Here is a 55,704-nt window from a genome sequence, read left to right on the forward strand (position 1 = left end):
TACTCCCCCTTACACACCATTTTTATTGAACACTTGTTCAATAAAAATTATAATGAAAAGAAATAAAATGTACAATCGACAAAAATAGTGCGATGTGTTCATAAATAGACATATTTAGGATGATGTGTCCGTTAAAGGAGAAAACAATGAAAAAAGATTTACGGGTGATCAAAACAAAGAAGAATTTGCAAACGGCCTTATTGACCTTACTTGAGGAAAAACCATTGGAAAAGATCTCGATTGCGGAACTTTGCAGAGAAGCAAACGTGAACCGGGGGACATTTTATTTACATTTTCAGGATGTACCGGAGTTGTTTGAAATGTACTTTGAAGAAATCACGATTGATTTGAAGAAAGCCTATTATGAGCCCTTTCATTTAACAAACAATCATATTGCGAATTTAGAACCACATATGGTCCGTATCTTTCATCATGTAAAGACGTTCGATACCTTTTATTCCATTGTTTTCAACAGAAAGGCGCCACTGATGTATTACTATACGTTATTTGACATCATCCGCGTTTATTTAAAGGATTCCATCGAGGAAAACATCCTCCATCCAGATGACTTTCATTCGGATTATACGGCAAGTTATCAGGCCAACGCCATCTTGGGGATGGTCATCGAATGGGTTTCCAGGGGGTTCAAGGAAACACCTGAATATTTAAGCGAACAATTACTTCGTATGAACAAGAATAATCGATAAATGGAAGAATTACCTGTAACTTTACGAGATGATTTCACACAATAGAAAACCCAGTAACCATGAATTCAGTTACTGGGTTTCTTTTGCTAAAAAACAAGATTTGCCGTTGCTGAAATTATCCTATTCGAACTGGATTTGAATCGAAACGACTTCGGAGCGTGTACCAATCCGGATAGGCGGACCCCAAAAACCAAAACCGGACGTTACAATCGAATGCATCTGTCCCTTTTGCAAGTAGCCCCGATCATTTTCATAAATGGCATCAGTAATGAGGTTGCCTGGGAAGACCTGCCCGCCATGGGTATGACCTGACAGCATCAAGTCAACGCCTGCCTGCTGTGCTTTATCAAGTTCATATGGTTGATGGTCCAGTAATATAGTAGGTCTTGTAAGGTTCACACCATTCATCAGTGAGTCTAATGGTCGCCTGTCGTGATCGATTCGGTCTTTGCGCCCGACGAGCGTGAATTGCCCTTGAACGTCTACGATCTCATCATAGAGGATAGTGATTCCGCCCTGTTCCAAAGCTTCGATTAGTTCCTTTATCGTACCATCATGCCTATCGTGATTTCCAAGCGATGCATAGACTCCGTACGAGGCATGGAGCTTGGATAATGTCTGATCGATTTTTTGATCAAGGAAAGGCTGAATATCATCATCGAAGAGATCGCCTGGCAACAGGATGATATCTGGGTGGAGCGCGTTCATTTCCTTAACCAAACGCTCCGCGTGATTTTTACCTGACAGCAGACCAAAGTGTGTATCTGCAGCCATCGCAATATGAAGGCTATCAAGAGTCAAGGAGCCTTTTTCCATCTTGATATCATAGTTGCGAACAACGGGGCTGTATGCGTTATATGTCCCGTATATTAGAAAAAAAACAACCAAGCCTATCGTGACGATGCCCGCCCATTTATGTGTTATGTGCCTTGGTAGCCGAGTGAGGCGCAAGAGGATAACCGTAATATGGGCAAGGGGAACGAGCAGTAACAGCAAATAAAAGCATGCCATCCAATAAGCACCCACAATATTTATGAAGGTGAGCCCAGACATGCGGCCGACAATAAGCGAACTGGCTGCCAGCACGAGGACGAGGCTATAAAGTATCTTGAAACGCCGGCTTGATGATTCCGGGCGGAGCCAGCGATATCCCCGCCATCCGATATAATAGACAAGACCGCCATAAAGCAGCAAGGCGATGATCAGAATAAGGATGAGCATATGAATTCTCCTAACGTTCTATTTTTCAATCTCCTTTTTTTCTTTTATTATCTCTGCAAATGAGCTAATTTCCGATTTCATTATAATTGTAAGAATCATACATCAAATGGCTACAAAATTCCTTTTAAATGTTTTAACTAGATTGCGAGAAGCGTATGCTTGGTGAGATGAAATCTCATTATTAAAGATTCAAAGTAGAAAACCCATACCAATTGTCATGAGTTTTCTATAGTACATTACTTATTTAGATGGCCCTCAAGTAATAGTCAATCTTTGACTTCATCAAGGTGTTTAAGATGATTAACTCCCCATTCATGCAAAAAACTTCATAACGGGCTCAAGCGTTTTACCATATTCAGTGAGTGAATACTCTACTTTCGGTGGGACTTGTGGGTACACAACCCTTTTGATTATATCTTGGTCCTCAAGCTTTAATATGGACAGCTTTAAAAGAAGCAGGATTAGGGGCATCTTTACAACATTATAATCCACTAATTCATGACGAAGTGAAAGGAGAATGGAATATACCAACCAACTGGAAATTAATTACCCAAATGCCGTTTGGTAATCCGATTTCTCTACCGGGTGAAAAGGTATTTAGGCTAGTGACTTACCCCTATGTCATAAATTATAAACAGGAAACAACAAATGATTATGAGTTTTTCAAAATCAACCAAGAACTTTAACACAGCCTATATTATTTATAAAATTTGAAGCGATCTTCAACCGGTTTAATTTTAAGCTAAAGCTGTGGTAGATACATAAAGGGTACCTCGCTTAAAGTAACGGGTTCTCTTTTTTGATAATCATTGATAAGTTTCGGTGGGAAATTTTGGAGATTTAATGTATGGTATTAGTATTCACCAAGCGAATGATAATTTAAAGTGGGAATGAAAGGGGATTAAAAGTATGTTACTAAAAAACATTTTGAATTTTTACAATTTATTGTTGTCTTTAGGAGCTTTTTATATGGGTGTGTCAATGCTTTTAGGAAGAGGAGTTTTCGAAACATTCCCACCTGAGTGGATAGGTAAATTGCCATTTAATAGTTGGGCGAGCCTAGCTTCATTTGGAATGATTATTTTTGGAATGGGAAATGCCTTTGCTTCCATTTGGGGATTTATAAAGAAAGAAAAAATAATATTTATAATGACCTTAACTATGGGTGCTTTGCTTTTCTTCTGTACGATTATATCAACTAGGTTGGTGGGAGAATGGTACTTACCAACAGGACAATTTCTGATATTAAGCATCATCCAAACATTACTTGGATTAGTTGGCTTCGTTATTTCTTACTTCACTAACAGAGCTTTGGTCGAAGAATAAATCAATGTCTTTATTAAAGGTTTTTATGTGCTTTTTTAAATCAAACAATAACTTTAACATAGCCATAATATAAAAGGGAAATCTGTAAATATAAAAGTCTGATACGATTTGACAGCGTATCAGACTTTCACTTGCGACTTCACTCCAACGGAATCTCAATCACTTGGTCGTAAAAGGTCGTGATGGAATATCCCTCAATTTCTATCCCGATGGGGACAAAAGGTTCCTTTTCATCATCCGTTGATAGCTCAATCTGATGATCGGTCGAGAAGAATCTCGGTTGCTCCCATTCATTTATCCGGTGGAAATTCTCACTCGCTTTATATGTTTGCCCCTCTTTATCTCTGTAGTAGCCATCCCTGATATCGCCTGATGACCCTTGCCCATCTTTATCATAGAAATGATAATGGAGCGTTTCGTATTTCCGCTTGGGTTGAAGTTCTTCGGTCATCACGACTTCAGTAGGCTTTCCGACCTTTATTGAATCGATGGAAATGTCATTCCCTAGATATTCAATTGTTTGTGGAAGTTCTTTTGAAGGGTCAATTGCGAACCGGGCTGAATCTTCAACAAAAAAAGAAGCGGGACCCATATGAACGCGGATTTCCTTTGGATGATCGAAATAGAGGGATTCAAAAGTAGCATCCGTTGATTCCCAGCCATCTATGCTCCCACCCCCACCACCGCTACCCATTACTGGATAAACAAACGCTCCGTTACTTTCAATACTGGCCATTTGAAGGTACTCCATGTTTTTCTCATCATTATCGTTCCGATAGCGATAGGATAAGATTGTCGCCGTCGGGGCGATCGTCACTTTATCAACTATAACCGGATTTTCTTCGATCTTCGTTCCCTTTTTAATCTTATACACAAGGGCCGGGTGTTTCTTCACAGGAATGTCAAACTGCCATTTTCCTTCAAAGAAGTCCCCACTTCCATTAGGAATGCCTTGAGAAACTTCTCCGTCTGGTGAATTTATCATCTTCTCCAGCTTAGTAAGCTCCACTTGAATCGTTCCTTCGTCAGCGGACATCGGTAACGCGCCAAGCTCGCCTTTATACACATAATCCTTTTCCGAATAGAGGGCCAAACTACTATTGATGGGTGAAAACGTAGAATCATCTTCCTTGTCCCAATCTCGATCTTGATTAGCGATTTTCATCCCTTCAGTGAAATTGATGCCATATTTGTTCTCCTTCTTTCTATCTTCCACTTCATAATAAATCAGCGTCTGGATGTCATCGGCCACCACATTCGTAATGGTCACCTTCACTCCATTACTTTCAGCCACAAGGTTCAACTTCTCTCCAAGCCCCTGCTCGATATAGCTTTCCACCTGCTCAGTTTGCTTGTTGGTTGAATCCTTCCACCAATCCATCACACTTCCAAAGCCATTCGTCGCTACCGCCGTCCCCATGAATACCAGTAAGAATAACGCGGCGGCCATCCCCATCATCACCCGAAGTCGATGGTTGGGTATAAACGTGCGCCTGCCTTTTTGCGTGGTGGAAACCCTAGCACGAACCCCAGTCATGAAATCCTCCGGAACTACTATGCGATCATTTCCTGACTCAAGGCTCGCAATCACCTGTTTCAACCCGTTCATTTCCATTCGGCAGCCTTCACATTCCTGTATGTGTTCTTCTATCTCTTTTGTTCTCATCTCATCTAGAACGCCTTCCAGATAATCCAGTAAATCGGCTTGTACGTCTTTACACTTCATCTCCGTCACCGCCTTCGATTATTTTTCTCAGCATCAAAAGTCCTCTATATATCCTGGATTTAACGGTCCCGACCGGTAGTTTAAAAATGGTGGCGATTTCCTTTTGCGAATAGCCTTGAAGGTACCGTAACATGATCATTTCCCGATACTTTTCATCCAGGCGGTCCAGGTCATCCAATATTTCCAACTCATCCTGAAAGTGAGAAGCCGCCCCCATATCTTGTGAGAATTCCATTTCACTAGGCTTCCTTTTCCGGTAAATGGCCCGGCACTCATTGATGAATATCGAAGTGACCCATGATTCAAACGATCGGTCTTCCTTCAACTGGCCGATCTTGGCATGCACCTTCATGATTGTATTGTGAAAAACATTCTCCACATCCTGATGGTTCTTCAGATACGACCACCCCAGTTTATAAAACTTTGATTGTCTAGTAGTAAACCAATCTATCACAGCGCTCATATCTTGTTTCTTAATTTTCTCCAATACCTTATTTTCCGAAATCGATGTGATCACAAATGCTAGTCTCTCCTTTCCAATTTCCCCTTTTATAAGTAGAGCATCTAAATATGGATAAAGTTCCCTCATTCATAAATTTCTTTCAACCTTGCCTCCATTTTATAGTAAAATAGTTCAATAATAAGGAAATAAGTAGGAGGTAAAGAGATGTTTATACATAAGATTGATGAAGAAGTTTCTTTGAAGATGCTAGAAATGAAGGATGCCAAGAAAATTTTCCAGCTAACGGACCTATCAAGAAATTATTTACGAGAATGGCTGCCATGGTTGGACAGGACAACCAAGATTGAGGATACAATATCCTATATTCAACACTGCTTGAACGGGTTTGCTGATAATGCGAGCATGACAACGGTCATTTTATATCAGGGGGAAATTGCCGGGGTAGCCGGGTACAACCAGCTGAACTGGGCAAACAAAACAGCCTATATCGGATATTGGCTGGGAGAAGAATTTCAAGGAAATGGAGTGATGACCAAAGTGGCCAAGGCATTGACTGACTATGCTTTCAACGAGTTGCACCTGAATAAGGTGGAAATCAGGGCAGCAGTCGCCAATAAAAAAAGCAGAAGCATTCCCGAACGATTGGGGTACGTAAATGAAGGCTGTATCAGACAAGCCGAATGGTTATATGACCATTATGTGGATCATATCGTGTATGGGATGTTGGCCGAAGAGTGGGAGAAGAAGAGGGTGTAAATCACGTTATATCAGGAGGGGAAAATGGTGAATAGTACGAGTGAGAAACGACACATGAGGAAAATCAGGACTTTTATTTATCTGTCGATGGCCTTGCTTTTTTCGATGATTTTTATTTTGGTTAGTATGTTCCTTTTATATTTTCCTATGGTAAGTCTATTAGATTTTGCCTATTTCCCACCAAAGCTCGCTATTGGATCTTTCTTGGCAGCGCTTGTATTTTCTATTTTGGCCATAAAAAATCCCTTTGGTAAGATATTGATAGCCGTGAACGTAGTTTTCATTCTCTTCATGATTTTTCAGGGAGTATAGTGGAGAAAAGCCTTCAATCGGCTTTCTTCCACTTTCTTTAATGAACTGGAAAAACAGCTGGAAATGGGAGAAAGGAGTATATTTCCGTTCTCAATAACGCATTACCCTTTAAACCCTTGTCATATAACAGGGGACAGACAGGGAATCGAAGCATTTTTTTGTTTATCGTCCCCTATATAGAAGGAAAAAACAGCAATGATATTTGTAACCGTTTTCCTGTTAATCCGTTGGGAATTATATGTTTAACCGCCCTCCATGGTGGCTAAAGTATTAGTAGATTACTATTTTGGAGGAGGAGATTTTTTTGAATATCTATGAACAGCAAAAAAACGGACAACCGGGACAAACACAGTCCAAACAGCCTGGGATTGAATCAGAGATGAATCCACTTCCGGTTCAGCCAACGGACTACATAGGAAGCGGTAAGTTAAAAGATCAAGTCGCCTTGATTACAGGTGGAGATAGCGGCATCGGACGTGCGGTCGCCATCGCGTACGCAAAAGAAGGCGCCCATGTGGTCGTGAATTATTTGGACGAACACAGCGATGCAGAAGAAACGAAAAAGCTGATCGAAGCTGAAGGCGTACGATGCCTCCTACTTCCTGCTGATGTTTCTGTGGAATCGAATTGTAAGGAATTAGTCCAGAAAACATTGGATGAATTCGGAAAGTTGGATATCCTCGTGAACAATGCAGCCGTGCAATATCCGACCGAGAAAATCGAAGATATTACGGGCGAGCAATGGGACAAAACGTTCCGCACCAATATCTACTCCGTATTTTATATGAGCAAATATGCGGTTCCACACATGAAACAAGGGAATTCAGTCATCAACACGACATCCATCAACCCTTATAGAGGACACGCGACATTGATGGATTATACTGCGACAAAAGGTGCAATCGTTGGATTCACTCGAAGCCTCGCACAGAATGTGGCAAGCAAAGGAATCCGTGTCAACATGGTAGCGCCAGGCCCAATCTGGACACCACTAATTCCTGCCACATTCGATGAAAAATCCGTAGCTGAATTCGGCACCGAGGCACCACTCGGCCGACCAGGTCAACCAGCCGACCACGCCGGAGCTTATGTATTACTCGCATCGAATGAAGGTGCCTACATTACAGGACAATGCATTCATATCAATGGCGGAATTACGATGTCATCTTAATCCACCAAGATTTAAAAACGACCGGGGCACAAAGCCTTCGGTCGTTTTTTCAAGGAGCACTTTTAATTAACTATTTTTTTCTCGATTTCACGAATGTAAGCATTCAAAATACCAATTTGCTCCTCTAATTTTTTCTTATGCTGAAACAAAATTTCTTTAGTGTTTATATCTTCATGTTCTAATTGTATGGATGACATGCTGACTCGTATCTCTTCAATCGACATGCCTAGATTTCGGAAACACCTTATTAAATTAAGGATTTCTATGTCTTTATCATCGAATGTACGATGGCCTTGTTTATTTCTTTTAATAGGAGGAAGTACGTTTATCTTTTCATAATATCGAATAGTGCTTGAAGGAACCTGAGCTAACCGGCTAGCTTCTTGAATGGAATACAAAATGCTTCCTCCTTGACTTAAAGTATGGTTTAACCTTTAAGGTAAATACTATCAAACAAAAAGGAGAATGTATAATGAAAAATATCTTAGTAGTAGTCACTAATGTTTCTAAATATCCAAATCAGGAACGTGCAACAGGATTATGGTTGGGAGAAGCCGTTCACTTCGTGGACGAGGTAGAAAAAGAAGGCTATAAAATCGATTACGTTAGTCCTAAAGGTGGGTTTACACCGATTGATCCACACAGCTTGGAAGCCGATCAAATGACTGAATTGGATTGGAACTATTATTCAAACAATGAATTCTTAACGAAACTAGGCACTACTTTATCGGCAGATGAGATTAATCCTAAAGATTATGATGCCATTTATTATACAGGTGGGCACGGGGTAATGTGGGATTTCCCTGAAGATGAAAAGTTACAAAGTATCGCTAGTGCAATCCATGAGAATGGCGGGATCGTCTCAGCTGTATGCCATGGTTCTGTAGGCTTATTAAATATTAAAAATGCGGCAGGTAACTATTTAATTGCTGACAAAAAGGTTGCAGGCTTTGCAAATACGGAAGAAATCGCACTTGGACTAGACAAAGCGGTTCCATTCTTAACAGAAGATGAGCTTGTCAATAGAGGAGCCAATTACGTGAAGGGTGATGACTGGGCAGCATTTGCTGTAGCTGATAATCGCGTTGTCACTGGACAAAATCCAGCATCAGGCGCGGCCGTTGCGAAAAAGGTCATAGAACTATTAAAATCCGCACAATAATAGTAGGGTATTCAAATCCAACTGCATCACGTCCCTGTGTCAGCCACTATTCTGACAACTGACATAGATGTATTCGCATTTTCTATAAAAGAAGAAGTAACCAGATGGAACACGGTTGCTTCTTCTTTTTTTATTGGATGTAGAGATTGCTTGTTCAAGGTTGTTTGTCCAAATTAAATTACATTTACCTTCTAAATAAATCCTTCGTTTTTAAGAGCTTGAACGCCTTTTAAGTAGTTCTCCTTAGGGCGGGATACATGCTATTTTGTTTGAACTCAACTCAGCCCTACTATTAAAGCACACACACTACTCCATATTAACAAACATGACTTTTTTCGAAAATCTTCGAGATATTGCACTCATATTTATAGTATGATAAATATGGTTATTTTTGTAAGTTTAATTAAATTATATAAAATACGACCAAAATGAAGGCTAATGCTCGCCTTTGGTATTTACACAAGAAATGGACAAGTAGTACCTTTTTTACCTAATTCGGTATTTACCCAAACACTGTACTAGTCTGATAACTGAAACAAAGAAAACAGCTTGGTTGATTTTATGCATGTTTATGCATCTATACTTTTTATTTTTGTTCTTAATAACGACCATAAATTTAATACGTTCGTTATTTTTACTATATTAATATAATAAAAGGTGCATTTTCAGTGATTATTACGCATTATGAGGGGTTTTCGGCGATATCGGACTCATCAACAAAGTTTAGGTCTCTTTTGTTGATGAGTTTTTTGCTATTTTTCGAGAATCCTTCTTCATATCGGCCCATTTCGATGGTTTATCGGTCAAGTTGCAGCATTTATCTGTCAATATCCGTGGTTTATCGGTCAAATCCCACTATTTATCGGTCAAACGCCGCCACTACCAAACAACACAGAAAAACCCCCGGATGCAGATGCACCCGGGGGTAGGTCGTCATTTAGTTTTAACGATTTGCGACATGATTTCGTACGAACGAACACGTGCTTCGTGATCGTAAATATGTGAGCAGACCATGATCTCGTCCACTTGCGTTTCATCAAGAAATGCTTGTAGTTCATGGCTGATTCTAGTGGAATCACCGATGAATGTGTACTCCAGCATCTGATTGACGGCGGCTTTTTCGTATGGACTCCAGTACGTATCCAGGTTATCGACAGGCGGTTTCAGCAGTTCCTGCCCTCCCCTGATCACGTTTAGGAAGAACAATTTCAGGGATGTTGCTAAGCGTTCGGCTTCTTCAGTAGTATCGGCTGCCACTACATTCACGCAGGCGATTGCATAGGGTTCCTTTAACTGTTCAGATGGTTGGAAGGAATCTTTATAGAGCTTTAGCGCGTCCTTTAAATACGATGGAGCAAAGTGGCTAGCAAACGCATATGGCAAGCCCATCATGCCGGCAAGTCTTGCACTGAATAGACTCGATCCGAGTATCCATAGAGGGACATTCGTGCCTTCTCCAGGAAACGCCCGGACTGGACCGGATTTATTCGTGCTTAAATAGTTTTGCAGCTCGACTATATTGGAAGGAAAGTCTTCCCCGGAGCCACCGACATTCCGTCGTAGGGCCCGTGCTGTTATTTGATCCGTTCCCGGTGCTCGTCCCAAGCCTAAATCAATTCTCCCCGGATAAAGTGATTCCAGCGTTCCGAATTGTTCCGCGACCACTAGCGGTACATGGTTCGGTAGCATGATTCCTCCAGAACCGACTCTGATTTTGGTTGTACCGCCGGCGATATAACCGATTAATAGCGAAGTGGCCGAACTTGCGACACCTGGGCTATTATGGTGCTCTGCCAACCAATATCGTTCGTAGCCAAAGTCCTCTACTTTTCTAGCCAGATCAAGTCCATTGTGAAAGGAATCCGCAGGCACTTTTCCTTGTAAAACCGTCACTAAATCCAAAACGGATAAAGAAAGGTCTTGAAGTTGTTTATTCGTGTTTTTCATGTGTGTTATCCCTTCTTCCAACAATTTCATTTCAACATATCTAAATATGTAGATATGATATGGTAAAAAAATAGGCAGAGTTTCCGCGAAATTCTACCTATAACTCTTTTTTGATGAACTCCCCTAATTCCTTGATGACTTGCTCATTACGGCGATAATAGGTCCACTTACCAATCCGTTTGGATTCCAAGAGCCCTGCCTTTTGCATCATATCAAGGTAACTGGAGATGACCGATTGTGCGAGACCCGATTTTTCCTGGATACTCCCGACGCACACGCCATCATTGAACTGTCCATCATGTTGTTGATGAATAAAGTTTTCTTCAGGATTTTTTAACCACTGTAAGATTAACTGTCTTTTTTCATTAGATAATGCTTTAAAAATGAGTAAATGATCCATGGGTTCATTATATCTATTTAAGTAGATATGTCAATCAGGCGGATTGGCCCACTTTTTTGCCCGCTTATCGATCTCTTGTATATACTTGTTCTTTCCTTCTATGTATTCAGCCATCTCATTCGGGAACACCTTCGCTAACCTTTTCTTGAGTTGGCTGTACTTATGCGCTTCTTCTGGATGGGCAATCATATAATCCCTGAATCGTACGTGACGGGTAATTTCTTCATTGCCCCGTTGAAAGACATGAACATGATGAGTCCTCTTGTCCCCACCTTTCACGAAAAAACGTCGATGGGCGATTCCATACTCACCCATGGCTTCATACCCGATCCTATCCATATCCGCATTATACTCATCCACTCGATTCAACCACTTCACTTCAACCACCATATCGATGACCGGTTTGGCATGAATTGTAGGGATAGCTGTACTCCCAATATGATGGATGTTCAAAATATCGTTCACAAAGATCTTTAGTAACTTTTCGCATTCATCCTGAAACATGTGCGGCCACTTCTCCTGATGAGAGACAACCTCCACTTTCCTCATACGAACCACCTTCTTCTTACACGATTTCTCTTAAACGATTTATTACCGCACTCACCTCTTTCGCTCCGCTTCATTCATTCACACTAGCACTATACTCTTATGTTATATATTCTTGACCGACCGGTAAAAACCCTTTCTATTATCCAATATAAGGAATTAACCAAGTGCCATCCTCCCCACTTCTTGATCATACACACAAACTGATATGGTTCTTTTTACCATTTTTGTGATATAGTTTAGTAATCATAATCGATCGACTGGGGGAGTAATTGTGGCAAAAAATACATCCGAGAAAGTAGTGTGGTGGCGCTTTTCCTTACTGTTCATCCTATTTTCTTCACTGTGGTTCTTTCTTTTCTATTGGATCAACAGGCAGATACATGATACGGGAGATGTCTTGTTTTACGGAACGCCCGCTAGTTCCTATTGGGTATATTTCATATGTGCAGTCGTATATGGCCTCACCACGTGGGGAATCTATTTTACGATTAAACAAGGCATCCACGAAAAATCCTTTCAGTCATTCAAAAAGGGCGCTCAATTTATTATGACATTAGCAGGATTGCCCCTCCTCATTTCTTTGCCCTTTCTTTATTTAGGCGTGACACATGCCCTCGTGGTAAGTGACGAAAAGATTCAGTTTGCATCGTTCTGGAGTTTAAAGGAAGCGGAGTATTCCTGGGAGGATGTAGAAGGCGTTGTCATCGACTATTCCATTACATCTACCACAAAGACTCCTCACCAACGATACTTTAATGGTAGGTATATCCTCCATTTTAAAGATGGGAAGAAAATCAATATGTGGGAAGGCATTTTGGAAGGAAATCTTCCTACGATCAAGAAGATAGATGAAATGATTCAAAAGAAGCAAATCCCTTTTGCGGTTCGACAAGTGCCATCGGAAAAAGATGTAGACCAATTTTTCAACAAGAAGGATAGGCAAATCATCTGGGACCTTTACTCGAGGTGACTTTCAAAACATCCTATAGGCTTGAATCGATTCATTTAATCGGATTCAAGTTTCTATTAAGGCTATTTACACCCCTATATTACCATTATTCATAAAGCAGTAAGGGAGCGGACTTCATTTATGCTAATTATAATTTTACTTGTTATACCGTTATTAGGCGTTTTATGGTTTGTAAACTTCACCGCATTTCTAAAAAACTTAAAAAATGATAAAAGAACTCATAACCAAACAGTGTTGGGTATTGGCCTAACATTTGTTTCTATCTTTGCTCTAATGTATTGCTATGTCGGAACACACTGAACATATTCAATGTATTTCTGACCCTTTTCAGGGTAGCGATAGCTGAAAAGGGTCTGTTCATCTATCATTGTAAGTTTTTCCCCTTCTACATACGCTCTGATTTATTAGGACCCACTACCAAAGTAGCAAACACTAAAACCACAAGAAAAAGTATACACCCCAAACTCGTGTTATTTTCTGTAAAAAACGCATTCGGGACAAGCTGTGCACCTATCAGGATATTCAAGATATAGGTCGATAAAAACCCGGCGTAAGCGATGCAACGCAAATAAGATCCATATAACACCCTTTTTTGTATCGTTTCGTTATTTTTTCTAAGCAGTAATAACTGTTGAAGCTGCATGGCAAATCCGCATGTGAATGCGATGACCAAAATCCCGGTGATAAGATAATCCATCCCCTCACTCATTTGTACCTCCCCCTACTTCGTCTTCTTTGGTCCCTTTCTTGTGCCCGTTATCTTCCCATAGCCAATTCATCAATGTACAAAATGTAACGAAAAACAACGATTCAGATAGGTTTGCCATCCAATGGAATTCCTGCTCCTCTTTATAATCAAAAAAAAGATGAGTAATAAAAATGGAAATGAAAAACAGGATGAATCTCACGTATGCATGTTTTCTTATAAAAACCATCCAATCCTCCTCTATCCATCACAATCTGTGACCCCATTATATACGATTCGAACATGAAAAAGTTTCTAAATAAGGATTAAAATTGGAATGATAACGCAAAAAAAGACCGCCTAACCGGCAGTCCCTTCATCATTTTACATCCGTAAATCCGTATTCTTCAAAGATCTTCATGGCCTCTTCCGTTTGAAGATAGTCATAAAATAACTGGGCTTCTTTTGGGTGTGAACTATCCTTGATCACACCTGCTGGATAGATGATTGGGTCATGCAAATCTTCCCCAGCCGTTGTGACGATATCCACTTTCGATGAAGTCAGCGCATCCGTTTTATACACCATGCCTGCATCGACGTTCTCCGTTTCCACATATGTAAGCACTTGGCGAACATCTTTGGCATAGATCACGTTCTCTTCAACCTCTTTCCAAAGACCGCTGTTTTCCAGCGTTTGCAACGCATACTGACCTGCGGGAACAGATTCAGGAGTACCAATTGAAATTTTAGTAGCTTTCGTGATGTCTTCCAACGTTTTGATTTCTTTATCCGATTCCTTTGAAACCACCAACACAAGCTCATTGCCGACTAGGTCGGTGCCTTGTTTTTCATCGATAAGCCCCTCATCGACTAACGTATCGAATTTATCTTCTGCCGCTGAGAAAAATAGGTCGACAGGTGCTCCTTTGGAAATTTGTTGTTGTAGTGCTCCTGACGCTCCAAAATTAAAGTTCACATTCACATTTGGCGTTTCTTTTTCAAAACTTGCTTTAATGTCGTTCAAGGCATCCTGCAAACTTGCAGCTGCCGAAATGGTCAAATCGACTTGCTTCGTTGCTTCCTGTTTTTTCGTTTCTGTGTTTTCATCCGATGAACATCCAGCTCCGATTATCATGACAAACATAATCGAGATAATAAGATATAATTTCTTCAAAATCGATCTTCCTTTCTTTCTAGTTATAATTAGTTATAACTAATTATAATAATAAAAAGGATAAAATGTAATACTTACTTTTCCCCTCTTGGAATTTATTTATGTAAGCCACTAGGATACAATAAAGTTGGAGGGATGCACATCATGTCGAAAGAGCTATCCTATACGATTGAAGAAGTATCACAATTATTAAAGGTATCCAAACTAACGATCTATGATTTGGTTAAAAAAGGCGAGCTCCCTGTCTTCCGGGTCGGCAGGCAGATGAGAATGGATGCAAAAGACTTGGACGACTACATTCAGGGTCATAAGTCCCCATCCACCACAGCTCCGGTTACCGAAAATCAAAAAGCGCAATCGAAGGAATCACATAACCTTGTCATAAGCGGACAGGATATGGTGCTAGATATTCTTGGTCAATATATCGAAAAGGATTCACCTTATAAAACGCTACGGTCCAACACCGGCAGTTTGAACGGTCTGATCTCGATGTACAACGGCGAAGCGGATATTGCCAGCATGCATATGTTTGACGGAGATACAGGAGAATATAACCTGCCTTACATAAAGAAAATCTTGGTTGGATATCCCTATATGTTAATCAACCTTGTTTCAAGGAAAGCAGGTTTTTACGTCCAAAAGGGCAACCCGCTCCATCTCCACACATGGTCTGACTTGAATCAGGACTTGACGATCATCAATCGGGAAAGAGGGTCCGGCGCCCGTATCCTGCTTGATGAGCAGCTTAGACTCCATCAGATATCCGCTCAAAGCCTTAAGGGCTATGAACACGAGGAAACCAATCATCTGAGTGTAGCCTCGACTGTCTCGGCAGGGTTGGCGGATGTTGGGATTGGTATCGAAAAGGCGGCCAAAATCGTCGGGGTGGACTTCGTTCCATTAATAACCGAACGGTACGATTTGGTCATTCTAAAGACGCCAAAAACTGACCAGCTCCTCACGATCGTTAAGGAGATATTAACATCGAAGCCCTTCCAGTCCGAAATCAACGCATTGGGTGATTACGACATATCCAGGACAGGTTCGATCATTTGTGAAACATTTTAAACGGGAAGGACTCTTTGAGGAGCCTTCCCGTTTGGCATGCCTTCAAATCACTCATAATTTTTCCACTGTAAAAGCAGGCTTGATGACGAAGGATAGTGAATATAGTAGGAAACACCATTTCTTTTATTGGAGGTTTTGAACGTGAATGTTCTAGGAAAATACAAAGAATTCCCCCATGCTCTTCAAGCATTGACTAAATTAGATCAAGATTTACAAAAGGAGGGACACAGCTTATTCGATCGGTTATCCCTATTCTTACAAGATGATGATTATTCCTATGATGTCATCCCATTTGCAAGCATTGGGGCTGATGGGATCCACTATGGATTCCTCACCGATTTTGGCAGGGTGCAACATTTAGACGAGGCCTTCATCGTTTGCGTGAGCCCCATGAATTTCGGAAATCACGTAAAAATCATAGCTAGAAATCTTGCAGAATTCATAGATGTAATTCTGACCGTGAATGATGCCTCGGTGATCGAAAACCTATTAGGTTATTCAAAAAAAGAAGAATATCAGGAATTTTTGGATTGGGTCACTAAAGAAGCAACCGCGGATCCGGAGTTTTCAGCGCAAAGTGCCTACGTCTGCAACAGGATCCAACAAGAACTCAACCGTAAACCCCTTGATGATTTATACGAATATGTCGAAGTCACTGTACGTGAGCAAAGAAAAAAAGTGGCCTCCCTCCCTACTTTTGATACATTAGGGGTTGTAAGCGATGACCGTCCTAATCAGGAGAGATTTTCCATGAACAGAGATTCAACGATCAATCTAAAAGACTTGGAGAAATTTTTTGATAGAAATGATGAGGCAACCAAATTAGCAACCATCCGAAACTTGCAATATTTCTACCTCATACAGGAAGACGATGAATTGAAAAGATGTGTGAAAGCCGAAATGCTGAAGATGGGTTTGACGGATGAAGTGAACAGGATGGACATGACATGATAAGTGAGGCGTTCCCATCGTTTTAATAATGGATGAACTATATGGAACCTGCTTCTACCTTATCAGAAACTATTAAAACGATGAACGAAAGCGCTAAACGGAAAGCCAAAAAAGGAATGTACGTGAAGATCATTTCAAACTGACCATCGTCTCCCCCTCTGATTCAAATCAATAGAAAAAGCATGTTTTGAAACCGATCAAAACATGCCCTTCTATCATTTATTGTTCTTTCAAAATAGGCTGCCTACCTGTTAGCCCATGAAAAAACTCTGGATGGAAACCAAGAAAACAAAGAAAGCAATCCCGATGCTCAGGTGTCCCTTAAAGCCTTTTTTGTCTTTTTGGAGTTCGGCTATCCCTGTCACCAGTATAAGCGCCCCTAAGAAAAACATATAATACGGCATTAACTCGGTTTCAGTTTTTAGACTATAAGTGGCTAGACTAATAACCATGGCTGCTAAGATGATTTTTACTACTTTCAAGGAATTAATTCCTCCTATTTATGTATGATTTCTTAATCATACCATTTATCATCTTTTCATTTATGAGGACATTGAACGTTTCTTTAGTTTACTGACGTGCTGGGGCCAAATGAAAAAGGCTGCCGCAGCAACCTTCTCCAAAATACTAGCCTCTATTTACATTCAGCCATTCTTCATTATTCCATTCAGCAGGCATGCCGCCTAAACGCGGGAATTCGATTGTCGCGTCATTCGATTGGACAAAAGCTAGTAATTTAATGTCCTCCAGTAAAAATCGCCAAGCGTTTATTTGAACGATATCCAACAATCGATAAGCAACTTCCGGTTCCTTATTTGCGAATAAATCGTAGTTCTTAAACACCAAGACCATCCCTCTTCCTTCTGGGGCCATATCTGATAAACAGTCATGAAAGGCATCCAAATTCTTTCCGTAATAATCAGGAAATTGGAGTATCGATGCCAAGTCATTATGGTAACTTTCCAAATCCCACTTTGAACAATCCATTACATGGATTTCGAAACCTTCACGAGAAATATCTGAAATACATGCATCCAATAATTCTGTCCTCTGAAATAGCTTAACAGCACCATTTAAAAGAAGACTTTTCCAAAGTTCCACGGTCATCACCTCGCCAAAGAATCAATAAAATTAAAAGAACAAACGAATGGGCGGTGGGTATCCTGCTTCGGGTAAAAAATAAGCAACGAACGTGAAAAAAGTGATCAATACAGAAAAGAATAGAATGCATATCGAGATGGCACCATATGATTTCTTCGCCAGTAAATAGGCGCTGATCAATAAACTGACAAACCCAATCAGCAAGCCAGTAGCAGCACCTATATAGACATGCAGGTTAGAAAGAACTCCTGTGAAAAAATCGATGAGAAATACGGATTCCAGTATGATGGCAAGGGCCAGTAAACCTTTTGATTTTCGCTCTGATATTTCCGTAGTTTTTATTTTAACCGCTCCCTTCCCTTGGCCATTCCGCCTATTCCCTCCGAAGGAATAACCAATTATTTCAAAACCGCTTCCTAAATGTAACCACAGTTGTATAATATAGAGAAGACATAAAATTCCACTTGAGGGGAGGGCACATTATGGTTGGCACAATAACCGTTGTCATGATATTCTCTATTCCTATTATCGCGATCGTGACAAACCATTTTCAGGAACAAGCGAAAATTAAGCATAAAATGCTTAAAGACGAAATAGAACTCGAAAAACTCAAACACGAAAACTATCTGATAGAAACAGAGAAGTTGAGGATTGAACTCGATCAAATGAAGCTTCATTCTCCTGCCGATGAATCCAAAACTCTCTAATCTTTTTCCGCTTAGAAACAGAGGTCAACATGGACGTTCATTCCTTCCACCACGATACACTTCAACCTCCGCTTTTTTCATGAAACGGTCCCATTACTTTTGATAATAAATACCACTTCTATAGGCACAAGGAAGGTCATATCTTAGTTAAAAACCACTAGGGAAAATTCACCCTATAAAAAATGAATTATTTTACAAACTTTTAAGGCTTTTGTAGTTATATTATAGTAGAATTATCACGAGGTGGGAAAGCATCATGAGCAAATCAAATTATAAAAAAGTATTTATTTCTCTTTTATGTCTAACTGTGGTTTTGGGCTTGTCTGGATTGGCTATTAAACTGTTGAAAAATAAGCATACAGTTTCCGCTTATTCCATAGATGAAAATTATCCGGATGCGGATATTCAAACGGATGTTAACGATTATACAAAAGGTGGATTTTCAGTAAGCAGGCCGATATTCCATCAAGAGTCAATCGATGAGCAGCTAGAATCCTATATTCATAAAGAAATAAAGGAGTATCAAAAGAAATGGAAGGCTGTCGATGGAGAAGCTTCTTCTGAGTTGAACATCACTTATGAAATCCTTCATTTCAGCAAACAGACCATCACGATTTCCTTCGATAAATATCAACAAATTGCAGGTAAAAAACAATCGGAATATAACATTTTCACATATGATATTCCCTCTCAAGAAATCCTCTCTTTAGATGACATTTTTTATTCTGATACTGATTATTTATCGGTCTTATCCGACATTGCCTTTGAAGAGTTAAGTGATAAGAAAGACAAAACACTTACCGAAGACATGATCAAGAAAATGACAGATCCAAAAATGGACAATTTTGATTCATTTTCCGTATTGAAAAACACGCTGGTTTTCTATATGAAACCGAAAAAAGACGGAGATTCATCCACCATACAATCCATCGCTATCAAAAAAGAGTTATTCAAAGATAGCTTGCTAGATACATATCAAAACAAGGAAATGAATCAAGATCGCGTGAAGGAAAGGCAGCCCAAGCATATTGTCGCCAAGCTTCCTCCAAAGAATGATTGGATCGATCCATCCCAAAAGGTGATCGCCCTCACATTCGATGACGGACCTCACCCTGACAATACGACGGCCATCCTGAAGTCCTTGAACAAACATCAAGCACATGCGACCTTCTTCGTATTAGGAAGCCGTGTCGAGCACTATCCAGAGGTCTTGCAAAAAATGATTGCACAAGGAAATGAAATCGGGAACCATTCCTGGGATCATCCGCAACTGACACGCCTAAACAAGAAAAAGATCAAGAGTCAAATTAACAAAACACAACTTGCCGTCCTAAAAGCCAGTGGTTACGAGCCATCCCTTATCCGTCCGCCATATGGTGCAATAAACGATAAGGTCCGCAAACATATAGGCGATATGGATGTCGCACTCTGGGAAATAGACCCGGAAGACTGGAAGCTCCGGAACAAGAAGAAAGTGGTCCGTAAAGTCATGAACAAAGCGGAAGACGGGAAGATCATCCTCATGCACGACATTTACAAAACCAGCGCCCAAGCGGCTGACGAAATCATAAAACAGCTGGACCAGCAAGGCTACCAACTCGTTACCGTATCCGAACTTGAAAAAGTGAAACAAGACCGTAAACGATATGGAATCAAAGTAAAAGAATAAATGTGAAGAGCCTGTTTTGTCATCAAAACAGGCTCTTTTCTGTAAAAAGGGGCTAAACCGAAAGTACTTCATACGATACTCGAACAAAACCGCTTTATGTAGAATTCAACAAAGCCTGGGACACGCCGATCCCAAGACCACAATGATCTATAGATATATAATATTTTTCTACAACAACCAAAATTGAGCAGCTTGAGAAAGAATAGATTTTCACAGTATAGGCGCCTTTGCTGTCTCTAATATTTTTAAGGCTACCTTAACCCGTACCTTGGCCTTCTCTAAAAAAATACCTATAGAAGAAACACTCTTTTCTAAGTGTCCAATCTATAGGTATCCGTTTAGGTAAGCTAGATTCTCTTTTTACTGTTGATAAGTAGGTTTATTTATAGCGATTAAAATCCAAAAAACCATAATAATAGGGATAAAGAATAGGTTTACATTAATTCTTTCATGTACCACTAGAGAAAATACATCATTAATGATTAAACTGATTAAACTTAATAGAACACATATAAGTAATGAATGTGTAGCTAATTTTAATTTTTTCACCCTCGAAAATTCAGGTACGTTAAACATAAAAGTTCACCCCTTAGTTTCGATCATTTTACCAGTATCCTAGAGTTTTACAGGCACTTTTAACCTTAGGTCGATTGTTTCCCCATTTATGGCAAGCTTTATTGGCACCCAACTTGTACATATCTTGAACAATAGTAGTTGCTATTGTCATACCAACAATTGTTCCAAAAATAACTTTAAGCGTTTTTCAAGTGCAGTTGGTGGAGCAGCATGGCGCCCCTTGGCCTCAGCTGTAAGTTCCTCAATTTGTATTATATCATCTTGTTTAAGAATTTCTTTTTCAAGAAACTTTGACTCATTTGTAATCCCATTTAACTCTTCAACAGAAATATCTGCTAGTGCTAGTTTAAGATTATCAATTTCAGTGCTAGATAATCCATTACTAAGTCTAATAATATTTTATTATCCTCTTCTGCTATCCCATTTTGGATAATCTCTAAAACTGATAGGATTTTTCCCTTTTCAACTTCTGTTGGTAATTCATCAGCATATGCAGAGCTCTTTGTTTTAATAGATATCGGTGAAAGTACGATACCAAAAAGTAATACTAGTGAAATAACATAATACCCCTGTCAAATATAGAGGCATAAAATACTAATATATTAAAACAACTTATTACCCATATATTTCCTATACTAAAAAGGCACTTAATCAATTGATTGAAATTTTTATGTAATTTCATATTTCAGCGAATTTTCTTCTCCTTTGTAGGTAAATCAGGCCGGTTATTCCCCGTATAGATCCTTCCGGTCGCAGCCGTGTAGAATGAATAGGCTATCTGTGTGTGTCCGTTCATCTTTCACATAATAACTTCTCTCAGGACTTTTTGTACTTTCTTTGGTTTCACCCTTATCAAATTTTATCCGGTGGAAAAAAAGGTGTCTTTCCATTTTGAAACAAAAAAAACTGTAGGCACACTCGATTTCAATCGAGTGTGCCTACAGTTTAAGGCCTGTGATTATATCTCACAGGCCCGCTTTTCTATATGATCAACCAAGATCCACATTGTGGTAAACTTGTTGAACGTCTTCTAAGTCCTCTAATGCATCAATCATTTTTTCGAATTGCTCTTGTGCATCAGCAGGAAGTGTTAGGTCATTTTGTGCAAGCATGGTAAGCTCGGCAACCGTGAACTCCGTGATGCCTGCATCTTTGAATGCTCGTTGTACAGCATGGAATTGATCAGGTTCCGCATACACGATAACCGATTCTTCTTCATCGATGATATCACGAACATCAACGTCCGCTTCCATCAATAATTCTAGTACTTCTTCGGAATTCTTTCCTTCTATCCCGAAAACGGCCGTGGCATCGAACATATAGGCAACAGATCCGCTGACCCCCATGTTTCCTCCATTTTTACCGAAAGCGGCACGTACATCAGAAGCAGTACGGTTAACGTTGTTTGTCAGTGCGTCCACAATCACCATGGATCCATTAGGTCCGAAGCCTTCATAGCGAAGTTCATCATAGTTCTCTTCAGAACCGCCTTTTGCCTTCTCGATTGCACGGTCAATGATCGCTCTTGGTACATTGTACGTTTTCGCACGTTCCAATACGACACGTAAAGCCTGATTCGATTCCGGATCAGGTTCACCTTGTTTGGCTACCACATAGATTTCACGTCCGAATTTTGCATAAATACGGCTAGTATTCGCATCTTTGGACGCTTTTTTTTCCTTGATATTATTCCACTTACGACCCATTATATTCCACTCTCTTTCATCATTGGATAAACAAAAATCGATTGATATGGTAAATTCCATTACCATTTTTCCATAGATCCACGAGTGAATCTACAAATTATATTCTAGTAAAAAATATCACATACCGTCACTCGCTTATATTATACATCAATTGCATTAATTTGAAAAAGTCCTACACACTATGAAATTCCCACTAAAAAAAGTATCAGGTCTGCCTTCTGTTTCTTATCCCTACAGTAATCATGGCCAGAATCAGGAAGACCATCCCTATACTCACGCCAATAAGCATGGAGTATTCCGAGACACTTCTTAACGCTAACCCAAAAAAAATGCAGGAACTGAATAAGAGCAAACAAATCGAGGTATAGTTTTTCAAAAGAATCGCCCCTTTTCCACTATTATACAATAAGACAAACCGGCAGAAGACGTAGTATAGTAAAAAAAAGAAAGTCGAGGTGCGTCATGACGGAAATTATTATCGGGATACCTGGAGTGTGGAAGAACCGCACGGAATTGATTCAGGCGGTGGCTACGCAAAGCGATGGATACCAGTTGGCTGGACAAGTATTGCATAACCAAGAAAAAGGCATATCGTTTCATGTTGAAGTGTATGATTATGAACCACATTTGAAAGAGGCTTTCTCTTATGCCAGTAAAGGAGAGTTTCCTGAACGTTTGTTAACCGAAATCGATCAGCATACCTTCACGGTCTATATCATTGCCGAAGTATCTGACTTCGAGGCCGTCATAAACCTGATAGATGCTGGGTCTGCCTTGCTTAAAGCGGGTGGCATGGCTGTGAAAATCGAAACGGCGGGCATGGCTCATACGAAGGAAGCCTGGCAAACTTTACAGAAGAACCCGGATATCATCCCGGTTTATGCCCACTTTGTCACCATCATTGGTGAGGAAGACCACTATGGTTCGTTCGGAATGAAGGCATTCGGCCTTCCCGATGTCGTCACGCCAAACACGATGAGCCCAAAAGATGCGGTGACGTTACTGAGCACCTTCAACTTTTATAACCTTGGGGAAAGACCTACCTTCACAAATGGCCAGGATTTCCGGATAAAATCGGATGCCCCCACCTTTACATTGACTAGCCGTCAAGACTTCAGGTACGAGGAAGACCATCCTTTTTACAACCCGTATGGATTGTGGAGTTTAGAAAAATAACGGGTTATGCCATATAATGATCAGGAAGCCACTTATACAGAATAGGTGGCTTTTTCATAAATCCTTCTCCATGTTCCTTTAAGGTGATTCCCCATCCAATCTCTGAGATTTCAGCAGTTCCCTTTACCGGTTTTCTAATTGTTCGGTGAAATGACGAACGTGTTCACCCATTTCCTTATAGCGCGTCCAATGAAGATAATGATGGCCTTCTAAGACCACGAGTTCATTTAATGGGTTCTCCCCCAATTGTGATCGATAAAACGTCTCGTTCGTTTTACCATCTTCTGTTACCTTATCTCTTTTGGCAGCAAAGATCAGGAGCGGCATGCTTGAAGGGAAGGACATCTCCTTCGTCTTGTTCACATTCTCCTCTATCGCACTTGCTTCATCGACAATATTTCGGTTGTACACTTTCCAAGCCGCAATCGTTTTGGTCATGTCTAGATTTTCTTCTGAATATATACCCTCATCCGCAATCGGCAGGACATTTTCCGCGCTCACGTAAGAGGCTATTCGTGCCAATCCAGTGGGTGCAACATACTTCAGATAGGCAGGCATGCTAGGAGCAGGCTCCTCAAAATACTCCAATGCCTTCGGTAACGTGAAATCCACTCCGATAATGGCTTTGATCTCGTTTGGATATTCATGGGCATAGTACATGCTATAGATTCCGGATAGGGAGTGGGGCATCAATATGTAAGGACCTTCTATCTTTGATTTTTTCAGGGCCGTTCGTATTTCCTCCACGATATTTTCCACGGTCCTCTCCTTATCTGTCAGCTCACTCCAACCATAGCCAAATGGCTCCACTACGACGATTTTATTATCCTTTGCCATCTCGTCAATCAATGGTTCGTAATCCAAGACAGGCGCCGCCGTTCCTAAACCGCTTAATAGAACAATCGTATGCTCCCCCTCTCCTTTGGTATACACATGCATCTCCTTTCCATCCACTTCCACCATTTGCCCCCATGCCGGATGTTTCTTTTGTTCATAGGCCTTCATGACCGTATGGAAAGCGATCCAAGCCAAGGATATGGCTACAACAAATAATAGGATTGACCGTATGACCCTGAGCGTCCTATTTCTCTTTTTCATGTTCATCCCCTTTCCCTTCTATATAAATGACGCTCCAGGTTCATAAAAGGATACAGGATAATTTGTTAAGTTATGGATGTTCTCGCCACACAGGGTAAATTCCGGCTCGATTTCCTCATGAATCATAGTCGTTCTGGTTATAGTAAAAAAGAAAATAACGGAGGAGGTTGTATGCATGGAACGTTCTGAGGAATTTGTTGAGAAAATCAAGGAACAGCAGAAAAAAGAAGCGGATAATAAACGCCGTCAGGGGAACGGTCACCCAGAGAAAAGGTTGCCGAACAAACAGCATTGATCAAAGGTCCAAACAAAAAGAGCTAGAAGAGGTCATACAAGGACCTCCACTAGCTCTTTTTCCTGTTTCAATATTGCTGATATCCGCCGCCTTGGCCCATGCCGCCTTGCATCGGGTATGGATGGAAGGCTCCTCCATGTCCGCCCATGCCACCTGGCATCTGCATGGGAAAGCTATTCTGTCCGCCATAACCGTGTTGCATCGGAAATCCTCCTGGAAAGCCCATTCCCGGATGACCACCCATGCCACCAAACATCGGATACCCAACTGGTTGACCAAACCCTCCTGGAACACCATATCCTCCAACTCCCGGGAATCCCCCGAAGTTTCCATATCCGCCAAAGTTCTGCCTTGTGTAGTACATCTCTGTCACTCCTCATCTAGGTTACAGTCTAGAATATGATGAATAGACAGAAGCGTGCTCAAAAATTCCAGGCGTCAAATGGTCTTTAATAACAGTTTCTTCAACAGCGGGGTAAAGTGCTCTGGCAATTCAGATACAGTGGGAACCATCAGCCTTTCTTTGCCATAGATGTTTTTCATCGTCAGTTCTTCGCTTTCCTCGATGCTTCCATCCGCTAGAAACATGCCAATGACATCGATTCCCTTTTTACGTGCTTCGGATACGGCAAGATGCGTATCGACGATCCCATTCTGGTCGTACTGTGCAGCAGCCGGTTCGCCATCGGAGAAGACGAGCAGAAAGCGATTCTTCTCCCGCCTTCTTTCCAATTCCTTAGTGGCGACGCGGATGCTGTAACCGTCCCGATTATCTTCCTCAGGTTCAAGCTGCATGATTTTCGCGCCGGCATTCTGGTAAAGAGAATCGGAATGGGAGTGAATCACGTGAAAATAGTTCGGTTGGTACCCTTCTTTCACATCATTGGCGTCTTCCCAAAATCCGACGATTGAATGGGGGATTTTCAATTTCTTCAGCACTTCATGAAAGAGGACAATGCCACGCTTCGTTTCATCCATTTTATTGTGCATCGAGGCCGAGCAATCGACAAGAAGTGTGAACACGGCATCGATTTCCTTGGACTCCTGGTTCTTTTTATAAAAGACCCGTGGATTTTCATCCAGCACGAGTGGCAGCAACTTCTTGGATAATCTTCCGAACGCCAGGTCTCTTCTTGGTGCATTCTTCTTATTTTCAAGCGTCTTTTCGATGGTGCTGGAAAGCTTCCGCTTGAAAGGCTCGATGTCAGCCACGAACTCGCGATACCGTTTTTCCTCATCGATCGTTGACGCCCTCGCCTCTTTGGTTATCATGACGGCATCTTTATTATCCTCGCCAAACGGATAATCTCCGTTCTTCCCGGCATTCGTTTGCTTTTTCTCGAGTGTCTCCTGTTGCTTGTAATCCTTTTCTTTACTTTCACCGGAAGAGCCTTGAATCGAGGCCAACGCCTGGTCAGCATCTTCTGCTTCCCGTGCACCGCCGCCTAGCATGCTCGTTTTCGTCCCCTGCTCCAATTCAAACTGAAGGAAGGTGGAAGGGTTCTCGCCATTCTTATTCTCCCGGTGCCATGTCGAGAACTTTTCATCGATGAACTCGCTATTCTCTTCATCCACATCTTCTGTGTCATCATTCGACAGCTCGTCGTTTCGTGTCAGTTCATCGAAAAGCGTGTTGGCCGTATACTGTTCCACATTCGCGACCGGGAAGATGAAATACTCATTCATGCTATCTTGATACTCTTCATTCAAACGGAAGACGATTTGTTCGCAAATTCTTGTGATATCACTCGTTTTCCTTGCTTCAAACACCATATAAATCAACGGTTTGATTTTTTCCAATGCCTCCACCTGGCGTCCGTTGGCTCGTGGAAAAATCGGATCCGGACGATCGGAATGAAGCAGTAAATAAATCAGGCAGAAAAGTTCATCAAGTGCAAAGCTCCTCGTTACGTTCGCAGCCGATTGCGTTTCAAAGTATTGCGTAAGATACGCCTCGCGTATAGAAAACCACTTCTTTGTTCCCGGGCGCTCTTTTTTGATCAATTCCTCAAGTCGTACATCTTCGAATAGGGTAAACAGCTCTGCCGAAAACTTTGGAAGCCCGCTTTCCTCGATGACTTCCCGATAGGACTGTAAATCCTTCACGCTCGAATGATGAAGGGTCCCAATCGTCCTGAGAAGGACATCCGTCTTCAATCCTGCAGCCTTTACCTCTTGGTTGCCGTTTTCCCAAAAATGGCTCGCCGTGACTTTACTGTTTACAGAATCAAGGAAAGATCCATAGTTGTATTCAAATTCCAGTTCAGGAATACCGGATAAAACCGTCGATAAATCCTGAAGCTGCAAAAAAAGCGCCGTATCAATAATTGAATCGTTGAATCGAATATACTTCATGCGGCATTCTCCTAGTTAGAATAATGTGTCGGCCAAGTTCTTCACAAATTCCCGTTCCCGTTCCTCATCAAGCTTATCCACGATTGAACGAAGAATCGCCCGCTTAGGTGGGATCAGTACACTTAGATCACACGCATCAAGCAGTGCCCGTATCGATGCTGCATCCTCAGCCACTTTCCCTTGATTCACGGCATGAATCAAATCACCCGATAGCTTGACGAACAGCTCAATGGTCCGTGCATCCTTCAGTTTCGTATTGGTTTCGATCAATTGCTTAAGCTGCTCTCCTTCAATATAGGGAACCTCAATCACGATGAACCGGTTTTTCAGCGCTTCATTCAACGGCACTGTACCGACATAGCCTTCATTGATGGCCGCAATCACATTGAAGTCCTCTTTTGCCGTGACGATTTCATTCGTAAATGGATTCGTGATCGTCCTTCTATAATCAAGCACCCCATTGATCAACGGCAACGTTTCAGGCTTCGCCATGTTGATTTCATCAATATAGAGGAAAGTTCCGTGATTCATCGCATTTGTCACGGGACCCGGAACGAATTCAATCTCCTGTTTGCCCTCGTTATAGGATAAAGTCTTGAAGCCCAACAAGCTCTCAGCATCCAAATCGACCGAACAGTTGACACTGAACATCGGCTGGTTGAATAAATGGGATAACGTCTCCGCAAACTTCGTCTTCCCTGCCCCTGTGGGACCTTTTAACAAAATGTTTTTCCCCATGCTCAACGCTGAAATCGCATCGACCATCAAATCCATCTCGGGTGGCAAATATCCACCTTTGGAAATCAGCTCCTGAAATTGAACAGGTTTTTTCTTATTCGTATGTAAAATATTCGCTATTTTTTCTGGCAACGTATTCATCACGATCTCACTCCACTCCTTTTTCCTCATTCTAAAGTTCTTTTCCAGTAAAGACAAACATCTGCATTTAATCAAAAAGGAGCCGTCAAAAAAGACAGCTCCTTTCATTCATAATCGTATCATTTCTAGCCTTACATTCTAATTCGTTACCTGTTGCCCTTTTATCAGGCTTACGATATAGCCGATTATCCCACCAACGATGGCAGGAATGACCCAACCTACCCCTACACTGAATAATGGCAGGTAGTCAGTCAAAAATTCAGTAACCGGGTTCTTTGGTATCCCGAAAGCAATGAGTCCATCATAAATCCCGAAAATCAAGGTAAGGAAAAGACTTCCCAAATACACTTCCGATCTCCCTTTGAAAAGGGGATGTAAAAATGTCAACGCGATGATGACGATGGCTACTGGATAGAGCGCCGTCAATACCGGCACCGTATACTCGATTAAGTTGCTTAGGCCTACATTGGCCACCGCTGCACTGAATGCAGAAAAAATGACCACATAGATTTTATAGGATACAGATGGCCACAACTTGTTAAAGTAAGTAGAACATGCCGTAATCAGGCCGATGCTCGTCGTTAAACAAGCGGCAATCACAATCAGGCCTAATAACACGGCACCTCCAGAACCGAAAAAGTGGTTCGATACTTGGGCAAGAACGTCTCCGCCATTCCCTAACTGGCCAAGCAATTCCACACTAGTTGCCCCTACATATGTTAATGACGTATAAACGATCATTAACAGGAAGGCGGCAATCAAACCGGCCTTAGTACAGAACTTCAGAATTTCCTTCTTGGAAGTGATGCCCCTATCCTTGATGGTGTTGATCACAATGATACCAAAAGCAAAGGATGCCAGGGTATCCATTGTTAAATAGCCCTCTTTGAATCCTTTAAAGAATGAATTGTCAGAATAGTCTGCTATAGGAGCTTGAATGTCCCCCATTGGGTTTATGATCGCCACAATGATCAGGATGGCAATGAAAATTAATAATAATGGAGTTAATATTTTTCCGACAATATCCAAAACTTTTGAGGGATTAATAGATAAGAGACAAGCAACGCCAAAGTAGATGATGGTGAAGACCAACAAAGGTAAAAAACCGACTCCATCTGGAAGGAATGGCTTAATTCCTATTTCATAAGATACGCTTCCGGTTCGCGGAAGAGCGAATAATGGTCCAAGCGATAGATAAAGAACGATTGTGAAAATCAAACCGAACATAGGATGCGCCCGGCTTACCAGTGACTGCACATCATTTTTACCTGAAATACCAAATGCCAGGATTCCGATAAAAGGCAATCCAACTCCGGTAAGGATGAATCCAAGGTTAGCCGACCATAAGTTGGTCCCAGAGGATTGACCAAGCATGGCAGGAAAAATCAAATTACCTGCCCCAAAAAACAAAGCAAATAGCATTAAACCTGTAACCAATGTAAAAGAAAGTGGTGCTTTCTGTGACATTACGAAACCTCCAATGTTCTAATTCTCCTAATCATTAGATAAGAGAAGTGCCTGCGATTCAAAGTACCGATTCGTACAAACCCACAACACAACACTCCTAACTATAAAATGCAGTGGTACGTTTGTCAAAAACTATTTTAGTAATTATTCCGAAAAATCATTTTAGTGCTTCTTATTATCTAAATAAAAATAGTTTCATGCATGATAGTGGGTCTTTCGATACAAGGAAAAAGAACTCTGAAGACTAAAATAACGTTATTTCAGTAGCCGACAATGTTTTTGTTTGGTTAACCAGAGCTGGCCTGATAAACGCAAAAGCAGGGCCATCCATTTGGGATGGCCCTGCTTATTCGTTCTTCCTATCTTATATGGAATTCAACGCTTCAGCAATTGGAGTTTCCCCTGCAATCAAATCAAAGGAACGGTTATAGGTATGTTCCTCGGTTAAGGCAGCCACAATTGTCTTGGCCACATCCTCCCGCGGGATCGTGCCCCTTTCCAGTTTCTCGGCAGCCGTCACCTGCCCTGTTCCCGGTTCGTTCACGAGACCGCCCGGCCGGATGATTGTATACGTTAAATCGCTATGCAACAGCGCTCGATCGGCATAGTGCTTGGCCACATAATACGGTTTAATGGCTTCGCTCCAGTTTTCCCGGTTGTTTGCCTGAAAAGCGCTGACCATGATAAACCGCTTCACCTGTAAATTTTCAGCCGCTTCGATTGTCTTGACTGCGCCGTCAAGATCTACCAATAAGGTTTGATCAGCCCCTGTTCTGCCCCCGGAACCTGCTGCAAACACGATGGCGTCGCACCCTTTCGCCGCTTCTGAAATCTCTTCCACCGTTCCCGTCAAGCTGACGACCACTGATTCGACTCCGATTTCTTCAAATGATTTCTTCTGTTCCTCTTTTCGAATCATGGCCCGTACACTATGTTCACTTTCTTTCAATAACGTAACTACCTTTTTCCCGATCTGCCCATTTGCTCCAACTACGAATACTTTCATATAAAATCAGCCCCCATACTGGATAATTGGTTTTCTCACCCAATTATTTCATGAACGGTGCGCAACAGCAAACAATCAGCATAACGCAAGGATGAAAATGGAATTTCCTTGCAATGTGCTTGAGATATTTTATATAAAGGGAATTCGATAAGGAGGTGTAATGATGGCAATGAAACGTGTTTTGCCACCTTCTGCAGCGTCTCATGCAAAGCCTGATAGTGGAGGCGATACTTTGCATGGGGTGGAAATAAAATAAACGAACATCGCCCATCTTTTATCATTTCTAATAAACAGGCTTTGCCCCTTATTTCATTCGCAACAAAAAATAAGGAGCTGGCAGAAATGACGTATGTAAAAGCAACAGCCGTTTTACCCGAGGCATTGATTCAGGAAATTCAAAAGTATGTGCAAGGGGAAACCATCTATATTCCCAAACCTGATCAAACGCATCATAAATGGGGAACACGTTCTGGATCCCGGAAATTGATCGATGAACGAAATGCCTCGATTAAATATGCCTTTAAAACCGGGACCGCTATCCATCAATTAGCAGAAGAACATTTTCTCTCAACGGAAACCATTAAAAAAATCATTTATTCCAAATAGAGCTTGTCTCGCAGCACTGATGAAAGAGATCAGTGCTATTTCTATGCCAAATTTGTTTCCTAAACATTTTCCACCTTTCATTCAAAAAGCGGATTCTGTAAAATGAAAGCAACAGGAACATGAACAGGAGTGGGGAAATGGAACCCTTTATCAAAAGTGAGCAATATAACTTCATCAAATTACAAACGCAGATATTGATAAATGGACATGCAACGGCCAACGATAAAGATGTCGTTCATACAGTCAAGTCCGTTGCAAAAGAAAGAGTGCTGAAATTATTCAATGAACTGGATGGCAGGCACAAGCAACTTCTGGACCCCATCGACACCATCAAGGACCCTGCCCATGCTGAAGCCTTTCTCTTGGAACTCAAACCCTATGTCATCCCTTTTAAAGAAGTAACGGAACAAACGGTCAAGAAGTTATTTCCCAAGGCGAAGAAATTAAAGGCCCCCAAAATGGAAACCATCGATTTAAGAGAGATTTCTTACTTGGGATGGGACGATACTGGCTCAGGAAAGAAATTCATCATCGCCCCCCGGAATAATAAGCTGGTTGGACTGCTTGGGACATTCAAACCTTCTCATAAAAAAGGGATCTGCGCGATATGCAGCCGCTTTGAGGAAGTCGGGATGTTCATGTCTGAAACAAAAGGAACCGTTCAAGGCACATTCATAAAAAAAGGAAACTATATTTGTAACGATAGTATGAAATGCAACCAGAATATCACCACATTGGATAAATTGGATGACTTCATTTCGCGGATCAAGTAAATTGATAAAGGCAACCCTTCGGTAGGAAGGATTGCCTTTTGCATGTGCCTCTTGTTTCACGATCCCCTCGTATATTTCAGAGGGATCAACTCGCTGATTTTCGTTTTAACCGTTTCCCCGTCCACCTCTATGATCACAAAACAATCCTCTGCATAATCCGAGATCAGTTCCCGGCACATCCCACAAGGACTGACCACCTTTAACTCTCTATTGATTTCATCGGAATAGGGATGCTTCACAGCCACGATCGTATCAAACTCTTTTTCCCCTTCCGATATCGCCTTTCCAATCGCAACGGCTTCAGCACACACCGTGATACGGCCGACATATGCTTCCATATGTACCGCAGCTACAATTTTACCCGACTTTGTCTTCAACGCTGCCCCTACATGGTGCTTATCTTCCTCGTACAGCGCTTTGATTTTTTCCCTTGCAGCCTCGATTACTGGATAATCGGATTCTTGTAAAGGATAGGTCATCATACAGCATTCCCCTTTTCTAAAAAACGACTAGCTCTAGACACACCTGACTTATCAATCTACACCGAACTTGGCAGTTACGGCTAACAAACGATGCGGTCCATAGAAATTATTTAAGTGAAAGGCTTATTCGTTTTTAATTCAAATCATTTATTGTCAATTCCTTGCCTGGAGTAAAACTGACGTACTCATAATTTTCTTCTCCGTTCACCATACTTCGATATCCCACCTCGGTAGTATAATAATCGATCGATTCGTCATTCAATAGCTCCTGTATAATCTTGCACTGCTGCACCATCTGTTCTTTTGTTAAATCGCCTTTTTCAATTTCCAGCATAATGTGAATCGGCTTTGGCGTTTTCATCTGTGGTGTCCATTCCTCGGCAACTTTGTTGTATACTTCCACATCCGTATCCACAGAATCGACTTGCGGGATTTTTTCCTGGAGGAGCGTTAGAATATACTGTTCTGCCTCCGCATTTAGCTTTTTGGATGCATCTTTCTCTATCTTGGATTCATGGATTGTATCACTATAAACTTCATACGGTTCGATACCGGAGACATAGAAGCGATAGGTGGTTTCAACTGCTACCGAATCCTTTACCACTACATGGAACTCATACGTTTCATCGGTCCATCCATACCCTACCGACCGCTTGATTTCGTAGTCCATGGCGGGATAAGTTTGTTCTAAAAACTCTTCCAGACTCTCCTTTGCTTTGTATTTACCAGTTTTATTTCCGCTCATTTGCATATAAGCGAACACTATGGCGGCAATTAATGAAATGGCAATCACGCTGTATATCATTTTCTTTTTCATAATTAATTTTCCTCTCTTATTTTAAGAATGCAAAAGCCGATAATGATTCCGATAAAAGTTAACAGCAGGTGGACAATTAAGGAAGTCAGTGCTATTAGAAGAGCTTCCGAAAAACTTTGAGCATAAAACTCGCCGAACCAATCCGTCATATATAACAGGCAATTCCATATGAAATTCGGTATGCCCGCAAGCAGGATGGCAATGAGGACTGATCGGTAAAACAGATACGTGACCGTACCTAAAATGGCGTAGGTCAGAATAAAGCCACTATTGTCATTCATAATGGTCGTACTCATTGCCAATATAAAGGCAATGGCTACAAAGAAAATCTGTATTGTCGTCAATTTCATGGTTATATTCCGCATCATTTTTTTAGAAGCACCGCCGGGTATTACTTCCGCGGGCAATGGAATCTGTGATTGTTCTGCTATCTGCCGACATTCTTGGCAACTTTGCAAATGCTCCTCAACAAACCGTTGAGTTTTCAGTTGTAATAATTCCTCTTCGTATAAAGGTAGTAAATCTTGTGTCACCGAACATCTTGTGTTCATAAAGTCTCCTCCATTGTTTTTTGAATCCTCAATTTCAGACGGTGAAAGGATACTCGCGCATAATTTTCAGATTTACCGATTAATGCGCCAATATCTGCAAAACTCAGCTCTCCGTATATACGCAGTAGTACGATCTCTCTCGCTGAATCCTCCAACTTTGAAATATGATACAAAAGATTTTTCGTATCCTCCTTAATTTCTGCTAGCTCTTCTAATGAATGGATTTCGGTTTCGGGCACCATGGAAAGTTTTTTCATTAAGTCAAGCTGATATTTGTTTTTGCGGTAATACTTCTTCAATAGATTATTTGCAATCGAAAACATCCAGGTTGATAAGGTGGAATCGCCATTATATGATGCGATGTTTTTACACGCCTCATAAAAGGTGTCGTGGCAAAGATCTTGAGCAGTTGCCTGATTTCCTGTCTTGGCATAAAAAAACGCATAAATTTTTGGTTGGATTTCTTCGTATTCTTCTTCAAGCTTCTTCATAACGCCCTCTCTCTCTTGCCTTTCCTAGTATTAATACCTCGGTTACATGTTTCGTTACAACTTTTTTTAAAAATCACCATATTTTAGGTTCATTTTGTAATTTTACTATATAGTTAAGCGAAAAATAGTTAACAGCCTTATAGATGAGTAGACTAAATGACCTTATAAAACCTGTACATTAAGATTAAAGAAAAAAACCTAAAAAAAAAGAAGTGCTAGAAACAGCACTTCTTACAGTTTATCGACAAAAGAACATCGCCTGTTTATTTAAAAGTCCCTTAAAGTAATCCAATCCATACTCTTTTGCCCGCGAAACATACTCAATCGTTTCTTTACGCTTCGGATATATAGAATGATAATGCAAAGTGGATTGGAACGGAAGGTACGAGACTCCTGCGGGAAATGCGCGTCTAGGAGAGACAACGCAGGCGAAGCCGAGGAGGCTCCCCGACCGCCCGCGGAAAGCGAGTGCCTGAAGTGGAAATCAACGTCCACATTGTACAAACCACATATAAACAAACACATTTTTCATCAAGTGTGGCTACAGTCTAAAAGAAGTGCTAGAAACCGCACTTCTTACGCCAATACCGTGGCACCCATCAAGTAGCTGTTCACTTCCCTCGCTACTTCACGGCCTTCATTGATGGCCCAGACAATCAGGCTTTGCCCTCTTCTCGCATCTCCTGCAGCAAAAACGCCTTCGACATTCGTTCTATAATCACCATAGGCGGCATCGATCTTTTGATTGACAGTATCCACTCCGAATTGAGTGAGGAGTGGTTGCTCTGTTCCTTCGAATCCGATGGCAATGAAGACGAATTGGGCCGGCCATACTTTCTCCGTGCCCGGAATTTCTTTAAAGAGATAGATGCCATCTTCCCCTTTAATTTTTTCCATTTGGATCGTATGCAGTTCCTTTACGTTGCCTTGTTCATCAGCCACGATCTTTTTCGTTTGAATCGAGTATTGACGTGGATCGGAGCCAAATTTCGCTTCCGCTTCTTCGTACGCATACTCAAGTGAAAATACGTTTGGATAGGCTGGCCACATGTTATCCGACGTACGAGCAGTCGGCAGGATTGGGTGTTTCCCGAATTGCACGACACTGTTACATCCTTGGCGAAGGGCCGTCGCAACGCAATCGGCGCCTGTATCGCCGCCACCGATGACGATGACATCCTTGCCCTTCGTATTTAAAAACTTGCCATCTTCGAAGTTGGAGTCCAATAAGCTTTTCGTCGCCGTTGTTAAGTAATCCATCGCTAGGTGAATGCCTTTTGCTTCACGGCCTTCGATATCCAGTTCGCGTTGCTTCTGGGCACCTGTGCAGAGGATGACGGCATCGTATTGGTTTTGCAGTTCCTCTTTTGTGATGTCCTTCCCGACTTCCGTATTCAGGACGAAATCGATGCCTTCTTGATTCAATAAAGTGATCCGGCGTGCGACGACATCTTTCTCCAGCTTCATGTTCGGGATTCCATATGTCAATAAACCGCCGGCACGGTCAGAACGCTCATACACCGTTACCGAATGGCCTGCTTGGTTTAACTGATCGGCACTTGCCAATCCGGCAGGACCGGAACCGATGATGGCAATTTTCTTCCCGGTCCGCTGTTGTGGAATGCGCGGTGTGATCCAGCCATTTTCGAAGCCCTTGTCAATGATGGAGCGTTCGATGCTTTTGATGGCAACGGCCGGGTCGTTAATCGCTACCGTACACGACCCTTCGCAAGGAGCCGGGCAGACACGGCCCGTGAACTCAGGGAAGTTATTCGTCTTCATTAAACGCTCCAACGCTTCCTTCCATCTGCCACGGTACACTAAATCATTCCACTCCGGAATCAGATTGTTAATCGGACAACCCGTTGTGACCCGGTTCAATTCCATGCCCACATGACAGAAAGGGGTGGCACAGTCCATGCACCGTGCTCCCTGCCTGCTTAGTTTTTCGTCCGAGAAAGAAGTGGAGTATTCTCTCCAGTCCCTTAACCTTGTTAGAGGATTCCGTTCACTTGGCTTTTCACGCGGATATTCCATAAATCCTGTTGCTTTTCCCATTTGACTCTCCCCTTCCTTACAGCATCACAGCTTGTTTGGTGGATTTTTTACCTTGGAGCGCATTGGCCTGAAACGCACTCATGAAGGCTTCTTCTTTCGATAGACCAGCTTGCTTATGTTCCTCGATGCTATTCATCATCCGCTTGTAATCCTTCGGAATGACTTTAACGAACCTTTTCACAAGATCGTTCCAGTTCTCCAGCACATAGGAGGCTTTCGCACTCTCTGTATAATGCAGGTGGTTCGAAATCAATTCTTTTACTTCATTACTATCTTTTATGTCGTCAAGCGTTTCGAATTCGATCATTTCTGGGTTACACAAGGCTTTGAATGCTTCCACTTCGTCTGCAAGTACATAGGCAATACCGCCTGACATACCGGCTGCAAAGTTTTTCCCGACATCCCCCAGAATCACGACACGACCGCCTGTCATATACTCGCAACCATGGTCGCCAATTCCCTCGACGACGACATGTACGCCGCTATTCCGGACCGCAAAACGCTCACCGGCACGTCCGTTGATGTATGCTTCCCCGCTTGTGGCACCATATAGGGCAATATTCCCGGCAATCACATTATCGCCCGCTTCCATCTGATTTCCAGGTGGAGATGTGACGACCAATTTCCCTCCGGATAATCCTTTACCGATATAGTCATTGACATCACCTGTCAAATACATCGACATCCCCTTCGGTATGAAGGCACCGAAGCTTTGACCGGCTGATCCCGTGAAGCGAAGGGTGATCGTATCTTCCGGCAGTCCTTCCTCACCATATCGTTTGGAAACTTCACTGCCGACGATCGTTCCAACCACGCGATTCACGTTTGTGATTGGGAAACTTGCGTCCACTTGAGTTTGGTCCTCAAGGGCAGGCTGTACAGCAGGGAGGATTTCCCTGACATCCAAGGATTCTTCGATTTTATGATTTTGCGGATGCTGGAACGTACGGATTCCTTCCGGTTGGAAAAGAAGGGTCGATAAGTCCAGGTGTTTCGTTTTCCAATGAGCCTTGGCCCGCTCGCTCACCTGTAAAACATCCGTGCGGCCAACCATTTCGTCAACCGTTTTGAACCCTAGTTCAGCCATCGTTTCACGAACTTCCTCTGCAATGAAACGCATGAAATTCACGACATGATCCGGATCTCCGGCAAATTTGCTCCGTAGCTCAGGGTTTTGTGTAGCTACACCTACTGGACATGTATCCAAGTGGCACGCGCGCATCATCACACAACCAAGTACGACTAGTGGAGCGGTTGCGAAACCGAACTCTTCGGCACCAAGTATCGCCGCCATGACCACGTCACGGCCAGTCATCAGCTTTCCGTCCGTTTCAAGGACGACTCGACTACGTAGACCGTTCAGCATCAAGGTCTGATGGGCTTCGGCAAGACCAAGCTCCCACGGCAGTCCAGTATGCTTGATGCTCGTTTTAGGCGAGGCACCCGTTCCCCCATCATATCCGCTGATGACAATTACATCGGCTGCTCCTTTGGCAACACCTGCGGCAATCGTACCGACTCCCGCTTTCGATACCAGCTTGACGCTGATCCTTGCCTCGCGATTGGCATTTTTCAAGTCATGGATCAATTGCGCCAAATCTTCAATCGAATAAATATCATGATGTGGCGGTGGTGAAATCAGACCGACGCCTGGCGTGGATCCACGAACTTCGGCTACCCAAGGGTATACCTTATTCCCAGGCAACTGCCCACCTTCACCCGGTTTCGCTCCTTGTGCCATCTTAATTTGAAGCTCATCAGCATTCACGAGATAATGGCTTTTCACACCAAAACGACCGGATGCAATCTGCTTGATTCCACTGCGGCGGCTATCACCGTTTTCATCGATTTCATACCGATTCGGATGTTCCCCGCCTTCTCCACTATTACTTTTTCCGCCTAAACGGTTCATCGCAATCGCCAATGTTTCATGGGCTTCCTGACTTAACGACCCAAATGACATGGCCCCTGTTTTGAAGCGGCGCACGATGGATTCCACGGATTCCACTTCATCTATGGAGATACTTTGGTTCTTTTGATTGAATGAGAATAAATTCCGCAAAAATCCAAGTCGCTCTTCATTCGCCAACTGGGAATATTGCTTAAATAGGCTGTAATCACCTTTTCGGCACGCCCATTGCAACGTATGAATCGTTTTCGGGTTGAACGCATGATGCTGACCATTTGCCCGATATTGAAAATCACTGCCCGCTTCAAGCGTCTGATTGGAAAGATCGACGACAGCCCGTTGGTGACGGATCAATGCTTCTTCTGCAATGGTCTCCAATTCAATCCCACTAAGCTGTGACGCTGTACCACTGAAATAGCGTTCAATCACATTCGCACTAATTCCGACCGCTTCGAAAATTTGGGCTCCACGGTAACTTTGGACCGTGGAAATTCCCATCTTCGACATGATCTTGACGATGCCTTCCGTCACGGCTTTCACATATTTGCTGACCGTTTTCTCGTAACTGATCGTTAAACTGCCGTCTGCGACTGCCTGCTTATACGTTTCAAAAGCAAGATACGGATAAATGGCATCCACCCCATATCCAATCAAAGCCGCAAAGTGATGGACCTCCCTTGCCTCTCCGGTTTCGACGATGATGCTGACCTTCGTCCGGTTCCCATGACGAATAAGCTCTTGGTGAAGGGCACTGGCCGCCAATAATGGAGGAATCGCAGCACGCTCTTCGCTCATGTTCTTATCGGATAAAATCAATAGGCTGATGCCTTCCGTTATCGCTTGCTCCGCTTCCCGGCATATTCGATTTAATTCAAGTTCCAAATCTTCAGAAAATAAAGTCTCAATGACCCTACTTTTGAATTCCGGGTAGTTATTTTCTTTTAGCTGATTCATATGGCCTGGCGTCAATACCGGTGTATCCAATTGAATGCGATGGCTATTCTTTTCATTCGGATTCAGTAAGTCGCCTTCTGCCCCTAGAAACGTCATCGTTGACGTAACGATTTGTTCACGAAGCGAATCGATTGGTGGGTTGGTCACCTGGGCAAAGGATTGCTTGAAGTAATTGAAAAGCGATTGCGGACCATCGGCCAATACCGCCAACGGAATATCGTTCCCCATCGAGCCAAGTGGATCTTTTCCTTCCTTAATGACCGGCAACAAATATTTTTGTACGTCTTCATACGTATAGCCGAACGCTTTTTGACGGAAAACCAAATCGGATAGAGGTTCCACATCGACCGGCTCTTCGTCCGTCAACTGCACAATCTGGTCGTCCAGCCACTTTTGATACGGTTGTTCGTTTGCCATTTCGGATTTGATTTCTTCATCCGAGATGATGCGGCCTTCCTCTAAATCAAGTAGAAGCATCCTGCCTGGGCTTAAACGCTCTTTATATAATACATTTTCCGGCTCGACTTCGATTACGCCGACTTCAGAGGAGAAAATGATGTAGTCATCTTTGGTCACATAATAACGGGCAGGTCTTAATCCGTTACGGTCTAGGATCGCCCCGATTTGTTTCCCATTCGTGAACGAAATCGCCGTCGGGCCATCCCAAGGCTCCATCAACATGCTGTGGTATTCGTAAAAGGCTTTCTTTTCCTTGGTCATATGCGGATTTTCCGTCCATGGTTCAGGAATCAGCATCATCGCTGCATGCGCCGGCTTGCGGCCTGCCAGGACGAAGAATTCAAGGGCGTTATCCAAAATGGATGAGTCGCTTCCATCCGTATCCAAGATAGGAAGGACCTTTTGTAAATCATCCCCGAAAGCTTCCGAGACGAACTGCTGTTCACGCGCTTTCATCCAGTTGACATTGCCCCGAAGCGTATTGATCTCCCCATTATGGATCAAGTAGCGGTTTGGATGGGCCCGTTCCCAGCTAGGGAATGTGTTGGTACTAAAGCGGGAATGCACTAAAGCGAAAGCGGACAAAAAATCTTCATGCTGCAAATCAAGATAAAAAGCATCGACTTGTTCCGGTGTCAGCAATCCCTTGTAAACGATCGTCGCACTGGAAAGACTCGCAAAATAAAAACGGTTTCCACGTTCCCTCGCCCAGTTTTCAGCCTGTTTCCTGATGATGAATAACTTGCGTTCGAAAGCCAAGTCTTCTGTAACGTCATCACTTGCCCCGATGAACACCTGTCGGATCGTCGGGCATGTTTCTTTGCCGACGTCCCCTAATTTCCCTGCATCCACAGGAACCGTTCTCCAGCCTAGAAGCGTTTGACCCTCTTGTTCGATTAATGAATTCAGACGCGCTTCAATCTCATTTCGTTCAGCATCATCGTTGGAAAAAAAGAGCATGCCCACACCATAGCGTCCTTTTGCCGGCAAATTCATTTCCGGGCAAGTCAGCTTGAAATACTTATCAGGAATTTGCACCATCAATCCTGCTCCATCCCCTGTTAGAGGATCGCTCCCTTGTCCACCGCGGTGGTCTAATTGGCACAGCATCTGCAGTCCTTGCTTGACGATATCATGTGTAGCTAGCCCCTTTAAATGAGCGTATAAACCGATCCCACATGCATCATGTTCAAATTCCGGACGGTAAAGACCTTGTGCTTTTGGTAATTGATTGTATGTCATACGTTTTCCCCCCTCTTATTTCTTACACCGTTATGTCACTTACATATTATTCTAGGTTTTCAAATCAATATAAACAATATATAATTAAGCCAAAATCTATCTCACTTTGAGATAGGTGGAAGGAGATGAGTAAATGGAACTACGTCAATTGCGTTATTTCGTCGAGGTTGCGGAGAGGGAACACGTCTCTGAAGCCGCCGAACACCTACATATTGCCCAATCGGCCATCAGTCGCCAGATTGCTAGACTGGAAGAAGAACTCGGCGTCACGTTATTCGAGAAAATCGGCCGGAACATTCAATTAACACCGATTGGACGAATATTCCTGGTTCATGCCAAAACGGCGATAAAGTCCATTGAATATGCCAAATATCAAATCGAGGAATTCCTGGATCCGGAACATGGAATGATTAAAATCGGGTTCCCGACAAGCCTCTCCACCTATTTGTTGCCGACTGTCATTTCCGCTTTTAAAGATGAACAGCCGAACATCTCATTTCATTTGAAACAAGGTTCCTACTCCTACTTAATGGATGCCGTGAAAAACCGTGAAATCGGCTTGGCCTTCCTAGGGCCGGTCCCTACGAAAGATCCTGATATCGACGGCCATATCTTATTCACCGAAAACGTGTCCGCCCTACTTCCCATCACCCATCCGCTGGCTGAAAGAAAGAGCCTGCGCCTAAGCGACCTGCGGAATGATCCTTTTGTGCTGTTCCCCAAAGGTTACGTCTTGAACACCCTTGCCATCGAAGCTTGTAAGCAGGCCGGCTTCACGCCGAACATCGCTTCGGAAGGGGAAGACATGGATTCCATAAAAGGGCTTGTGTCCGCTGGAATCGGGGTCAGCCTCCTGCCTGATAGCACCTTCTATGAAATCGTTCCGAGGATGACCGTCAAAATTCCCATTGAAACGCCTTCAGTCAAACGGACAGTCGGTATCATCTCTCCAAGGAATCGAGAACTTGCCCCATCAGAAAAGGTATTTTACGAGTTTGTTAAAAAATTCTTTGCAAGGTTGGAGCAATACCAATGATATATTCTCAATAATGGGATAACTTCCGAAATGCCCACCTCTTGAATACTGTATCGAGACAATATGTTCAGGAGGTATTAACATGACACCCACACATTCACATCTTGCTTGGCATGAAACACTTGAGCTTCATGAATTAGTAGCTTCACAGTCCAATGCCCTTATGAAATTAAAAAAAGCCTATCCAGAAATAAAAGACCCGGTTTTAAAAACACACTACAAACACATGATCAATTCGCTTACGCAAAACATCATGGAGTTGTTGCAGTTTTATCCGTTAACGCCTGATGCCAATCGGGAAGAGGACGATCGTATGGGAGAAATAATGCAAGGGGATGAAATAAGAGATGATGCATCGGCAATGGCTGCCGGGGATCTACTCGGGCTAGCCAAATCCTCCATCAAAAATTATGCGACTGCCATAACTGAAACGGCCACCCCTTCACTACGGAAGGTCTTTAAAAAGCAATTAAATGGGGCCATCGATAATCACGCAAGAATTTTCAACTATCTATATGAAAGAGATCTCTATCCAGCTTATGATTTCAACCAGCTTCTCCAAAACGACGTGAAGACTGCCAAAAAAGCTTTGTCCCAATTATGAACGAAAAAAGGTAAGTGGAAATCGATCGCCTCCACTTACCTTTTTATTTTCCCTAAACACCAAATAAGATAAATATGTAATATAACCCTTTATATGGTAGAATGATAAGCCGGAGGGGATTAAACCATGAGATTCTTTAAAATGATTTTCTTTTGTATCGGCCTTTCTCTATTCTTAAGTGCCTGTGCTTCAGAAAATGAGGAAACCGTAACTAAAGAACAAACCGAAAATAAGACAGAGAACAAAACGGAAGAAAAAAAACAGCCTGAGGAAAAAACCGAAGAGAATACGAAATCCGTCAAGCTAGACATACCGAATCAAGAAAGCTATAAAAAGCTTTCTGCACTACTTTCAAATCAGAATGATCCCAGTCTTGATCCTGAAGACTATCATAAAGTCATGACAGAACAGAAAGATATCAGGACCTTCATTGACAAAATGGATAAGATTGAAGTGAAAAAGAATAATGACGCAGCGGAACTACTAGATTACTCCATGGCCACCTTAGAAGAAACCACATATTTTTTTGAATTATTCAAGGACGAAAACAACAAATTTAGTGTATTTTTCTTTGAAGATGGGCAAGTCATGTTAGTGAAGACGGACTTATCGAACAAGTCAAAGGAAGATCAGGAAAAAACCTATGTTTCGATTGCGAAGCACCCTGAACTGTTACAGGAATTGAAAGATTCTCTTTCTATTAATTTCTAGTTTATCGTGTACATAATGAAAGCCTATCAAAACTATTTTGATAGGCTTTTTTGTCGTCATCCTATTAGAGGTTCAAGAAAAAAACGGCATGTCCCTTGTTAGTTATTTCAAACAAGGAGACATGCCGTTTCAGTTAACATTTTACTTTTTATATTTCTTCACAGTCACTTTCGTAGCTTTGCCTGTATTGCCCGCTTTATCTTTTGCTGTGACGGACAAGGTCGAACCTGCTTTTTTCTTGCTGATTTTCACGGTATATTTCCCTTTGTTATCAGCTTTGGCCGATCCGATCTTCTTATCTTTGTACTTGACCGTAACCGTCGATCCCGCTTCCGCTTTACCGGTTACTTTTTTTGATTTGTCCGTTACTTTGTCGACTTTCGGTGCACTTGGTGCCGTTTTGTCCAATACAGTCACTTTCGCTGCTTTACTTTCCCGTTTCGCCGCGTCAGTAGCTGTGATGGAGAGTTTTGTCCCTGCTTTTTGTTTACTGATTTTTACTTTGTAATTCCCTTTGCTGTCTGCGTTGCCTTTGCCGATTACTTTTTTGGCGCTATTCTTGATGGAAATCGCGATTCCCGCCGTTGCTTTTCCTGTTACAAACGTATCTTTGTCACTTACTGCCTTCACAGTAGGTGCTTTAGGAGTTTCCCCCTTCTTCACAAACAGCTTGATTGAAGAGACAGCGACTTTAGAAGAATCCGAAATCACGACGTTTAGGCGTTGATCGGCCTTTTGAACTGGAATTGCAACACTGAACGTACCTTTGGCTGAAGTCACCGCTGTTCCGATTGTTTTGCTTCCGTTTTTCACTTCCACTTTTGAACCTGCTTTTGCCGTTCCTGTCAGCTTCGTTTGATTATCAAGAATCGGGTTCACTGCAGCTTTCAGGTCCACTTTACTAAGTGCACTAAAGCCATTCAGCCTTCCAAACCCTGAAACATAATCCCTGTCGACGGCTGGTGCTATCGGCTCTCCTTCATCTGTATAATCCTGATCCATTCCTTCATTGTCTTCTTCCTTGAAGGCAATGTAATCGGATGTTTCATGAAGGATGGTGCGTACGTCATTTATTTTCAATCCTGGATTACCGGATAGTAATAACGCGGCAACTGCTGCGACATGTGGTGTTGCCATCGATGTCCCATCCATTAACGTGACATTTCCGTTTGGCATAAGACTTGGGATCCCTGTTCCAGGTGCCACCAAATCAAGTGTCGGCCCAAAGTTGGAATAATCCGAAACGATATCATAGGCATTGGTTGCCCCGACGGATATCACATATTTAGAAGAAGCCGGATAAGAAAGCATGCTGGCTTCATTCCCGCTTGCGGCCACGATCACGACACCTTTGGATGCTGCGTAATTCAGGGCATACTCGATGGTCCGGCTATAAGACCCGCCCAAACTTAAGTTAATGACCTTTGCTCCCTTGTCTGCCGCATAAATGATTCCGGCTGCAATTTTTTCCGTGTCCCCTGCTCCTGAAGAATCAAGGACCTTGACCGGAAGGATTTTGGCCAATGGATTGATTCCCTCCATGGAATATCCATTATTCGACTGGGCTGCGATGATGCCTGAAACATGTGTACCATGTCCATTATCATCGATCGCGTCCACTTTCGGATCGATGAAGTTCTTGCCTTGTCCCATATTGACTTTGTCTTTTAAATCCGCGAGCGTATTATCGACGCCTGTATCGATTACCGCAACCAATGTCTCTTTCAGATCGCGATTCTTAATAAGTTTCTGCAATTCGTCATTATGGATGTCAGCGCCTTTTTTACTTACTTCACGCCCCTCATTGTTCAAGGACCATTGATACGGTGATTGAATATCATTCGAAAGGGCTTTATACGTTTTAACCGGCTCGATATACTCTACATCCGAGAGGTTTTCAACCTGTGTAAGGGCCGTTGCGCTCATCTTGCCCGTTCCCTTTAACTCCACCACATATGTATCATCGAGGATGACATCTTGTTTTTTGAAGGTCGAGAACGTTCCATAGCTTTGTACCTTGGTTTGAACCGAAGTCAGTTTTTTACCCGGTTTCATCTTGACGATATACTTGCTCGTGATGCTTTTGGAAGCCGGTAGCTTATAACCCGCTTTGCTTGCGATATCGACAACGCGCTCGCCTGCGAGGTTATTGATGCCGATTTTATCCGCAATGCCGTTCATTTCTTTTTTCAGTGAAGCTGGAACGGCATCGACCGTCACATCGAACAATTCTTTAATCGCTTGTTGCTGTTTATTTGAAATGACTGCCGTACTGCTTTCCCCATTTTCATTAAGGTCCGCAATAAGAGGTTGAAGGATTACTAGATTGTTGTATACATTGTCTCTTTTGCTCTTGCTGCCGGCCATATCAAGGACCAAGAATGGTGCAGCCTTATAATACAAGGAAGATAGGGCGCGTCCTTCCTCTGACTTGGAAAGAACTCCATCTCTGAACTTGCGAATTTCACTCAATAGGTTTTTACCCGTAGATTTTCCTACAGCGCTTAACTCCACTGGACATGAATCCATTCCAAGTTCGTCCGATGTTGCGGAAGGAGGCAATTTAACGGATTGTGCATGTATTTTGTAAGCCGTCTTATTCTCCGCTTCCGGTAATGATAGGCCCTCTTCATCCACTTCACCGAAATACTCTATTTTTACATAATAGCTTCCTTCCCAACCGAACGGGAAGTCGATGACGGCCTTTTCTTCAGGGCCACTAGTTGCCCGGTAGTTATCATACGTTTCATCTTTCTCTGCTTTTTCTAAAGTAGGATAGACTGAAATATTAAGATAATCGTCCGATTCTACATCGAACTCAACATGGGAAAACTGATTAGTATCATCTTTCGTTGGGGTGATCTGGAGCCAATGGGTCTCAGGCTTGTCAAAAGTGCCTTCAACCGTTTCCCCACTTTTAATGGAAGGTGCTGCTTGTATGATTTTTGATGCATCTGTCGCAGCCTGGGATCTTTGTGGAATCAACATGCCAAAAACAAGTGAAAATATAAGTACACATACCGTAAATCGACTTACCTTTTTAACGTTCAATAGTTACCCTCCTAAAATTGCTAAAAATGCTTTACTATACCAAATTATCACACTGTTAAATATTATCAACCATTTTTTTGGCAATAACTTGAGAATGGTAGACTCCAAGGAATAAACAGGCATTTTGCACTAATACGTATCTTTGAATCTAGCTATTCTGCTTTTTATAAGAACAGGGTTTTCCTACTATTTCTTCCCCATTCACTTAGGATTCCGCCCATATCACCCATATGTGTCCGAATCTCGAATCTTGCTTCTTCCACTTTCTTCATCTGCGTTTTGGGAAGCTTTGTTCTTAGGTACATAATCAACTATCATCGGCAAAAAAAGAATCTTCAGCGAAGATCCCTTTTTTATTCAATTAAAACGCTCGATTATTGACCGATTCATTCTATCTCTCTATTACAGGTTAGCTCGCGAAAGTTAGAAGAGTTACGTATTCTTCACCGATAAATGCATGACAAACTGTTCACCAATCGGACCGGTTTTTCTCTTACCTGTATCAGTAAAACCTACTTTTGCATACAGTCGTTGAGCAGGAACATTTTTATGATTAACTGCTAAAACGATTTCATCACAGTAAGGAAATTCTGATTTAACAAAATCACTTAGTAAGAGCATCGCTTGTTTAGCATAACCATTTCCTTGCTTTGCATGGTTAACAGATAATGCAGTTAAGAGCATCGCTTTCGGATTATCCGAGTACACCTTAACTCGTTCCGTTGAATGTAATAGAAAGAAGCCTACAGGCTCATCCTCACATAAAATAACAATACGATGTTGTCCTTCTTTCACCTCTAAAATCTTGCTTGGTAATGCTGTGAACTGCCCTTGTTCTTCAGGAAGTTCAAAGGAATGTAATACGTCAAAATATTCATTCGAAAAATGTTTTAACTCCACGTCATGAACTTTTTCCATAGTTATGATTGCTCCTTGGTTTTTCATTACATATTACCATAAAAATACATATCATAATATGGTCCTAGTATTTATAAATCGACGAATGTCCCTTTCCAAGGCAACACAAAAAAAGAGCTACCCCGGCACAATATGCGGGGCAACTCTTTTGATTGTTAGTTTGCGACGATGTTGACTAATTTGCCAGGTACGGCAATGACTTTGCGGATGGTTTTACCATCAATCTGTTCTTTGATGGCGTCTTCGCCCATCGCGATTTCTTCGAGTTTTTCTTTCGTCGTATCAGTCGGCACCATAAGTTTGGCTTTGACTTTTCCGTTGATTTGAATGACGATCTCCACTTCGTTATCGACGAGCTTCGCTTCGTCGAACGCAGGCCATGTTCCGTAAGCGATACTTTCAAAATGACCCAGCTTAGACCAAAGTTCTTCTGAGATATGTGGTGCAGCCGGTGCTAACAATTTCACGAAGCCTTCGATATATTCTTTCGGAAGTGCTTCCGCTTTGTAGGCATCGTTGATGAATACCATCAGCTGTGAAATTGCCGTATTGAATTTCAATTCTTCATAGTTCTCGGTCACTTTTTTGACAGTTTGGTGATACACTTTTTCAAGCTTGCCACTGTCATCCGTTTCGACCAATTTATCGGTCATCGTACCGTCTTCATTGACAAGTAAGCGCCAGACGCGATCCAGGAATCGGCGTGAACCGTCCAATCCGTTTGTCGACCAGGCAATGGATGCATCCAATGGCCCCATGAACATTTCGTACATGCGAAGCGTATCCGCACCATGGCTTTCCACGATGTCATCAGGGTTCACGACATTCCCTTTTGATTTACTCATTTTTTCATTATTCTCGCCAAGGATCATCCCTTGGTTGAATAAGTTTTGGAACGGTTCTTTCGTTGGTACGACACCGATGTCATACAAGAATTTATGCCAGAAGCGCGCGTACAATAAGTGAAGCACGGCATGCTCGGCACCACCGATATAAATGTCGACCGGCATCCATTCTTTCAATTTTTCCGGATCGGCAAGAGCTTCCGTATTGTCCGGATCGATATAACGAAGGAAGTACCAGCTACTACCTGCCCATTGTGGCATGGTATTCGTCTCACGACGGCCTTTACGTCCGTTTTCGTCAACTACATTCACCCAATCCGTGATGTTCGCAAGTGGTGATTCACCCGTTCCTGAAGGCTTGATGTCCGTTGCCTTAGGTAGAAGTAATGGAAGCTCTTCTTCCTTAAGTGCTGACATGGTGCCATCTTCCCAATGGATGATTGGAATTGGCTCACCCCAGTAACGTTGGCGGCTGAACAACCAGTCGCGAAGGCGGTACGTAATTTTTTTCGTACCAATCGCTTTTTCTTCCAACCATTTAATCATGGCCGTGATGCCTTCTTCTTTATTCATTCCATCCAGGAATCCGGAGTTCACATGAAGTCCGTCGCCCGTATAGGCTTCTTTCGTCACATCTCCACCAGCTACGACTTCTTTGATTGGCAAGTCGAATTTGACTGCGAATTCATAATCACGTTCATCATGAGCAGGAACCGCCATGATTGCACCCGTTCCATAGCTGATCAATACATAATCAGCAATCCAGATCGGCATCTTTTCGCCATTGACCGGATTGATTGCATAAGCACCCGTGAACACGCCTGATTTATCTTTTGCAAGGTCCGTTCTTTCCAGGTCACTTTTATGTTTCACTTCGTCTAAATAGGCGTCAACGGCAGCACGTTGTTCGGATGTCGTGATCTTATCCACGAAAGGATGCTCTGGAGCAAGAACCGCATAGCTTGCACCGAATAATGTATCCGGACGCGTCGTGAACACCGTGAATGATTCATCGAATCCATCGATCGTGAACGTGACTTCAGCCCCTTCAGAACGGCCGATCCAGTTACGTTGCATATCCTTGATGTTTTCTGGCCAATCCACATCATCCAAATCGTCGATCAGACGGTCGGCATAAGCCGTGATGCGCAACATCCACTGCTTCATTGGACGGCGTTCGACCGGATGTCCGCCACGTTCACTTTTCCCATCGATGACTTCTTCATTCGCTAAAACCGTACCAAGTGCCGGGCACCAGTTCACAGCGACTTCATCGATATAGGCAAGGCCTTTTTCGTATAATTTCAAGAAAATCCATTGTGTCCATTTATAATATTCCGGGTCCGTCGTATTGATTTCACGATCCCAGTCATAAGAGAAACCAAGCGCCTTGATTTGGCGGCGGAACGTGTTGATGTTGTGTTCCGTGAATTCAGCCGGGTCATTCCCGGTATCGATTGCGTACTGCTCTGCTGGAAGACCGAATGCATCCCAGCCGATTGGATGGAGCACATTGTACCCTTGCGCCCGTTTCATCCGTGCCAGAATATCACTCGCCGTGTAACCTTCCGGATGTCCAACGTGAAGACCCGCTCCAGATGGATAGGGGAACATATCCAGCGCGTAGAATTTACGTTTGCCGCTATCTTCTCCCGTTTTAAACGTTTTGTTCGCTTCCCAATATTGCTGCCATTTCGTTTCTATGCTTCTATGTTCAAAACTCATTAGACTTCCTCCTATTTTCCGTATAAAAAAAACAATAAAAAACCCCTCATCCCAAATTGGGACGAGAGGATTATGTATATCTTCCCGCGGTACCACCCACATTGGCGACAACAAACAATCGCCCAGCTTAAAAGTTCCGTAACGTGGATTGGACGCCAGGCATTACTATAGCTTCACACCTGTGACTCCAAGACGAGTTCACAATCAATCCAGGTTGACTTGCACCATCCGTCAACTCTCTAAACTGGTTCTAATTGCTACTACTTCTCTTCATAGTCTTTATAAGAATATTTGATTTTATTTCATTCTAGTCAATTTTACCGATAATTGCAATAGCCGGTCACCAACATTATCTCCAGGTTTTTCATTATATATGCATCACCATTCAAAATCGTGCACATTGGAAAAGGGAGCTATGCTTCCATAGCCCCCACATACACCTTTAATGACGCAATAAAATCATATCATTCTTTATATCATTCAATTGCTGTTGCATCCTTTGAAGCATATCCCGTTGCTGGGCATCCGCACTTCCATACATTTTGTCCAAGTTCGTCAAAGCCTCTTCGATATAAAGCTGTGACTTCTGGAATTCCTCATCACTGTAATGGCCCAGCCTTGATGCTTCGTTATATTCATAATCTGCAAATCGGAGAGCCCCTTCGCATTGCTCCAATAACTGACCAACGGATTGTCTTGTTGCCATTTCAAACCCTCTCCTTCACGTTCATTTGGATGACATTACATCATCACAATTAGTTTGAACTAAGAACGGGAGGATTATCATTTTTTTTCACTTATCCCAGAACTTTACCCCTTGATGGGAAATGAATTGCTCCAGCCACTCCGCGAAACCCATATGAAGCGGCTTGCTTTCATCGAAATCATCGATATGACCTTTTACCATGATATAATCCTGCTTGCCTTTGGCCACGTCATTTCCATGGATCACAATATTATCTTGATAAATGCAGGCCACCTTATAACAGCCTTCATAATCTTCTTCATACGTGTAATTTATGATATCCTCGAGGCTGTATAGATCATTTTCGCCCCCGGATTCAACATGATCGAACAGGCGGCAGCCATTCGTTATCTTCAAAAATGCTTTATATTCATCTGGCAGCAGCAAACCGGTCTTTTCCTCAAAAGCGAGGATTTGTTCGTCCGAGGCAGGAGAATTGAAGGTACACGTTGCATTGAACACAGTCCCGTCATCATTGACTTCTAGCACCTGGTTATTTTCTGCTAATTTCTTTTTCATTTGATTTATGACTTCTTCTACTTGAACGGTCATATTCATCAGCTCCCGACTCAATTTAGATAAACGAACACACCTGTTTAACTATCTAAAATTAACCTTCAAGATACATTATACGCTTCTTTTTTAAGAAAAAGACCTATTCTCCGGAATGTTGTATAATATAGGTTGCGCTTTATTACACGTAGGAGGTTGCTGATATGGATCAAGCAAACCCGTTTATATATGCAACGGATAACAAACGATATCATACTTGGAATTACCATTTACGCCATCACTTTGGCCATAAAGTTTTCAAAGTTGCGCTTGACGGCGGTTTCGACTGTCCGAACCGTGATGGCACAGTCGCACATGGCGGCTGCACCTTCTGCAGTGCCGCAGGATCGGGGGATTTTGCAGGCGATCGCGTCGAACCGCTTGATGTCCAATTTAAGAAAGTCAGTGAAAAAATGCACCACAAATGGAAAGACGGCAAGTATATGGCCTATTTCCAAGCGTTCACGAACACGCACGCCCCCGTGGCAGAACTTCGTGAAAAGTACGAAAGCGTCCTCACTCAGGATGGAGTGGTCGGGCTTTCCATCGCGACACGCCCGGACTGCCTGCCTGATGATGTAGTCGACTATCTAGCCGAACTGAATCAACGTACCTATCTTTGGGTCGAGCTTGGCCTGCAGACGGTCCATGATGAAACGGGGAACTTGATCAACCGGGCCCACGACTATGCTTGCTACAAGGAAGGCGTCGATAAACTGCGTAAACACGGGATCCGGGTCTGTACCCACATCATCAATGGTTTGCCTAACGAAGATTATGTAATGATGATGGAGACCGCACGTGAAGTCGCTAAACTGGATGTGCAGGGAATCAAGATCCACCTGCTTCACCTTCTGAAAGGAACGCCGATGGTCAAGCAATATGAAAAAGGAATGCTTGAATTTCTTGAACGGGACGATTATGTAAATCTCGTATGCGATCAGTTGGAAGTCATTCCCCCAGAAATGATCGTCCACCGCATTACCGGCGATGGCCCCATAGACTTGATGATTGGGCCGATGTGGAGCGTCAATAAATGGGATGTCCTGAACGCCATCGATGCCGAACTGAAACGCCGCAATAGCTGGCAGGGAAAACATTATCAATCAGAGGAGGTCCCATCACCATGAAGCTGGATCGCGTTTTGGATTTTGCGAAGCTACTTCTTGAGAGAGCCGTTCAACAAGGGGACATCACCGTTGATGGAACGATGGGCAACGGCCATGATACCGTCTTTCTCGCCCAATTGGTCGGCGAAACCGGTCATGTCTATAGTTTTGACATTCAAGAGCAAGCCATTCACACTACCGCGAATAAATTGGAAACGGAACATTTACAAAAGCGTTGCACCCTCGTCCACGATGGACATGAACAGCTCGATACGTATATCACCGGGGAACATGCGGGAAAGATCACCGGGGCCATCTACAACCTTGGCTATCTCCCTGGAGGCGATAAATCAATCATCACGCAAGCCGATACGACAATCGCTTCTCTTGAAAAACTGTTCGACATGATGGCGCCGGAGGGCATCATCGTCCTCGTCATCTATCACGGCCATCCAGGAGGAGAGGCGGAACGGGATGCGTTGATGCACTATGTACAGAACCTGTCTCAACAAAAAGCCCATGTCCTGAAATACGACTTCATCAACCAAGTTCATTCACCTCCGTTCCTCATTGCGATAGAAAAAAGGTAGAACACACACCACCGTTCAATAAACGGTGGTGTTTTTGTAAATCCGACCGAATTTTTTGAATTTTGAATTTATACCTATTATAATGAGAAAAAAATCGATAAGTGGATGTAGAAACATGGAACAATTATCGACTTCGTTACTGGCAGGGCAGATTTATTGACTGAGAAAATCAAACGGGATACAAGTGAATCATTTGGCCAATTCGTCACCAGCCTGACTGCATTGACCGAAGATAGAACACGATGGAAGAATTGAAGCCGTTCGAACATGTCTTACAAATTCCTCCAAAACAAAAAGCTGCTGAAGTTTCTCAGCAGCTTTTTTCTTATTTAAACGACATAGCCCAATATCTTCAACCGGTTTTCAACGAAACTCAGTGCATATTGAAATACGTCATCCCGCTCCGGTTCATTGAAAATTTCATGATATAGTTTCGGCCATTCCTTGTATTGCTTTTCGCTGGCCAAGTTATAGTTGAACCACTCCCGGACTGCCTTTTTGTTGACGACCTTGTCATCTCCGCCCTGCATCATCAGTAAAGGCACGTCCTGAAACTCCGGAATCTCTTCAAAAGCATCCTTCATTGCCTGTACAAGCTCCCGATACCAGCGAACGGAAACTTTGGTAATGTACAATGTATCGTTCGTATCCGATTCACGGATTTCCGAATTCCTCGTCGCCATTTGGGGAGTTAACCCAGAATCCACCCGGAATTTTGGCATCACGATATTCATGCCGTGTGAAATGGCGGTTAAGTATTTGGGAGGATGCGTCATCAGACCGAGGCATGGCGATGATAAAATGACCCCCGCGATGTCCCATTCTTCCTCCTGAAGCAGGCGGATCGCAATCAACCCACCCATGCTATGTCCTAATAAAAAGACAGGAAGGGAATAATCGTATGCATCTTCAATCCAGCTTTTTACTTCTTCTAAATATTCGTCAAAGGAATCGATATGCCCCCGGAAGGCGCGTGTCGTCATTCCCTGCCCGGGTAGGTCGCCCATGACGACATGGTATCCGGCTGAAAGCCACATTTGTGTTAACCACTTGTAACGGCCATGATGCTCCATTGCCCCATGAATAATGACGATGACGCCTTTTGCATCTCCGTCCGTCTCCCATTTCCACATTCGAAATCCCCCTTTCACTTTTCTCTAGTTGTATACGTTCCATGCAGAATGAAAAATAATCTATATGGTAAATTATAACCACATTTTCGGTTTTCGACAAAAACGAAACCTAATTAATTGTGCTCAATCAAATAGTAGCCAAGGCTATTTTGATACGGTATATTAAAATAATACAGCAAAATTATCCACTTCGGAAAGGAAATGATGAAAATTGATTATTTATCCATTCAAAGGCATGGAACCAGAAATTTCCGAAAGCGCCTATCTTGCTGAAAATGCCGTCGTGACAGGCGATGTCAAAATCGGTGATGAATCAACGATCTGGTTCAATACCGTCATTCGCGGCGATGTGGCACCCACCATCATCGGGAAAAGAGTAAGCGTGCAAGATAACAGCGTACTTCATCAAAGTCCCAATAACCCACTGATAATCGAAGATGAAGTGACCATTGGCCACCAAGTCATTCTACATAGCTGCAAAATTCGAAAGAGAGCCCTCATCGGCATGGGTTCGATCATCCTTGATGGAGCGGAAATCGGTGAAGGTGCCTTCATCGGTGCAGGAAGCCTTGTCCCCCAAGGAAAGGTTATCCCGCCGAACACCTTAGCCTTTGGAAGGCCGGCCAAAGTCGTTCGTGAAATTAATGAAGAAGATCGCCAGGATATGGATCGCATCGTCCGGGAATATGCTGAAAAAGGACAACTCTATAAACAGGCTGAACGAATAAAGTAACACGGATCGTAGGATTACAAAAAAACGCTTAGCTAAAAATAGGATTCCTTGAATTATTCCCTAGGTACCCATATTTAATCCTATTTTTGCCCATCAAAAAAGGTGCCTTGCATTAAAGCAAGGCACCTTCAGTTTGTCGACAAAAGGGGTCCGGAATGATTTCATTCCGGACCCCTTTTTGATATTTTCTTGAAATTTCGCTCAAAATTTAGAATATAGGTCTCTACGAGCCCACTTTGTTAGGCTATTTTCGGACCTTGCCATGTCCAATTGGCCATCTTCTTTAAATTCATGGCAGCGAAAGTAAGCATCGCCTGCATCGACAATTTTTTAAGTCCCCTTAAAGTAGTCCAACGCATACCATGCTTTTCTTTTGCATCTGCGAATACACGCTCAATCGTTTCCTTGCGTTTCGCATAGATAGGTTTTACATCTTGATGATGACGCAGGTGATCTGCTTCTTCCATATTTTCTTGCCAAATATGGCGCGTCACCACTTTTTGGTGGTCTTTGCTTTCTGTACACTGTGATAAAAATGAACATGTCTTACAAATGTGTTTGGGAGATTTATACTCGCGATATCCCTCTTTATTTGTTGTTGAGTACTTTAAAACCTCGCCCGATGGGCAAAGGTAACAGTCAAAATGTTCATCATAAACATACTCATGTTTGCGGAAGAATCCTTCTTTTGTGCGTGGTCGTGTATAGGGTAATGCCGGCGTGATTTCTTTGCCAAAAAGATAGCTTGTAATGGCTGGCGTTTTATAAGCTGCATCTGCGGCAACAGCTTCAGGTTTTCCAACTTTCTCAATCACTTGTTCTACCAGTGGCTCTAACATATGGCTATCATGCGTATTTCCAGGTGTTACAATTGTCCCTAATACAAAACCATTTCGGTCTGCAGCCGTGTGAAATGAATAGGCAAACTGTTTTGTCCGTTCATCTTTCACATAGTAACCACTCTCAGGATCTGTTGTACTTTCTTTG

The 55,704-nt window shown here is 42.6% G+C and carries 55 protein-coding genes, 1 pseudogene and 1 other annotated feature; of the genes and pseudogenes, 21 read left to right on the plus strand and 35 right to left on the minus strand.

Features of this window, described 5'->3' with window-relative positions; translation table 11 throughout:
- Window positions 1-146 precede the first annotated feature (146 nt).
- Window positions 147-707, plus strand: a complete 561-nt coding sequence (locus ACIQXU_RS05445) for a TetR/AcrR family transcriptional regulator (RefSeq protein WP_402987222.1) — start codon at window positions 147-149, stop codon at window positions 705-707.
- Window positions 708-827: 120 nt separating this feature from the next.
- On the opposite strand, the gene ACIQXU_RS05450 is transcribed toward ACIQXU_RS05445, so the two are convergent.
- Window positions 828-1,928: a metallophosphoesterase gene (locus tag ACIQXU_RS05450; protein WP_402987224.1), complete on the minus strand. Its 1,101-nt coding sequence runs from the start codon at window positions 1,926-1,928 to the stop codon at window positions 828-830.
- Window positions 1,929-2,240: 312 nt separating this feature from the next.
- A complete protein-coding gene (locus tag ACIQXU_RS05455; protein ID WP_402987417.1) occupies window positions 2,241-2,399 on the minus strand; it encodes a winged helix-turn-helix transcriptional regulator in 159 nt (52 codons plus the stop codon).
- Here ACIQXU_RS05455 and ACIQXU_RS05460 point away from each other — a divergent pair.
- Window positions 2,354-2,614 (plus strand): annotated as a pseudogene (locus ACIQXU_RS05460) (hypothetical protein); the annotation flags it as partial. The gene ACIQXU_RS05455 and the pseudogene ACIQXU_RS05460 sit on opposite strands and share 46 nt — an antisense overlap.
- A gap of 223 nt (window positions 2,615-2,837) precedes the next feature.
- Window positions 2,838-3,254, plus strand: a complete 417-nt coding sequence (locus tag ACIQXU_RS05465) for a hypothetical protein (protein ID WP_402957202.1) — start codon at window positions 2,838-2,840, stop codon at window positions 3,252-3,254.
- A 139-nt stretch (window positions 3,255-3,393) separates the two neighbouring features.
- Here the strand turns inward: ACIQXU_RS05465 and ACIQXU_RS05470 are convergent, their stop codons facing one another.
- On the minus strand, window positions 3,394-4,980 hold the full coding sequence (locus ACIQXU_RS05470) for a DUF4179 domain-containing protein (RefSeq protein ID WP_402987226.1): 1,587 nt from the start codon (window positions 4,978-4,980) through the stop codon (window positions 3,394-3,396).
- Window positions 4,970-5,497, minus strand: coding sequence for an RNA polymerase sigma factor (locus tag ACIQXU_RS05475; protein ID WP_402987228.1), 528 nt, complete (start codon window positions 5,495-5,497; stop codon window positions 4,970-4,972). Before ACIQXU_RS05475 ends, ACIQXU_RS05470 begins: the two co-directional genes overlap by 11 nt.
- A 150-nt stretch (window positions 5,498-5,647) precedes the next feature.
- On the opposite strand from ACIQXU_RS05475, the gene ACIQXU_RS05480 reads away from it, so the two are divergent.
- Both ACIQXU_RS05480 and ACIQXU_RS05485 read left to right on the plus strand, forming a co-directional pair.
- On the plus strand, window positions 5,648-6,199 hold the full coding sequence (locus ACIQXU_RS05480; RefSeq protein ID WP_402987230.1) for a GNAT family N-acetyltransferase: 552 nt from the start codon (window positions 5,648-5,650) through the stop codon (window positions 6,197-6,199).
- 616 nt (window positions 6,200-6,815) lie between these two features.
- Complete coding sequence (locus tag ACIQXU_RS05485; RefSeq protein ID WP_402987232.1) at window positions 6,816-7,682, plus strand: SDR family oxidoreductase; 867 nt, start codon at window positions 6,816-6,818, stop codon at window positions 7,680-7,682.
- A 62-nt stretch (window positions 7,683-7,744) separates the two neighbouring features.
- On the opposite strand, the gene ACIQXU_RS05490 is transcribed toward ACIQXU_RS05485, so the two are convergent.
- The gene (locus ACIQXU_RS05490) at window positions 7,745-8,080 is read right to left on the minus strand and encodes a MerR family transcriptional regulator (protein ID WP_402987234.1); all 336 of its coding nucleotides are present in this window, start codon (window positions 8,078-8,080) and stop codon (window positions 7,745-7,747) included.
- Between the two features lie 74 nt (window positions 8,081-8,154).
- Between ACIQXU_RS05490 and ACIQXU_RS05495 the strand changes: the two genes are divergently transcribed.
- Window positions 8,155-8,844 carry a type 1 glutamine amidotransferase domain-containing protein gene (locus tag ACIQXU_RS05495; RefSeq protein WP_402987236.1) on the plus strand — a complete coding sequence of 230 codons (690 nt, stop codon included), beginning with the start codon at window positions 8,155-8,157 and terminating at the stop codon, window positions 8,842-8,844.
- A gap of 933 nt (window positions 8,845-9,777) precedes the next feature.
- On the opposite strand, the gene ACIQXU_RS05500 is transcribed toward ACIQXU_RS05495, so the two are convergent.
- The 3 genes from ACIQXU_RS05500 to ACIQXU_RS05510 all read right to left on the minus strand — a co-directional run bounded on the left by ACIQXU_RS05500 (window position 9,778) and on the right by ACIQXU_RS05510 (window position 11,740).
- Window positions 9,778-10,791, minus strand: a complete 1,014-nt coding sequence (locus ACIQXU_RS05500) for an LLM class flavin-dependent oxidoreductase (RefSeq protein WP_402987238.1) — start codon at window positions 10,789-10,791, stop codon at window positions 9,778-9,780.
- A 97-nt stretch (window positions 10,792-10,888) separates the two neighbouring features.
- On the minus strand, window positions 10,889-11,191 hold the full coding sequence (locus ACIQXU_RS05505; RefSeq protein WP_402874996.1) for an ArsR/SmtB family transcription factor: 303 nt from the start codon (window positions 11,189-11,191) through the stop codon (window positions 10,889-10,891).
- Between the two features lie 30 nt (window positions 11,192-11,221).
- Window positions 11,222-11,740, minus strand: a complete 519-nt coding sequence (locus tag ACIQXU_RS05510; RefSeq protein WP_402987240.1) for a GrpB family protein — start codon at window positions 11,738-11,740, stop codon at window positions 11,222-11,224.
- 271 nt (window positions 11,741-12,011) lie between these two features.
- On the opposite strand from ACIQXU_RS05510, the gene ACIQXU_RS05515 reads away from it, so the two are divergent.
- Window positions 12,012-12,710 carry a hypothetical protein gene (locus tag ACIQXU_RS05515; protein WP_402987242.1) on the plus strand — a complete coding sequence of 233 codons (699 nt, stop codon included), beginning with the start codon at window positions 12,012-12,014 and terminating at the stop codon, window positions 12,708-12,710.
- Between the two features lie 385 nt (window positions 12,711-13,095).
- On the opposite strand, the gene ACIQXU_RS05520 is transcribed toward ACIQXU_RS05515, so the two are convergent.
- The 3 genes from ACIQXU_RS05520 to modA all read right to left on the minus strand — a co-directional run bounded on the left by ACIQXU_RS05520 (window position 13,096) and on the right by modA (window position 14,569).
- Entirely contained in the window at window positions 13,096-13,419 is a 324-nt protein-coding gene (locus ACIQXU_RS05520) for a hypothetical protein (RefSeq protein ID WP_402987244.1), read from the minus strand.
- Window positions 13,412-13,645: a hypothetical protein gene (locus ACIQXU_RS05525; protein WP_402987246.1), complete on the minus strand. Its 234-nt coding sequence runs from the start codon at window positions 13,643-13,645 to the stop codon at window positions 13,412-13,414. Before ACIQXU_RS05525 ends, ACIQXU_RS05520 begins: the two co-directional genes overlap by 8 nt.
- A 129-nt stretch (window positions 13,646-13,774) precedes the next feature.
- Complete coding sequence (gene modA / locus ACIQXU_RS05530; protein WP_402987247.1) at window positions 13,775-14,569, minus strand: molybdate ABC transporter substrate-binding protein; 795 nt, start codon at window positions 14,567-14,569, stop codon at window positions 13,775-13,777.
- A gap of 144 nt (window positions 14,570-14,713) precedes the next feature.
- Here modA and ACIQXU_RS05535 point away from each other — a divergent pair, with 144 nt between their 5' ends.
- Together ACIQXU_RS05535 and ACIQXU_RS05540 are read left to right on the plus strand one after the other, a co-directional pair.
- Window positions 14,714-15,637: a substrate-binding domain-containing protein gene (locus tag ACIQXU_RS05535; protein WP_402987249.1), complete on the plus strand. Its 924-nt coding sequence runs from the start codon at window positions 14,714-14,716 to the stop codon at window positions 15,635-15,637.
- A 141-nt stretch (window positions 15,638-15,778) separates the two neighbouring features.
- Window positions 15,779-16,588, plus strand: a complete 810-nt coding sequence (locus tag ACIQXU_RS05540) for a hypothetical protein (RefSeq protein ID WP_402987252.1) — start codon at window positions 15,779-15,781, stop codon at window positions 16,586-16,588.
- A gap of 251 nt (window positions 16,589-16,839) precedes the next feature.
- Here ACIQXU_RS05540 and ACIQXU_RS05545 read toward each other — a convergent pair whose 3' ends face one another.
- The 3 genes from ACIQXU_RS05545 to ACIQXU_RS05555 form a co-directional block, all read right to left on the minus strand.
- Window positions 16,840-17,070, minus strand: coding sequence for a DUF3953 domain-containing protein (locus tag ACIQXU_RS05545; protein ID WP_402875021.1), 231 nt, complete (start codon window positions 17,068-17,070; stop codon window positions 16,840-16,842).
- A 145-nt stretch (window positions 17,071-17,215) separates the two neighbouring features.
- Window positions 17,216-17,689, minus strand: a complete 474-nt coding sequence (locus ACIQXU_RS05550; protein ID WP_402987255.1) for a barstar family protein — start codon at window positions 17,687-17,689, stop codon at window positions 17,216-17,218.
- Window positions 17,690-17,719: 30 nt separating this feature from the next.
- Window positions 17,720-17,893, minus strand: a complete 174-nt coding sequence (locus tag ACIQXU_RS05555; RefSeq protein WP_402987258.1) for a hypothetical protein — start codon at window positions 17,891-17,893, stop codon at window positions 17,720-17,722.
- Window positions 17,894-18,171: 278 nt separating this feature from the next.
- On the opposite strand from ACIQXU_RS05555, the gene ACIQXU_RS05560 reads away from it, so the two are divergent.
- On the plus strand, window positions 18,172-18,396 hold the full coding sequence (locus ACIQXU_RS05560) for a hypothetical protein (RefSeq protein WP_402875029.1): 225 nt from the start codon (window positions 18,172-18,174) through the stop codon (window positions 18,394-18,396).
- Window positions 18,397-18,652: 256 nt separating this feature from the next.
- On the plus strand, window positions 18,653-20,065 hold the full coding sequence (locus tag ACIQXU_RS05565) for a polysaccharide deacetylase family protein (RefSeq protein WP_402987261.1): 1,413 nt from the start codon (window positions 18,653-18,655) through the stop codon (window positions 20,063-20,065).
- 1,565 nt (window positions 20,066-21,630) lie between these two features.
- Here the strand turns inward: ACIQXU_RS05565 and ACIQXU_RS05570 are convergent.
- Complete coding sequence (locus ACIQXU_RS05570; protein WP_402875243.1) at window positions 21,631-22,347, minus strand: YebC/PmpR family DNA-binding transcriptional regulator; 717 nt, start codon at window positions 22,345-22,347, stop codon at window positions 21,631-21,633.
- Window positions 22,348-22,809: 462 nt separating this feature from the next.
- On the opposite strand from ACIQXU_RS05570, the gene ACIQXU_RS05575 reads away from it, so the two are divergent.
- Window positions 22,810-23,523, plus strand: a complete 714-nt coding sequence (locus ACIQXU_RS05575) for an endopeptidase (RefSeq protein ID WP_402987264.1) — start codon at window positions 22,810-22,812, stop codon at window positions 23,521-23,523.
- Between the two features lie 123 nt (window positions 23,524-23,646).
- On the opposite strand, the gene ACIQXU_RS05580 is transcribed toward ACIQXU_RS05575, so the two are convergent.
- The gene (locus ACIQXU_RS05580) at window positions 23,647-24,621 is read right to left on the minus strand and encodes an alpha/beta fold hydrolase (protein ID WP_402987267.1); all 975 of its coding nucleotides are present in this window, start codon (window positions 24,619-24,621) and stop codon (window positions 23,647-23,649) included.
- Window positions 24,622-24,796: 175 nt separating this feature from the next.
- On the opposite strand from ACIQXU_RS05580, the gene ACIQXU_RS05585 reads away from it, so the two are divergent.
- Window positions 24,797-24,916, plus strand: coding sequence for a DUF4023 domain-containing protein (locus ACIQXU_RS05585; protein ID WP_402875037.1), 120 nt, complete (start codon window positions 24,797-24,799; stop codon window positions 24,914-24,916).
- Window positions 24,917-24,983: 67 nt separating this feature from the next.
- Here the strand turns inward: ACIQXU_RS05585 and ACIQXU_RS05590 are convergent, their stop codons facing one another.
- From ACIQXU_RS05590 to ACIQXU_RS05610, 5 genes are all read right to left on the minus strand, one after another.
- Window positions 24,984-25,280, minus strand: a complete 297-nt coding sequence (locus ACIQXU_RS05590; RefSeq protein ID WP_402987270.1) for a spore coat protein — start codon at window positions 25,278-25,280, stop codon at window positions 24,984-24,986.
- A 74-nt stretch (window positions 25,281-25,354) separates the two neighbouring features.
- Window positions 25,355-27,271 carry a vWA domain-containing protein gene (locus ACIQXU_RS05595; protein WP_402987272.1) on the minus strand — a complete coding sequence of 639 codons (1,917 nt, stop codon included), beginning with the start codon at window positions 27,269-27,271 and terminating at the stop codon, window positions 25,355-25,357.
- 15 nt (window positions 27,272-27,286) lie between these two features.
- On the minus strand, window positions 27,287-28,150 hold the full coding sequence (locus ACIQXU_RS05600) for an ATP-binding protein (protein WP_402987420.1): 864 nt from the start codon (window positions 28,148-28,150) through the stop codon (window positions 27,287-27,289).
- A gap of 138 nt (window positions 28,151-28,288) precedes the next feature.
- Window positions 28,289-29,617 (minus strand): branched-chain amino acid transport system II carrier protein, encoded by a 1,329-nt coding sequence (gene brnQ, locus ACIQXU_RS05605; protein WP_402987275.1) that lies wholly within the window; start codon window positions 29,615-29,617, stop codon window positions 28,289-28,291.
- 364 nt (window positions 29,618-29,981) lie between these two features.
- A complete protein-coding gene (locus tag ACIQXU_RS05610; protein WP_402987278.1) occupies window positions 29,982-30,623 on the minus strand; it encodes an SDR family oxidoreductase in 642 nt (213 codons plus the stop codon).
- A gap of 342 nt (window positions 30,624-30,965) precedes the next feature.
- Here ACIQXU_RS05610 and ACIQXU_RS05615 point away from each other — a divergent pair, with 342 nt between their 5' ends.
- Both ACIQXU_RS05615 and ACIQXU_RS05620 read left to right on the plus strand, forming a co-directional pair.
- Window positions 30,966-31,229: a CD3324 family protein gene (locus tag ACIQXU_RS05615; RefSeq protein WP_402987281.1), complete on the plus strand. Its 264-nt coding sequence runs from the start codon at window positions 30,966-30,968 to the stop codon at window positions 31,227-31,229.
- 137 nt (window positions 31,230-31,366) lie between these two features.
- Entirely contained in the window at window positions 31,367-32,002 is a 636-nt protein-coding gene (locus ACIQXU_RS05620) for a FusB/FusC family EF-G-binding protein (RefSeq protein ID WP_402987284.1), read from the plus strand.
- Window positions 32,003-32,058: 56 nt separating this feature from the next.
- Here ACIQXU_RS05620 and ACIQXU_RS05625 read toward each other — a convergent pair whose 3' ends face one another.
- The 6 genes from ACIQXU_RS05625 to gltB form a co-directional block, all read right to left on the minus strand.
- Window positions 32,059-32,484, minus strand: a complete 426-nt coding sequence (locus ACIQXU_RS05625) for a cytidine deaminase (protein WP_402875060.1) — start codon at window positions 32,482-32,484, stop codon at window positions 32,059-32,061.
- Window positions 32,485-32,617: 133 nt separating this feature from the next.
- Complete coding sequence (locus tag ACIQXU_RS05630) at window positions 32,618-33,301, minus strand: YfjL-like protein (RefSeq protein WP_402987287.1); 684 nt, start codon at window positions 33,299-33,301, stop codon at window positions 32,618-32,620.
- A 2-nt stretch (window positions 33,302-33,303) separates the two neighbouring features.
- Window positions 33,304-33,852: a zf-HC2 domain-containing protein gene (locus ACIQXU_RS05635; RefSeq protein WP_402987290.1), complete on the minus strand. Its 549-nt coding sequence runs from the start codon at window positions 33,850-33,852 to the stop codon at window positions 33,304-33,306.
- Window positions 33,849-34,343, minus strand: a complete 495-nt coding sequence (locus tag ACIQXU_RS05640) for an RNA polymerase sigma factor (protein WP_402987293.1) — start codon at window positions 34,341-34,343, stop codon at window positions 33,849-33,851. Before ACIQXU_RS05640 ends, ACIQXU_RS05635 begins: the two co-directional genes overlap by 4 nt.
- A 576-nt stretch (window positions 34,344-34,919) precedes the next feature.
- Complete coding sequence (gene gltD, locus ACIQXU_RS05645) at window positions 34,920-36,401, minus strand: glutamate synthase small subunit (RefSeq protein ID WP_402987296.1); 1,482 nt, start codon at window positions 36,399-36,401, stop codon at window positions 34,920-34,922.
- 16 nt (window positions 36,402-36,417) lie between these two features.
- Entirely contained in the window at window positions 36,418-40,965 is a 4,548-nt protein-coding gene (gene gltB / locus ACIQXU_RS05650; protein ID WP_402987299.1) for a glutamate synthase large subunit, read from the minus strand.
- Between the two features lie 133 nt (window positions 40,966-41,098).
- On the opposite strand from gltB, the gene gltC reads away from it, so the two are divergent.
- The 3 genes from gltC (at window position 41,099) to ACIQXU_RS05665 (ending at window position 43,316) form a co-directional block, all read left to right on the plus strand.
- Window positions 41,099-42,001 carry a glutamate biosynthesis transcriptional regulator GltC gene (gltC, locus tag ACIQXU_RS05655; protein ID WP_402875078.1) on the plus strand — a complete coding sequence of 301 codons (903 nt, stop codon included), beginning with the start codon at window positions 41,099-41,101 and terminating at the stop codon, window positions 41,999-42,001.
- Between the two features lie 82 nt (window positions 42,002-42,083).
- Window positions 42,084-42,605, plus strand: a complete 522-nt coding sequence (locus tag ACIQXU_RS05660; RefSeq protein ID WP_402987301.1) for a spore coat protein — start codon at window positions 42,084-42,086, stop codon at window positions 42,603-42,605.
- Between the two features lie 126 nt (window positions 42,606-42,731).
- Entirely contained in the window at window positions 42,732-43,316 is a 585-nt protein-coding gene (locus tag ACIQXU_RS05665) for a hypothetical protein (RefSeq protein WP_402987304.1), read from the plus strand.
- 141 nt (window positions 43,317-43,457) lie between these two features.
- Here the strand turns inward: ACIQXU_RS05665 and ACIQXU_RS05670 are convergent, their stop codons facing one another.
- The 5 genes from ACIQXU_RS05670 to ACIQXU_RS05690 all read right to left on the minus strand — a co-directional run bounded on the left by ACIQXU_RS05670 (window position 43,458) and on the right by ACIQXU_RS05690 (window position 51,152).
- On the minus strand, window positions 43,458-46,367 hold the full coding sequence (locus ACIQXU_RS05670) for a S8 family peptidase (protein ID WP_402987307.1): 2,910 nt from the start codon (window positions 46,365-46,367) through the stop codon (window positions 43,458-43,460).
- Between the two features lie 432 nt (window positions 46,368-46,799).
- The gene (locus ACIQXU_RS05675; protein WP_402987310.1) at window positions 46,800-47,285 is read right to left on the minus strand and encodes a GNAT family N-acetyltransferase; all 486 of its coding nucleotides are present in this window, start codon (window positions 47,283-47,285) and stop codon (window positions 46,800-46,802) included.
- Window positions 47,286-47,440: 155 nt separating this feature from the next.
- Window positions 47,441-49,855, minus strand: coding sequence for a leucine--tRNA ligase (leuS, locus tag ACIQXU_RS05680; RefSeq protein WP_402987313.1), 2,415 nt, complete (start codon window positions 49,853-49,855; stop codon window positions 47,441-47,443).
- Between the two features lie 54 nt (window positions 49,856-49,909).
- Window positions 49,910-50,138: a binding site (T-box leader), on the minus strand.
- Between the two features lie 159 nt (window positions 50,139-50,297).
- Entirely contained in the window at window positions 50,298-50,561 is a 264-nt protein-coding gene (locus ACIQXU_RS05685) for a DUF2524 family protein (protein ID WP_402875099.1), read from the minus strand.
- A gap of 87 nt (window positions 50,562-50,648) precedes the next feature.
- A complete protein-coding gene (locus tag ACIQXU_RS05690) occupies window positions 50,649-51,152 on the minus strand; it encodes an SMI1/KNR4 family protein (protein WP_402875102.1) in 504 nt (167 codons plus the stop codon).
- Window positions 51,153-51,316: 164 nt separating this feature from the next.
- Between ACIQXU_RS05690 and mnmL the strand changes: the two genes are divergently transcribed.
- Window positions 51,317-52,282, plus strand: coding sequence for a tRNA modification radical SAM protein MnmL/YtqA (gene mnmL / locus ACIQXU_RS05695; protein WP_402987316.1), 966 nt, complete (start codon window positions 51,317-51,319; stop codon window positions 52,280-52,282).
- Window positions 52,279-52,851 (plus strand): tRNA 5-(aminomethyl)-2-thiouridylate-methyltransferase MnmM, encoded by a 573-nt coding sequence (gene mnmM, locus ACIQXU_RS05700; protein ID WP_402987319.1) that lies wholly within the window; start codon window positions 52,279-52,281, stop codon window positions 52,849-52,851. The genes mnmL and mnmM overlap by 4 nt, the downstream gene beginning before the upstream one ends.
- 77 nt (window positions 52,852-52,928) lie before the next feature.
- Here the strand turns inward: mnmM and ACIQXU_RS05705 are convergent, their stop codons facing one another.
- Together ACIQXU_RS05705 and ACIQXU_RS05710 are read right to left on the minus strand one after the other, a co-directional pair.
- The gene (locus ACIQXU_RS05705; protein WP_402987322.1) at window positions 52,929-53,120 is read right to left on the minus strand and encodes a hypothetical protein; all 192 of its coding nucleotides are present in this window, start codon (window positions 53,118-53,120) and stop codon (window positions 52,929-52,931) included.
- Window positions 53,121-53,180: 60 nt separating this feature from the next.
- Window positions 53,181-53,984 carry an alpha/beta hydrolase gene (locus ACIQXU_RS05710; protein WP_402875113.1) on the minus strand — a complete coding sequence of 268 codons (804 nt, stop codon included), beginning with the start codon at window positions 53,982-53,984 and terminating at the stop codon, window positions 53,181-53,183.
- 214 nt (window positions 53,985-54,198) lie between these two features.
- On the opposite strand from ACIQXU_RS05710, the gene ACIQXU_RS05715 reads away from it, so the two are divergent.
- Window positions 54,199-54,717, plus strand: coding sequence for a gamma carbonic anhydrase (locus ACIQXU_RS05715; protein WP_402987422.1), 519 nt, complete (start codon window positions 54,199-54,201; stop codon window positions 54,715-54,717).
- A gap of 239 nt (window positions 54,718-54,956) precedes the next feature.
- On the opposite strand, the gene ACIQXU_RS05720 is transcribed toward ACIQXU_RS05715, so the two are convergent.
- A partial coding sequence (locus ACIQXU_RS05720) for a transposase (protein ID WP_402987324.1) occupies window positions 54,957-55,704 on the minus strand: 748 nt, incomplete at its 5' end.

Source organism: Peribacillus sp. NPDC097284, assembly GCF_044761765.1.
Lineage (GTDB): Bacteria > Bacillota > Bacilli > Bacillales > DSM-1321 > Peribacillus.

What these genes read in the sequence shown, in the direction of transcription:
- ACIQXU_RS05685 (WP_402875099.1), bottom strand. Translation starts at nt 50,561, where the DNA reads ATGGCAACAAGACAATCCGTTGGTCAGTTATTGGAGCAATGCGAAGGG.
- ACIQXU_RS05525 (WP_402987246.1), bottom strand. Translation starts at nt 13,645, where the DNA reads ATGGTTTTTATAAGAAAACATGCATACGTGAGATTCATCCTGTTTTTC.
- ACIQXU_RS05570 (WP_402875243.1), bottom strand. Translation starts at nt 22,347, where the DNA reads ATGGGTCGTAAGTGGAATAATATCAAGGAAAAAAAAGCGTCCAAAGAT.
- gltB (WP_402987299.1), bottom strand. Translation starts at nt 40,965, where the DNA reads ATGACATACAATCAATTACCAAAAGCACAAGGTCTTTACCGTCCGGAA.
- ACIQXU_RS05465 (WP_402957202.1), top strand. Translation starts at nt 2,838, where the DNA reads ATGTTACTAAAAAACATTTTGAATTTTTACAATTTATTGTTGTCTTTA.
- ACIQXU_RS05635 (WP_402987290.1), bottom strand. Translation starts at nt 33,852, where the DNA reads ATGAACACAAGATGTTCGGTGACACAAGATTTACTACCTTTATACGAA.
- ACIQXU_RS05630 (WP_402987287.1), bottom strand. Translation starts at nt 33,301, where the DNA reads ATGAAAAAGAAAATGATATACAGCGTGATTGCCATTTCATTAATTGCC.
- ACIQXU_RS05510 (WP_402987240.1), bottom strand. Translation starts at nt 11,740, where the DNA reads ATGAGGAAAGTGGAGGTTGTCTCTCATCAGGAGAAGTGGCCGCACATG.
- ACIQXU_RS05675 (WP_402987310.1), bottom strand. Translation starts at nt 47,285, where the DNA reads ATGGAAAAAGTTCATGACGTGGAGTTAAAACATTTTTCGAATGAATAT.
- ACIQXU_RS05470 (WP_402987226.1), bottom strand. Translation starts at nt 4,980, where the DNA reads ATGAAGTGTAAAGACGTACAAGCCGATTTACTGGATTATCTGGAAGGC.
- ACIQXU_RS05610 (WP_402987278.1), bottom strand. Translation starts at nt 30,623, where the DNA reads ATGAAAGTATTCGTAGTTGGAGCAAATGGGCAGATCGGGAAAAAGGTA.
- gltD (WP_402987296.1), bottom strand. Translation starts at nt 36,401, where the DNA reads ATGGGAAAAGCAACAGGATTTATGGAATATCCGCGTGAAAAGCCAAGT.
- leuS (WP_402987313.1), bottom strand. Translation starts at nt 49,855, where the DNA reads ATGAGTTTTGAACATAGAAGCATAGAAACGAAATGGCAGCAATATTGG.
- ACIQXU_RS05495 (WP_402987236.1), top strand. Translation starts at nt 8,155, where the DNA reads ATGAAAAATATCTTAGTAGTAGTCACTAATGTTTCTAAATATCCAAAT.
- ACIQXU_RS05520 (WP_402987244.1), bottom strand. Translation starts at nt 13,419, where the DNA reads ATGAGTGAGGGGATGGATTATCTTATCACCGGGATTTTGGTCATCGCA.
- ACIQXU_RS05505 (WP_402874996.1), bottom strand. Translation starts at nt 11,191, where the DNA reads ATGGATCATTTACTCATTTTTAAAGCATTATCTAATGAAAAAAGACAG.
- ACIQXU_RS05480 (WP_402987230.1), top strand. Translation starts at nt 5,648, where the DNA reads ATGTTTATACATAAGATTGATGAAGAAGTTTCTTTGAAGATGCTAGAA.
- gltC (WP_402875078.1), top strand. Translation starts at nt 41,099, where the DNA reads ATGGAACTACGTCAATTGCGTTATTTCGTCGAGGTTGCGGAGAGGGAA.
- ACIQXU_RS05445 (WP_402987222.1), top strand. Translation starts at nt 147, where the DNA reads ATGAAAAAAGATTTACGGGTGATCAAAACAAAGAAGAATTTGCAAACG.
- mnmM (WP_402987319.1), top strand. Translation starts at nt 52,279, where the DNA reads ATGAAGCTGGATCGCGTTTTGGATTTTGCGAAGCTACTTCTTGAGAGA.
- mnmL (WP_402987316.1), top strand. Translation starts at nt 51,317, where the DNA reads ATGGATCAAGCAAACCCGTTTATATATGCAACGGATAACAAACGATAT.
- ACIQXU_RS05710 (WP_402875113.1), bottom strand. Translation starts at nt 53,984, where the DNA reads ATGTGGAAATGGGAGACGGACGGAGATGCAAAAGGCGTCATCGTCATT.
- ACIQXU_RS05580 (WP_402987267.1), bottom strand. Translation starts at nt 24,621, where the DNA reads ATGAAAAAGAGAAATAGGACGCTCAGGGTCATACGGTCAATCCTATTA.
- ACIQXU_RS05535 (WP_402987249.1), top strand. Translation starts at nt 14,714, where the DNA reads ATGTCGAAAGAGCTATCCTATACGATTGAAGAAGTATCACAATTATTA.
- ACIQXU_RS05640 (WP_402987293.1), bottom strand. Translation starts at nt 34,343, where the DNA reads ATGAAGAAGCTTGAAGAAGAATACGAAGAAATCCAACCAAAAATTTAT.
- ACIQXU_RS05565 (WP_402987261.1), top strand. Translation starts at nt 18,653, where the DNA reads ATGAGCAAATCAAATTATAAAAAAGTATTTATTTCTCTTTTATGTCTA.
- ACIQXU_RS05665 (WP_402987304.1), top strand. Translation starts at nt 42,732, where the DNA reads ATGAGATTCTTTAAAATGATTTTCTTTTGTATCGGCCTTTCTCTATTC.
- ACIQXU_RS05560 (WP_402875029.1), top strand. Translation starts at nt 18,172, where the DNA reads ATGGTTGGCACAATAACCGTTGTCATGATATTCTCTATTCCTATTATC.
- ACIQXU_RS05585 (WP_402875037.1), top strand. Translation starts at nt 24,797, where the DNA reads ATGGAACGTTCTGAGGAATTTGTTGAGAAAATCAAGGAACAGCAGAAA.
- ACIQXU_RS05575 (WP_402987264.1), top strand. Translation starts at nt 22,810, where the DNA reads ATGACGGAAATTATTATCGGGATACCTGGAGTGTGGAAGAACCGCACG.
- ACIQXU_RS05625 (WP_402875060.1), bottom strand. Translation starts at nt 32,484, where the DNA reads ATGATGACCTATCCTTTACAAGAATCCGATTATCCAGTAATCGAGGCT.
- ACIQXU_RS05595 (WP_402987272.1), bottom strand. Translation starts at nt 27,271, where the DNA reads ATGAAGTATATTCGATTCAACGATTCAATTATTGATACGGCGCTTTTT.
- ACIQXU_RS05455 (WP_402987417.1), bottom strand. Translation starts at nt 2,399, where the DNA reads ATGCCCCTAATCCTGCTTCTTTTAAAGCTGTCCATATTAAAGCTTGAG.
- ACIQXU_RS05705 (WP_402987322.1), bottom strand. Translation starts at nt 53,120, where the DNA reads ATGTTCGAACGGCTTCAATTCTTCCATCGTGTTCTATCTTCGGTCAAT.
- ACIQXU_RS05450 (WP_402987224.1), bottom strand. Translation starts at nt 1,928, where the DNA reads ATGCTCATCCTTATTCTGATCATCGCCTTGCTGCTTTATGGCGGTCTT.
- ACIQXU_RS05500 (WP_402987238.1), bottom strand. Translation starts at nt 10,791, where the DNA reads ATGAAAAACACGAATAAACAACTTCAAGACCTTTCTTTATCCGTTTTG.
- ACIQXU_RS05600 (WP_402987420.1), bottom strand. Translation starts at nt 28,150, where the DNA reads ATGAATACGTTGCCAGAAAAAATAGCGAATATTTTACATACGAATAAG.
- ACIQXU_RS05590 (WP_402987270.1), bottom strand. Translation starts at nt 25,280, where the DNA reads ATGTACTACACAAGGCAGAACTTTGGCGGATATGGAAACTTCGGGGGA.
- ACIQXU_RS05690 (WP_402875102.1), bottom strand. Translation starts at nt 51,152, where the DNA reads ATGACCGTTCAAGTAGAAGAAGTCATAAATCAAATGAAAAAGAAATTA.
- ACIQXU_RS05620 (WP_402987284.1), top strand. Translation starts at nt 31,367, where the DNA reads ATGGAACCCTTTATCAAAAGTGAGCAATATAACTTCATCAAATTACAA.
- brnQ (WP_402987275.1), bottom strand. Translation starts at nt 29,617, where the DNA reads ATGTCACAGAAAGCACCACTTTCTTTTACATTGGTTACAGGTTTAATG.
- ACIQXU_RS05660 (WP_402987301.1), top strand. Translation starts at nt 42,084, where the DNA reads ATGACACCCACACATTCACATCTTGCTTGGCATGAAACACTTGAGCTT.
- ACIQXU_RS05615 (WP_402987281.1), top strand. Translation starts at nt 30,966, where the DNA reads ATGACGTATGTAAAAGCAACAGCCGTTTTACCCGAGGCATTGATTCAG.